Source organism: Ruminiclostridium papyrosolvens C7 (assembly GCF_000421965.1).
Lineage (GTDB): Bacteria > Bacillota > Clostridia > Acetivibrionales > DSM-1351 > Ruminiclostridium > Ruminiclostridium papyrosolvens_A.
In genome coordinates, this window is the sequence record NZ_ATAY01000031.1 from 1 (window position 1) to 57,671 (window position 57,671).

The 57,671-nt window shown below is 38.4% G+C and carries 48 protein-coding genes and 1 pseudogene (1 of these 49 running past the window's edge); 7 read left to right on the top strand and 42 right to left on the bottom strand.

The features are described from left to right. Positions 1 to 36: 36 nt before the first annotated feature. The 3 genes from L323_RS30410 to L323_RS30420 form a co-directional block, all read right to left on the bottom strand. On the bottom strand, positions 37 to 708 hold the full coding sequence (locus tag L323_RS30410; RefSeq protein WP_020815437.1) for a GntR family transcriptional regulator: 672 nt from the start codon (positions 706 to 708) through the stop codon (positions 37 to 39). A gap of 29 nt (positions 709 to 737) precedes the next feature. After that, the gene (locus L323_RS30415) at positions 738 to 2,666 is read right to left on the bottom strand and encodes an aconitate hydratase (RefSeq protein ID WP_020815438.1); all 1,929 of its coding nucleotides are present in this window, start codon (positions 2,664 to 2,666) and stop codon (positions 738 to 740) included. 115 nt (positions 2,667 to 2,781) lie between these two features. Beyond that, positions 2,782 to 4,155 carry a hypothetical protein gene (locus L323_RS30420; RefSeq protein ID WP_020815439.1) on the bottom strand — a complete coding sequence of 458 codons (1,374 nt, stop codon included), beginning with the start codon at positions 4,153 to 4,155 and terminating at the stop codon, positions 2,782 to 2,784. 258 nt (positions 4,156 to 4,413) lie between these two features. Between L323_RS30420 and L323_RS30425 the strand changes: the two genes are divergently transcribed. Beyond that, positions 4,414 to 5,664, top strand: a complete 1,251-nt coding sequence (locus tag L323_RS30425) for a methyl-accepting chemotaxis protein (protein WP_020815440.1) — start codon at positions 4,414 to 4,416, stop codon at positions 5,662 to 5,664. Between the two features lie 87 nt (positions 5,665 to 5,751). Here L323_RS30425 and purD read toward each other — a convergent pair whose 3' ends face one another. The 23 genes from purD to nifH form a co-directional block, all read right to left on the bottom strand. Further along, entirely contained in the window at positions 5,752 to 7,011 is a 1,260-nt protein-coding gene (gene purD, locus L323_RS30430; RefSeq protein WP_020815441.1) for a phosphoribosylamine--glycine ligase, read from the bottom strand. Positions 7,012 to 7,081: 70 nt separating this feature from the next. Next, positions 7,082 to 8,626, bottom strand: coding sequence for a bifunctional phosphoribosylaminoimidazolecarboxamide formyltransferase/IMP cyclohydrolase (gene purH / locus L323_RS30435; RefSeq protein ID WP_020815442.1), 1,545 nt, complete (start codon positions 8,624 to 8,626; stop codon positions 7,082 to 7,084). Positions 8,627 to 8,656: 30 nt separating this feature from the next. Then, positions 8,657 to 9,280, bottom strand: coding sequence for a phosphoribosylglycinamide formyltransferase (gene purN, locus L323_RS30440; protein WP_020815443.1), 624 nt, complete (start codon positions 9,278 to 9,280; stop codon positions 8,657 to 8,659). Next, positions 9,274 to 10,296, bottom strand: a complete 1,023-nt coding sequence (purM, locus tag L323_RS30445; protein WP_020815444.1) for a phosphoribosylformylglycinamidine cyclo-ligase — start codon at positions 10,294 to 10,296, stop codon at positions 9,274 to 9,276. The genes purN and purM overlap by 7 nt, the downstream gene beginning before the upstream one ends. Before the next feature lie 35 nt (positions 10,297 to 10,331). Next, a complete protein-coding gene (gene purF / locus L323_RS30450; RefSeq protein ID WP_020815445.1) occupies positions 10,332 to 11,795 on the bottom strand; it encodes an amidophosphoribosyltransferase in 1,464 nt (487 codons plus the stop codon). A 91-nt stretch (positions 11,796 to 11,886) separates the two neighbouring features. Next, on the bottom strand, positions 11,887 to 12,399 hold the full coding sequence (purE, locus tag L323_RS30455) for a 5-(carboxyamino)imidazole ribonucleotide mutase (protein ID WP_020815446.1): 513 nt from the start codon (positions 12,397 to 12,399) through the stop codon (positions 11,887 to 11,889). A 172-nt stretch (positions 12,400 to 12,571) separates the two neighbouring features. Next, complete coding sequence (locus L323_RS30460) at positions 12,572 to 13,549, bottom strand: AEC family transporter (protein WP_020815447.1); 978 nt, start codon at positions 13,547 to 13,549, stop codon at positions 12,572 to 12,574. Beyond that, on the bottom strand, positions 13,528 to 13,713 hold the full coding sequence (locus L323_RS30465; RefSeq protein WP_020815448.1) for a hypothetical protein: 186 nt from the start codon (positions 13,711 to 13,713) through the stop codon (positions 13,528 to 13,530). The genes L323_RS30460 and L323_RS30465 overlap by 22 nt, the downstream gene beginning before the upstream one ends. A 211-nt stretch (positions 13,714 to 13,924) precedes the next feature. After that, complete coding sequence (locus tag L323_RS30470) at positions 13,925 to 14,212, bottom strand: zinc ribbon domain-containing protein (protein WP_020815449.1); 288 nt, start codon at positions 14,210 to 14,212, stop codon at positions 13,925 to 13,927. A gap of 71 nt (positions 14,213 to 14,283) precedes the next feature. Further along, on the bottom strand, positions 14,284 to 15,078 hold the full coding sequence (locus L323_RS30475; protein ID WP_278244973.1) for a sulfate/molybdate ABC transporter ATP-binding protein: 795 nt from the start codon (positions 15,076 to 15,078) through the stop codon (positions 14,284 to 14,286). A gap of 1 nt (position 15,079) precedes the next feature. Then, positions 15,080 to 15,349: an ATP-binding cassette domain-containing protein gene (locus L323_RS41905; RefSeq protein WP_278244974.1), complete on the bottom strand. Its 270-nt coding sequence runs from the start codon at positions 15,347 to 15,349 to the stop codon at positions 15,080 to 15,082. Further along, entirely contained in the window at positions 15,349 to 16,026 is a 678-nt protein-coding gene (gene modB, locus L323_RS30480; protein ID WP_020815450.1) for a molybdate ABC transporter permease subunit, read from the bottom strand. The genes L323_RS41905 and modB overlap by 1 nt, the downstream gene beginning before the upstream one ends. A 55-nt stretch (positions 16,027 to 16,081) precedes the next feature. After that, positions 16,082 to 16,888 carry a molybdate ABC transporter substrate-binding protein gene (gene modA, locus L323_RS30485; RefSeq protein ID WP_020815451.1) on the bottom strand — a complete coding sequence of 269 codons (807 nt, stop codon included), beginning with the start codon at positions 16,886 to 16,888 and terminating at the stop codon, positions 16,082 to 16,084. Between the two features lies 1 nt (position 16,889). Next, positions 16,890 to 17,714 carry a homocitrate synthase gene (locus tag L323_RS30490; RefSeq protein WP_020815452.1) on the bottom strand — a complete coding sequence of 275 codons (825 nt, stop codon included), beginning with the start codon at positions 17,712 to 17,714 and terminating at the stop codon, positions 16,890 to 16,892. A 20-nt stretch (positions 17,715 to 17,734) separates the two neighbouring features. Then, entirely contained in the window at positions 17,735 to 18,691 is a 957-nt protein-coding gene (locus tag L323_RS30495) for a homocitrate synthase/isopropylmalate synthase family protein (RefSeq protein WP_020815453.1), read from the bottom strand. A gap of 35 nt (positions 18,692 to 18,726) precedes the next feature. Beyond that, entirely contained in the window at positions 18,727 to 19,035 is a 309-nt protein-coding gene (locus L323_RS30500; protein WP_031342024.1) for a 2Fe-2S ferredoxin, read from the bottom strand. Positions 19,036 to 19,060: 25 nt separating this feature from the next. Continuing rightward, positions 19,061 to 21,712 carry a nitrogenase component 1 gene (locus L323_RS30505; RefSeq protein WP_020815455.1) on the bottom strand — a complete coding sequence of 884 codons (2,652 nt, stop codon included), beginning with the start codon at positions 21,710 to 21,712 and terminating at the stop codon, positions 19,061 to 19,063. A gap of 28 nt (positions 21,713 to 21,740) precedes the next feature. After that, positions 21,741 to 23,087: a nitrogenase iron-molybdenum cofactor biosynthesis protein NifE gene (gene nifE / locus L323_RS30510; RefSeq protein WP_020815456.1), complete on the bottom strand. Its 1,347-nt coding sequence runs from the start codon at positions 23,085 to 23,087 to the stop codon at positions 21,741 to 21,743. Positions 23,088 to 23,127: 40 nt separating this feature from the next. Next, positions 23,128 to 24,492 carry a nitrogenase component 1 gene (locus L323_RS30515; RefSeq protein ID WP_020815457.1) on the bottom strand — a complete coding sequence of 455 codons (1,365 nt, stop codon included), beginning with the start codon at positions 24,490 to 24,492 and terminating at the stop codon, positions 23,128 to 23,130. Continuing rightward, positions 24,492 to 26,084: a nitrogenase component I subunit alpha gene (locus L323_RS30520; RefSeq protein WP_020815458.1), complete on the bottom strand. Its 1,593-nt coding sequence runs from the start codon at positions 26,082 to 26,084 to the stop codon at positions 24,492 to 24,494. The genes L323_RS30515 and L323_RS30520 overlap by 1 nt, the downstream gene beginning before the upstream one ends. A 19-nt stretch (positions 26,085 to 26,103) precedes the next feature. Continuing rightward, positions 26,104 to 26,478 carry a P-II family nitrogen regulator gene (locus L323_RS30525; protein WP_020815459.1) on the bottom strand — a complete coding sequence of 125 codons (375 nt, stop codon included), beginning with the start codon at positions 26,476 to 26,478 and terminating at the stop codon, positions 26,104 to 26,106. 12 nt (positions 26,479 to 26,490) lie between these two features. Next, the gene (locus L323_RS30530; protein ID WP_014314130.1) at positions 26,491 to 26,817 is read right to left on the bottom strand and encodes a P-II family nitrogen regulator; all 327 of its coding nucleotides are present in this window, start codon (positions 26,815 to 26,817) and stop codon (positions 26,491 to 26,493) included. A 319-nt stretch (positions 26,818 to 27,136) separates the two neighbouring features. Continuing rightward, positions 27,137 to 27,958, bottom strand: coding sequence for a nitrogenase iron protein (gene nifH, locus L323_RS30535; RefSeq protein WP_020815460.1), 822 nt, complete (start codon positions 27,956 to 27,958; stop codon positions 27,137 to 27,139). 449 nt (positions 27,959 to 28,407) lie between these two features. Here nifH and anfO point away from each other — a divergent pair, with 449 nt between their 5' ends. Then, on the top strand, positions 28,408 to 29,037 hold the full coding sequence (gene anfO / locus L323_RS30540; RefSeq protein WP_020815461.1) for a Fe-only nitrogenase accessory protein AnfO: 630 nt from the start codon (positions 28,408 to 28,410) through the stop codon (positions 29,035 to 29,037). 30 nt (positions 29,038 to 29,067) lie between these two features. Then, entirely contained in the window at positions 29,068 to 30,036 is a 969-nt protein-coding gene (locus tag L323_RS30545; protein WP_020815462.1) for a hypothetical protein, read from the top strand. 73 nt (positions 30,037 to 30,109) lie between these two features. On the opposite strand, the gene deoC is transcribed toward L323_RS30545, so the two are convergent. Then, positions 30,110 to 30,808, bottom strand: a complete 699-nt coding sequence (gene deoC / locus L323_RS30550; RefSeq protein ID WP_200859511.1) for a deoxyribose-phosphate aldolase — start codon at positions 30,806 to 30,808, stop codon at positions 30,110 to 30,112. Between the two features lie 235 nt (positions 30,809 to 31,043). Between deoC and L323_RS30555 the strand changes: the two genes are divergently transcribed. Together L323_RS30555 and L323_RS30560 are read left to right on the top strand one after the other, a co-directional pair. Beyond that, complete coding sequence (locus L323_RS30555) at positions 31,044 to 32,045, top strand: AvrD family protein (protein WP_020815464.1); 1,002 nt, start codon at positions 31,044 to 31,046, stop codon at positions 32,043 to 32,045. Between the two features lie 63 nt (positions 32,046 to 32,108). Then, the gene (locus L323_RS30560) at positions 32,109 to 32,750 is read left to right on the top strand and encodes an AAA family ATPase (RefSeq protein WP_020815465.1); all 642 of its coding nucleotides are present in this window, start codon (positions 32,109 to 32,111) and stop codon (positions 32,748 to 32,750) included. On the opposite strand, the gene L323_RS30565 is transcribed toward L323_RS30560, so the two are convergent. From L323_RS30565 to L323_RS30585, 5 genes are all read right to left on the bottom strand, one after another. After that, positions 32,742 to 33,365, bottom strand: a complete 624-nt coding sequence (locus L323_RS30565; RefSeq protein ID WP_020815466.1) for a response regulator transcription factor — start codon at positions 33,363 to 33,365, stop codon at positions 32,742 to 32,744. The two genes, L323_RS30560 and L323_RS30565, sit on opposite strands and share 9 nt — an antisense overlap. Further along, a complete protein-coding gene (locus L323_RS30570; protein ID WP_020815467.1) occupies positions 33,366 to 34,745 on the bottom strand; it encodes a sensor histidine kinase in 1,380 nt (459 codons plus the stop codon). 256 nt (positions 34,746 to 35,001) lie between these two features. After that, complete coding sequence (locus tag L323_RS30575; RefSeq protein WP_020815468.1) at positions 35,002 to 36,021, bottom strand: Gfo/Idh/MocA family protein; 1,020 nt, start codon at positions 36,019 to 36,021, stop codon at positions 35,002 to 35,004. Positions 36,022 to 36,023: 2 nt separating this feature from the next. Further along, positions 36,024 to 37,298: an MFS transporter gene (locus L323_RS30580; RefSeq protein ID WP_020815469.1), complete on the bottom strand. Its 1,275-nt coding sequence runs from the start codon at positions 37,296 to 37,298 to the stop codon at positions 36,024 to 36,026. Positions 37,299 to 37,311: 13 nt separating this feature from the next. Next, positions 37,312 to 38,487, bottom strand: a complete 1,176-nt coding sequence (locus tag L323_RS30585; protein WP_020815470.1) for a Gfo/Idh/MocA family protein — start codon at positions 38,485 to 38,487, stop codon at positions 37,312 to 37,314. A 460-nt stretch (positions 38,488 to 38,947) separates the two neighbouring features. Here L323_RS30585 and L323_RS30590 point away from each other — a divergent pair, with 460 nt between their 5' ends. Next, positions 38,948 to 40,582, top strand: a complete 1,635-nt coding sequence (locus L323_RS30590) for a peptidoglycan-binding protein (RefSeq protein WP_020815471.1) — start codon at positions 38,948 to 38,950, stop codon at positions 40,580 to 40,582. A gap of 121 nt (positions 40,583 to 40,703) precedes the next feature. On the opposite strand, the gene L323_RS30595 is transcribed toward L323_RS30590, so the two are convergent. The 5 genes and pseudogenes from L323_RS30595 to L323_RS30615 form a co-directional block, all read right to left on the bottom strand. Continuing rightward, entirely contained in the window at positions 40,704 to 41,744 is a 1,041-nt protein-coding gene (locus L323_RS30595; protein WP_020815472.1) for an NAD(P)-dependent alcohol dehydrogenase, read from the bottom strand. Between the two features lie 189 nt (positions 41,745 to 41,933). Then, the gene (locus tag L323_RS30600) at positions 41,934 to 42,929 is read right to left on the bottom strand and encodes a sugar ABC transporter substrate-binding protein (protein WP_020815473.1); all 996 of its coding nucleotides are present in this window, start codon (positions 42,927 to 42,929) and stop codon (positions 41,934 to 41,936) included. Positions 42,930 to 43,012: 83 nt separating this feature from the next. After that, on the bottom strand, positions 43,013 to 44,029 hold the full coding sequence (locus tag L323_RS30605; RefSeq protein ID WP_020815474.1) for an ABC transporter permease: 1,017 nt from the start codon (positions 44,027 to 44,029) through the stop codon (positions 43,013 to 43,015). Position 44,030: 1 nt separating this feature from the next. Continuing rightward, positions 44,031 to 45,543: pseudogene (locus L323_RS30610) on the bottom strand (sugar ABC transporter ATP-binding protein). Between the two features lie 261 nt (positions 45,544 to 45,804). Further along, complete coding sequence (locus tag L323_RS30615) at positions 45,805 to 46,929, bottom strand: ROK family transcriptional regulator (protein WP_020815475.1); 1,125 nt, start codon at positions 46,927 to 46,929, stop codon at positions 45,805 to 45,807. Positions 46,930 to 47,318: 389 nt separating this feature from the next. Between L323_RS30615 and L323_RS30620 the strand changes: the two genes are divergently transcribed. After that, positions 47,319 to 47,924 carry a Pr6Pr family membrane protein gene (locus L323_RS30620; protein ID WP_242835272.1) on the top strand — a complete coding sequence of 202 codons (606 nt, stop codon included), beginning with the start codon at positions 47,319 to 47,321 and terminating at the stop codon, positions 47,922 to 47,924. Here the strand turns inward: L323_RS30620 and L323_RS30625 are convergent. The 5 genes from L323_RS30625 to L323_RS40565 form a co-directional block, all read right to left on the bottom strand. Further along, the gene (locus L323_RS30625) at positions 47,893 to 48,456 is read right to left on the bottom strand and encodes a 3'-5' exonuclease (protein WP_020815477.1); all 564 of its coding nucleotides are present in this window, start codon (positions 48,454 to 48,456) and stop codon (positions 47,893 to 47,895) included. The two genes, L323_RS30620 and L323_RS30625, sit on opposite strands and share 32 nt — an antisense overlap. A 12-nt stretch (positions 48,457 to 48,468) precedes the next feature. Further along, positions 48,469 to 49,098 carry a DUF2812 domain-containing protein gene (locus L323_RS30630; protein WP_031342028.1) on the bottom strand — a complete coding sequence of 210 codons (630 nt, stop codon included), beginning with the start codon at positions 49,096 to 49,098 and terminating at the stop codon, positions 48,469 to 48,471. A gap of 2 nt (positions 49,099 to 49,100) precedes the next feature. Next, the gene (locus tag L323_RS30635; RefSeq protein WP_020815479.1) at positions 49,101 to 49,436 is read right to left on the bottom strand and encodes a PadR family transcriptional regulator; all 336 of its coding nucleotides are present in this window, start codon (positions 49,434 to 49,436) and stop codon (positions 49,101 to 49,103) included. Positions 49,437 to 49,568: 132 nt separating this feature from the next. After that, positions 49,569 to 50,276, bottom strand: coding sequence for an LD-carboxypeptidase (locus L323_RS30640; protein ID WP_020815480.1), 708 nt, complete (start codon positions 50,274 to 50,276; stop codon positions 49,569 to 49,571). A 218-nt stretch (positions 50,277 to 50,494) separates the two neighbouring features. Next, a protein-coding gene (locus L323_RS40565) for a hybrid non-ribosomal peptide synthetase/type I polyketide synthase (protein WP_020815481.1) crosses the window boundary here: on the bottom strand, positions 50,495 to 57,671 show its 3' portion. 4,718 nt of this gene lie beyond the right edge of the window; only the last 7,177 of its 11,895 coding nucleotides appear in the window; the start codon falls outside the window, past its right edge; its stop codon occupies positions 50,495 to 50,497.

Below are 57,671 nucleotides of genomic sequence, written 5' to 3' on the forward strand. Positions count from 1 at the left end.
ACCCTTCCAAGGCTTTTTTTAGTTTATATATAATTTCTATTTTTGATGTTTTTCATTGAAAATCCTGCTGGCATTTCTGATATGCTCAATTGTCAATTTCTCAGCAGTTTCTCCGTCTTTCCTGATTATTGCCTCAAATATTGCACGGTGTTCATCAAGTGCTTTAGCCGGTCTGCCCGGCGTTTCAAATGAATTGTTTCTGGCATTTTGTATATAGTGATGAAAAGTACTCAGCATATGCATCAGTGGTCTGCTCTTGCATGCTCTAAAAATAATATCGTGGAACCTGGAGTCGTATCTCATCAGATGCTCCGCATCGTTTTTTATGGTATAGAACTCCTCAAATTCAAGGGCTTCCTTCAGTTCAACAATCTCTTCCTCGGTAATCTTTTCGGCTGCCCATCTGGCAGCGAGGCCTTCAATCATTGTCCTGATAGTAAATATATCTTCTACATCCTGGTCGGTAACTCCCTTTACTACTGCGCCCTTGTTTGGTATTGATATTACAAGGCCTTCAAGTTCAAGCTGCCTTATAGCTTCACGTATAGGTGTCCTGCTAACTCCAAGCTCCTCTGAGAGACGCAACTCTATCAGACTGTCTCCGGGTTTGTAGGCTCCTGTCAGAATCTGCTTGCGAAGCTGATTGAAAACCCTGCCCCTTAATGAATTTACTAAGTTATCACTTTCATCGTAGTCCAGCTTAGCCATTTTATTTACTCCCCTTAGGGCATATTTTTTTAACCATTGTTTACTTTGGTATAGTTAAGCAATCCGCCTGCAAGAATCATCTGTACCTGTCTGTCCGACAAGGTAACCTTTGCATTAAACTGTGTATTCTTTGTGAGATTCTTAACAACTATAGTATCGGCATTTTTAACCTGTTCTATAGCATTATCTATTGTAAGTTCATCATTCATATCTATTTTATCGTAATCTGCTTCGTTTTCAAAAGTCATCGGTATGATTCCTGAGTTTATAAGGTTAGCCATATGAATTCTGGCAAAGGATTTTGCAATAACTCCCTTAATTCCAAGCTGTAATGGTGCAAGAGCAGCATGTTCTCTGCTTGAACCCTGTCCGTAGTTTGATCCTCCAATTATGAATCCGCCGCCATTGGCCTTTGCTCTTGCAGGAAATTCCGGATCACAAGGAGTAAGACAGAATTCAGCAAGGTAAGGAACATTTGATCTGAAAGGAAGCAATTTAGCATTTGAAGGCATTATATGGTCAGTAGTTATATTGTCTCCAACCTTTATCAGAGCTTTACCCTCAACTTTATCACAGAGTGCTTTGTTAATCGGGAAAGGCTTGATATTCGGACCTCTGACAACCTCTACATCGCTTCCTTCAGGAGCAGGTTCTACAACCAAATTATCATTTATAACAAACTCTTTAGGCATTTCTATCTTTGGAGCCTCTCCAAGTTCTCTCGGATCGGTTAATACACCTGTAAGTGCGCTTGCAGCAGCAACTTCAGGACTTACCAGATAAACCTTTGCAGAAGTAGTTCCACTTCTTCCTTCAAAGTTTCTGTTAAATGTTCTCAGTGATACTGCATCAGAGCAGGGTGCCTGTCCCATACCGATACATGGACCACATGCTGACTCAAGAATTCTGGCTCCTGCTGAAACCATATCCGCTAAAGCTCCGTTTTGAGCAAGCATAGTCAAAACCTGCTTTGAACCCGGTGCAATTACCAGGCTGACATTTGGATTTATAGTCTTGCCCTTTAATATTGCAGCCACCTTCATCATATCCATGTATGAAGAATTTGTACAACTTCCTATTGCTACCTGATCAACTTTTATTTTTCCGATAGTTGAAATCTTTTCTACATTGTCAGGACTATGTGGTTTTGCTGCCATCGGCTCTATAGTTGAAAGGTCAATAACGATATGTTCTTCATATACCGCATCAGTATCCGGCAAAAGCTCAACCCAATCCTGTTCTCTGCCCTGAGCCTTGAGGAATTCCAGTGTTACATCGTCACTTGGGAAAATTGAAGTTGTTGCACCAAGTTCGGCACCCATATTTGTAATGGTTGCTCTTTCAGGTACAGTAAGAGTCTTTATACCCTCTCCAGCATATTCAACAACCTTTCCAACTCCACCTTTAACAGACATTACCCTTAAAACTTCCAATATAATATCTTTTGCAGTCGACCATGGATTGAGCTGTCCTTTTAGCTCAACCTTACAGACCTTAGGCATTGTGAGATAGTATGGCCCGCCACCCATTGCAACGGCAACATCAAGACCGCCGGCTCCTATTGCAAGCATTCCTATTCCGCCTCCGGTTGGAGTGTGGCTGTCAGACCCCAGCAGTGTCATTCCGGGTACTCCGAAACGTTCAAGCTGTACCTGATGGCATATGCCGTTTCCGGGCTTTGAAAAGTATATACCGTGCTTTGAAGTAACTGTCTGTATATACTTGTGGTCATCAGCGTTTTCAAAACCTGCCTGCAGAGTATTGTGATCAATATATGCTACTGATTTTTTAGTCTTGACCCTCGGAATCCCAATAGCCTCAAACTGCAAGTAAGCCATTGTTCCGGTAGAATCCTGTGTCAGAGTCTGGTCAATTTTTATAGAAATTTCACTGCCTGCAACCATTTCTCCGCTAGCCAGATGGTTCTTTATAATTTTTTGTGCCAAGTTCAAACCCATTATGAAAATTACCCCCTAAATTCATTATATTAATCAATACGATTTACGATTTTTTGTATCCGCTTAATATAATAACATTTTTACGTAAAAAAGCCATACGTTAAATACCATATTTTCAAGAAGGAATAATATCAGGTGCAATTTCCCTAATACCCTTAAGCATTTCCTTATCGCTTATAGAGGTAATTCTGCCTGCCTGATACTGAGCATCTACCCATTCTTTTATTTTTCCAACTCTTTCATCTTTTTTATCAATTAAATCGTTTCCTCTGAATCTGAAATTATTGTTAATCCATAGTGCAATTCCTGCAAGACCGGAGGTCTGAGTTATCGCAACACCTATTGGCCTGTTAAGCAGCTTGTCGGTATTGAATATATTATATATCTCTTCATCCTTCAAAAGTCCGTCCGCATGAATTCCTGCCTGTGTAACGTTAAAGTGCTTTCCTACGAAAGGTGTTCTCGGTGGAATTTCATAATCAAGCTCTTTTTCATAGTATTCTGCAAACTCAGTAATAATTCTGGTATCCATACCGTCAGTTGTTCCCCTAAGAGATGCATATTCAAATACCATTGCTTCAAGAGGAGTATTACCTGTTCTCTCTCCAATACCAAGAAGGGAACAGTTAACTGCTGAACAACCATACAACCAAGCTGTTGAAGAGTTGCTGACAGCCTTGTAAAAGTCATTATGACCGTGCCATTCAAGTAATTCACTGGGGAAGCCAGCATGATGCCTTAGACCGTAAATTATTCCGGGAACACTCCTTGGCAGTGCAGCACCCGGATATGAAACACCATATCCCATTGTATCGCAAGCCCTGATCTTTATAGGCACTCCACTTTCATCCATCAATTTTCTAAGCTCTAATGCAAAAGGAATAACAAATCCATAGAAATCAGCTCTTGTTATATCTTCCAGATGGCATCTTGGTCTTATACCAACACTGATTGCTTCCTTTATAACACTCAGATAACTCTCCATAGCCTGTTTTCTGGTCATTTTAAGTTTTCTGAAAATATGATAATCGGAACAGCTTACCAAAAAGCCGGTCTCTTTCATTCCCATTTCCTTAGCGAGTTTGAAATCGCTTTTTGAAGCCCTTATCCAACTGGTTATTTCCGGGAAATCATAACCTAATTCCATACATTTATATACAGCTTCCTTATCCTTGTCGCTGTAAAGAAAAAACTCAGTCTGACGAATTAATCCCTTAGGTCCTCCCAACTGATGAAGATATTCGTAAAGCTTAACGATCTGTTCTACGGTATAAGGCGCACGTGACTGCTGTCCGTCTCTGAAAGTAGTATCTGTTATCCAAATCTCATCGGCAGGGTACATAGGTACTCTACGGTGATTAAAGGCACACTTGGGAACATCGTCATAATTATATATCTCTCTATATAAATTTGGCTCTGAAATGTCCTGAAGTGAATACTTATACTGAGTTTGCTCCAATGTATTGGATTTTTTGTTGAACTCTATCATTTATCAAACCTCCTGCAAAAAATAATAATAAAATATCAAAATATCATACGATATTGCTTTTATGTATTAATGAATATTTGTATGTGTGTATAATTGTATACAATCATACACTGGATGTCAACCTTGATAATTTTATTTATTTGTAAAGTATTTCTAATATCAGGAGGAATTTAATTTTCAATTTAGAATTATTGTTGTATAATGAAGTATATATTTAAAACCAAATACATATTTACCTAAATCGGGGGGATTCACGTTATGAAAAAAACTGAGGAAAGAAGTAGCTCCACCAATTTATACGGTATTGGTGCTATAATTAGTATTGTTTTATGTATTATAGGCGGTATTATCAGCGGCAAACCTGTATTTGCTGTGTATACCTTCTTCGCATGTCTTGTATCTTGTATAACTTTTATAGTTCTGTCAGGGTTACAATACAAAACAACTATTAAAAGATTCTCTAAAGATATTGATGGGTTCAAGTCCGGAGATTTTTCCCGAATGATTGAGCCTAAGCAGTATGGTATTCTCGGCTTCGTTGCGTCTGTAGTTAATATCGTAATCAGTGATATACGCTCATTGATAGAAAGTTTCTTTAATCTCTCCTTATCTATAACACAAGCATCCAGAAAAGTAACTTCTACTGCAGAAAATGCATCAAATGCTATTGAAGAAATTTCAAAAACTATCGATGAAATAGCAAAAGGTGCATCCGCACAGGCTGCTGAAGCTCAAATGGGTGTTCAGGTTGTTGATAAGCTTTCTGATCAGATCAATTTTGTTTATGAAAGCTACAGCGGAATCACAAATGAAACAAACAAAATTATTGATTTGAATACTGTAGGTCTGAAAGCAGTTACTACTCTGAGAGACAAGTCAAAAGAAACATATCAAACTTCCGAGAAAATATTTGCTGTTGTTGAAAAGCTTACAAATACAACAAAAGATATCGGCCTTTTCGTTGAATCAATTGAAAACATAGCCGAGCAAACCAACCTCCTTGCTCTAAACGCTGCCATCGAAGCTGCCAGAGCCGGTGAAGCAGGAAAGGGTTTTGCCGTAGTTGCCGATGAAGTACGTAAGCTTGCTGATCAGAGCAGAAAGTCCACAGAAGAGATAAACAACATGATGGAAAGTATTCAGGAAGAATCCGCTTTGGCTATATCTTCAATGGAAATAATGAAAAAGGTATCACAGGAACAAAATATTGCTGTTGATAAGACAAACAGTTCTTTCAGCGATATTGCAAACGCTATTGATTTTATAGTTTCAAAAATCAATGATGTAAACGAAGCAGTTATTAAAATGCAAACAGACAAGAGCGAAGTAATCAGTGCAATAGAAAATATATCCTCTGTGTCTCAGCAGACAGCAGCGTCAAGCGAAGAAGTTGCTGCTACTACCGAAAATCAGCTTAAGATTATTGATGATATGAAGATTGCATCAGAAGGCTTGAATCAGTTGGTTAAGCAGTTGGATAACAAGTTGAAGAAATATAAATTGAGATAATATTTAAAACATGTTCAAAAAGGGAGATTAAAAAGCTGATGCTTTTTAATCTCCCTTTTTTGTATATAATAAGTCGTATCTCTGAGACTACTTTCTTCCAATATCTTTTCTGTAGTGCATACCCTCAAACTGAATTTTGGCAATTCCTGCGTATGCCTTTTGGATTGCTTTGTCCATTGTTGATTCAACAGCAGTAACACCAAGTACACGTCCGCCGGCAGTATAATACTTACCGTCTTTGCAGGATGTACCTGCGTGAAACACTATGGTCTCGCTGTTTTCTTCAGCCTTGTCAATCCCGTTTATTTCGATTCCTGTAGCATACTTACCCGGATAACCGCCGGAAGCAGCTATTACGCATACAGCCGAATTGTCATCCCATTCTATATTTATTTCCCTTAGTCTTTCGTCAATGATTGCTTCAAAAATGTCTAAAAGGTCAGTTTTTAATCTGGGTAGGACAACCTGTGTTTCAGGGTCACCGAAACGTGCATTATATTCCAATACCTTAGGGCCGTCCTTAGTTAACATCAAACCAAAATAAAGAACTCCTTTGAATTTACGTCCTTCTTTGTTCATAGCTTCTACCGTAGGTATGAATATTTCCCTCATGCAGTAGTCAGCCAGCTTGTTATCATATAGAGGGCTTGGAGAAAAAGTCCCCATCCCGCCTGTATTCGGTCCCTGGTCGTTGTCAAAAGCACGCTTATGGTCCTGTGAGGAAACCATAGGGACAATTGTGTTTCCGTCTGTAAATGCTAATATAGAAACCTCAGGCCCCTGAATAAATTCTTCTATTACAACCCTGCTTCCAGCGTCACCGAAAACCTTATCATTTATCATACCGTTTACGGCTTCCTTTGCTTCCTGTATGGTCTGAGCAATTATAACGCCTTTACCCAGGGCAAGACCGTCAGCCTTTACTACAATAGGAGCCGAGCAGGTATCCAGATATTGCAATGCCTCTGCACAGTCGTCAAATACCATATAGCCTGCTGTAGGTATGTTGTATTTCTTCATTAAGTCCTTTGAAAATGCCTTGCTTCCTTCAATTATTGCGGCTGCCTTTACAGGCCCGAAAGCCCTTATACCTGCTTCTGTCAGCTCATCAACCAATCCAGCCGCAAGAGGGTCGTCCGGTGCAACCACAACCATATCTATTTTATTTTCTTTTGAAAAAGTAACTATTCCATCTAAATCCATTGCTTTTATGGGAACACATTCTGCTATTCCGGAAATTCCGCCATTTCCCGGTGCACAGTATAATTTAGTTATTTTAGGGCTTTGTGCGAGCTTCAACACAATGGTATGCTCTCTTCCTCCCCCACCGACTACAAGAACCTTCATATATACCTCCACGTCTCATTCCTCTTGTGCTGCAGACAATCAACCTTTGCAGCACAAGAGATAGGCTTTTTTAGTGCTTAAAGTGTCTCATTCCTGTAAATACCATTACGATTCCGTATTTATTGCATGCATCAATGGATTCCTGGTCTCTTATTGAACCACCGGGCTGTATAATAGCCTTAATACCTGCAGCTGCAGCTGCTTCAACACAATCTGAGAACGGGAAGTAAGCGTCAGATGCCATCACAGCACCCTGTGATCTAGTTCCTGCATATTCGATAGCTACCTTTGTAGGTACAATTCTGTTTGTCTGACCAGGGCCAACACCTATTGTCATTTTGCCCTTTGCAAGAGTTATTGCATTTGACTTGGTATGTTTTACAACCTTCATTGCAAAAACAAGGTCTTCCATCTGTTCCTTGGTTGGCTGTATATTTGTTACACATTTCAGGTCTTCCTGATTGAACAGAAGGCTATTATATTTTTGAACCAATAAACCACCTGCAACCTTTTTCATGTCGTAGGAATCAGGTGATATCTTGTCGGTAATATTCTCAAGCTTCAACACTCTTATGTTTTTCTTTTGAGTCAAAACCGCCAATGCTTCATCTGTATATGAAGGTGCAACAACTATTTCAACAAATATCTTGTTTATTTCTTCAGCTGTTTTAGCGTCAATTTCTCTGTTTGCAGCAATAATTCCTCCGAATATAGATACAGGGTCTGATTCATATGCTCTCATATAAGCATCATATATGTTGTCTGCACTACCAACTCCGCAAGGATTTGTATGCTTTACTGCAACAACAGTAGGCTCGTCGAATTCCTTGACAAGCTCAATAGCTCCATTAGTATCATTTATATTATTGAAGGAAAGTTCTTTACCGTGAAGTTGTACTGCACTTGGGAGAAGTCCTTTGTTTGCTCCGACTTCTTTATAGAATACTGCTTTTTGATGTGGGTTTTCTCCGTAACGCATATCCTGAACCTTTTCATATGTAAGTGATAAAGTTTCAGGGAAATCAATATCTCCAAGAGTGTCTCTCAGATATTTTGCAATTAATGTATCATAATGACTTGTATGTTCAAAAACCTTATAGGCCAGTCTGAATTTTGTCTTAACACTGACATCTCCTGATTCGTTCATTTCGTTCAATACATTTTCATAATCAGCAGGATCAACAATAACTGCAACATCCTGATAGTTCTTGGCAGCTGCTCTAAGCATTGTAGGGCCGCCTATGTCAATATTCTCAATGGCTTCTTCCAGTTCAACATTACCTTTTAAAATTGTCTGCTTGAAAGGATAAAGGTTTATTATTACCATGTCGATTGTGTCAACACCCAGTTCCTTTATCTGCTTCATGTGTTCTTCGTTGCTTCTTATTGCAAGAAGTCCTGCATGTACTTTTGGATGGAGAGTTTTTACTCTTCCGTCAAGACATTCCGGGAAACCTGTTATGTCAGATATGTTTATAACCTTTAGTCCTGCTGCTGAAAGAGCCTTTGCAGTACCCCCGGTAGAAATTATCTCTACACCCTTTGAAGCTAGGGCAGATGCAAACTCAACAATACCTGTTTTGTCTGAAACACTTATTAATGCACGCTTAATCATTTAAAAAATCCTCCAATCAATTTATTTAAACTAAATTATCTTAACTCGTCTTCCTTCAACTACCAACCTGTTTTCTGCAAAAAGACGTACTGCTTCCGGTAATATCTCCCACTCCGCCTGTTCCATTACTCTTTTTTGCAAAATTTCAGGTGTATCGTCATCCTCGACACAAACTGCTTTTTGAAGTATTATAGGCCCTGCATCAGCCTCAAGTTCAACAAAATGTACTGTGGCTCCGGTAACTTTGACACCAGACTCGAGTACTTTCTGATGGGGTATGATTCCATAAAAGCCCTTTCCGCAAAAAGAAGGAATCAAAGCGGGATGAATGTTTATTACCCTGCCTTCATAAGCCCTAGTAAAACGTTCCCCAAGTATCGAAAGGAACCCGGCCATTACAACCAAATCAACCTCAAGTGCTTTGAAATGACTTATAAGGGCTTCATCATATTCTTCAATGTTACTGAAAGTCTTTCTGGATATACATATACCTTTGATACCGTGCTTCTTTGCTCTTTCAAGAGCATAAGCATCAGGCCTGCTGGAAACTACTGTAACTATGCTGACATTTTTAATGTAGCCGCTTTCCACCTTGTCTATAATGGCCTGGAGGTTTGAGCCTCCACCTGATACCAGTATACCTACATTTAACATATATCCACCCCTGCTTCGCCTTGGGCGATTGAACCGATAACATAAGCCTTTTCACCTTTGAAATCAAGGTAACTGATGATTTCATCCGCTTTTTGAGCATCAACAGCCAGAATCATTCCGATTCCCATATTGAAGGTGTTAAAAATGTCTTTATCAGCCATATTGCCAAGGTCTCTGAGTAAATCAAATATTGGTAGAACAGGCCATGAACCTTTTTGGATTTTAACACGCAAACCCTCGGGAATCATTCTCGGAATATTCTCTATGAACCCTCCGCCCGTAATGTGGGATATTCCCTTTATTTCATACTTTTCTATAAGGTCAAGAATTGTTTTTACATATATTTTTGTTGGCTTTAAAAGTTCTTCTCCCAAAGTACAGCCAAGCTTTTCAACATATTCTTTAAGGTTGTTTTCAGTAGGGTTTATAAGCTTTCTTACCAGTGAATATCCGTTACTGTGAATTCCTGATGACGGAAGTCCGATTAATTTATCCCCTGCTTTGATTTTTTTACCGTCTATTATCTTGTTTTTATCGACAATTCCTACTGTAAAACCAGCCAAATCATATTCTTCAACAGGGTAAAAACCCGGCATTTCAGCGGTTTCCCCTCCTATAAGAGAACAGCCTGACATTACGCAGCCATCGGCTACCCCTTTTACAATTTGTGCAACCTTTTCGGGATAATTTTTGCCGACTGCAATATAATCCAGAAAAAACAGCGGCTCCGCTCCGCTGCATACTACATCGTTGACACACATTGCAACACAGTCAATACCAACAGTATCATGCTTATCTGTCAAAAACGCAATTTTTAGCTTTGTTCCTACTCCATCAGTTCCTGAAACCAATACCGGCTGTTCATACTTTGATTTATCAAGACTGAAAAGCCCTCCGAAGCCGCCCAGTTCTGTCATAACCTCAGGCCTGAATGTACGCTTTACATGATTCTTCATTAATTTGACAGATTCATAACCTGCCTCAACATCTACACCTGCTTCTCTATAAGTGGTCATGCAATTTACCTCCAAAGAAATTTGTTAATATCTATTTAACAGCCGCAGCTGAATTTATCTCCTTCTTCAGGAACTTCAATTGGATAATTTCCATCAAGACATGCTGAACAAAAACCTCGTTTTGAGCCAATTGGAGTTTTTAGAAGCCCTTCCAGACTAAGATAACCCAATGTGTCGGCACATATCATTTCCCTTATTTCTTCAACTGAAAGCTTATCTGCGACAAGTTCTTTTCTGGATGATATATCAATTCCGAAATAACATGGGAATTTAATAGGCGGGGAACTTACTCTCATGTGAACTTCCTTGGCACCCGCTTTTTTAAGAATCTGCACGATTCTTCTGGTTGTTGTTCCTCTTACAATAGAGTCATCGATTATAACAACTCTTTTTCCCTCAACTGATTTTTTTATGGCATTGTGTTTTATCCTGACAGCTACTTCTCTCATACCCTGACTTGGCTGAATAAAGGTTCTGCCCACGTACCTGTTTTTCACAAGCCCCTCTCCGTATGGTATACCGGTTTGGTTTGAAAACCCGATTGCCGCAGAAATACCTGAATCCGGAACTCCAATTACCACATCAGCTTCTACAGGGTGCTCGATTGCCAGACGTTTTCCTGCTTCATATCTGGATTGCTGAACACTTGCCCCATCTATAACACTGTCAGGTCTTGCAAAATATACAAATTCAAATATACAGAGTTTTGTATCCTGGTTGTTAAATGGTCTTACGGACCTGATTTCATTATTTTCAATTATAACTATTTCACCAGGTTCAACATCCCTGATAAATTCGGCATTTACTGCGTCCAATGCACATGATTCGGAAGCCAGTACATAAGCTGTGGGAGTTTTTCCAATACATAAAGGCCTTATTCCGTAAGGGTCTCTTACTCCCAACATTTTAGAAGCAGTCATAAGTATAAGCCCGTATGAACCTTTCACGTCCACCATCATTTTTTCCACAGCTTTTTCCAGCGTTTCTGAAGTAATACTGTGTTTAGTTATAAGATTTATAAGTACTTCGGTATCATTGGTTGTTTGAAATATTGTTCCGTTGTTTTCCATCTGTTCTCTGAGTACAGAAGCATTTACTATATTTCCGTTGTGAGCAAGTGCCAGCTGTCCATTCCTTGATCTTACTACTATGGGCTGAGCATTTTCTCTCCTGCTTGCTCCTGTAGTGGAATAACGAACATGTCCGACTGCCATGGTACCTTTCAAGTGGTTTAGCATTACCTTGTCAAATATTTCGGGAACCAGTCCCATGTCTTTGTGAAATACTATGGTTTCCCTGTCACTTACTGCTATTCCAGCACTCTCCTGACCTCTGTGCTGGAGTGAATAAAGACCGTAGTATGTCAACCCGGCCACATCTACTTCATTGCCGTCCACTGAATATACGCCAAACACGCCGCATTCTTCGTGCATCTTATCCATTCTTTCATCAAAACAGTCAGGATTACTGCACTTCAAACAATCACCAAAATTACACATGGGTAACTCCTTTTATCCAGATATGTGAGCGTTTTTGCCTATAACAAAACCGCTTTTCCTATTTTTATTTACTTTTAAACTTTTCTAAGATTTAAATTTCAAGAAGCTTTTTTTGAAGCTCTGCATTTTTCTTTTCTACTTTTTCTTGGAGGGATTTTTTGTAATCAATCATTTTGTGTCTTAATTCGTGATATGCAACAGAGAGAATCTGTATTGCCAGCAATGCAGCATTTTCAGCACCGTCTACCGCAACTGTTGCAACTGGAATTCCCGCAGGCATCTGAACAATGGACAGCAGTGAATCCAATCCGTCCATAGTGGAGGATTTTACCGGTACACCGATAACCGGAAGCGGCGTGTAAGCTGCCAGTACACCCGGAAGATGTGCTGCTTTTCCTGCTGCTGCAATAATAACATCAAAACCGTTAGCCTCTGCATTTTTCGCAAACTGTGATGCTTTATCAGGTGTTCTGTGTGCTGAACAAACCATTACCTCACAGTCTATTTCGAAATCCTTTAAAATTTTAATACAGCTTTTCATAACTGAAAGGTCTGAATCACTACCCATGATAACAGCTACCTTTGCATCCTTGGAAATACACATAACATCTGCCCCCTGTATTTTATTTATATTTTATGAACATTTTTTATATTTTCACAAAAATAATTCGTCTTTTTTATGCTTTTATATTACCAATAAAGAGGCTGTATTGTCAATTAATCTTATAAAAAAAGCGAACGTTTTTTTAACGTTCACTATTAATATTCGGAATGTTCTATCCAAGCAGATAAACTATCAACGGAAGTGTAAAAATTGAGAGAATCGTTGAAACAAAGATTCCTTCTGTAGCTGCATTATAATCCGAATCATATTGGAGAGCCAGTGCAGAAACAATTGTTGAAGCAGGCATAGCTAGCTGTAATACAACTATTTTCACAACAAACGAATTGAAAACTCCCTTTGTAACGGTAAAAAACAGCATTGCTGCAAACGGAACTATAAGAAGCTTGAACAGGGATAATACAAAATATTTAAGCTTTGATACTATTTCATTAAAGTCTGTTATTTTTATACCGGAAAGTATCAATCCGATAAATACCATGGACAGATAAATTGTAGTATGTCCCAACCCGTTGAAGGCCTCATAAAATACACTCCAGATTTGTTTAAATGCATAAGTTGTTTCTATTTTAAACTGGAATTTTAAGAATATCATTGTTATTCCGCCTAAAAAGGCAAGTGTATTAGGATTTATAAGGTGAAGCAGGTTGTCCTTCCAGTTTTTTGTATTATGCTTGTTAAACAGGTAGATTCCAAGTGTCCAAAGGATTGCATCATTTGCAATATTAAAGAATATGGCATATACAATTCCAATATCGCCGTACATTGCTTTTAGTAATGGGTAAGCCATAAATATAACATTTCCGAACATTGACTGGGCAATGTATATGTTTTTTGTCTTTTCCTTTATTTTTAGTACTTTACATTGGCCTAAAGCAATAACTCCTGCAATAAAAATGAAAATTACACCGAAAATAAATATATATAAACCGTTTGTCAGCGTTTCACGGGTAAAAGTATAATTACCCATGGTTGTAAATATCAGAAACGGCATAGTAATTTTCAGAATCAAGGCAGATATATATTTGTGAGAATTTTCAGGCAAAAACCCGGTTTTCCCTGCTACAAAACCTGTCAGTCCCAGAAGCGTAAGAATTATTATCTGGTTGGTTATAATCTGTATCTGATCCACGGTAATATGCCTCCAAAATTATGATATATAAGGGGCTGTTGCAAAACAGGAAGTTTTTCTGTTTTAACACAGGTACAACCGTATAAAATTATATCAATGATTGCTTCCAAGATATTTGCAAGAGTTTCCAGCGGCTCATCTTTGGATATTTTACCGCCGCTCACATTCATCGTCCATGATTCATTGTTTCGCTAAAACCTACATCGTGTAGGTTTTCCGGTAAAATACCCGTGTTTCGCCGATAAACAACTGCAAATATCTTTAACCAAGCTTCCATTGATACAATTTATACTCTTTAGTACAGGCTAAAAAAGATAAAATTTAATTTTTAGACAAGCCACTTTATGATATCATATAATTTTGTTTTAATATTGTCTACGCGTTTTTACCATTCAGGTTCAATCCGCAGGACGGACAAGTATTATTTTCAGGCTTAACGGTTGCTCCACATGCCGGACAGGTATCATAGGAAATATCCATAACCTTATAATCATTATCCGATTGTTTATTCTGTTTTAGTGATTTTCCATACTGCTTTTGCAAAATCATTCTTATCATCCTGATTTCCTTGGCTGTTTCAGAGCCATCAATTGCCGATTTGATTACCCCACATAATATAAACAATGACACAACAAAAAAGAATAAAAATAATATAATCTCCATAGATACCCCCGAGCTAAACTCTATTGTAAAATATACCATATATTCAATTAAATAACTACATCTGTTTAAGATTATGAGGTAAGAAGTAAAAGACATTCCTCCGGGAAAAACAAATTAACAGGCAAACCCTTTTCACAGATTTTTTCCCATATGTCTTTATCAACTTCCCATCTGATTTTCGAGTTGTTTTCATTAGAACTTCTGTTTCGGTTTTTAAGCATGATAATATAGGAAAATGGATTTTCAATAACTTTTACTACTTCACAAGACATTACATTTTTGCCGTTGCTTTTTTCCGAGTACCTGAAATAATGGGCTCTCATCCCCACAAATTTAATATAGTCTGATATTTTCCTCTCACAAGACAATGTTATATTCCAGTCCACAGCCAATAGGGAATTTTCTGTTAACCGTCTTACGGCAGAAATATTTTTGCATCCTGTCAGGAGTGCTGAAGAGATGGTTTTTGGATTATTAAATAAATCCTCCTTTTTGTTTACGGTATCTATTTTACCTTCGGAAATTACTGCTATATCATTTGAAAAACGGTATACCTCATTCCTGTTATGTGAAACAAAAAGTACCGTTCCGTTGAATTTTGAGAGGGTTTCCATGATTTCCTGCTCCAGCTGCCATTTCAAAAAGCTGTCCAGAGCAGAAAACGGCTCATCCAGCATTATTATATCCGGCTCTGAGGCAAGCATCCTTGCCAGGGCAACTCTCTGCTGCTGCCCGCCTGACAACTGTGACGGACGCTTTTTTTCCATACCTTCGATAAAAAACATCTTAATTTTTTCCTGTATATATATTTCTTTTTCTTTTTTGGGCAACTTAACACCTGCCCCGATGTTTTCTTCTACTGTCATATTAGGAAAAAGTGCATAGTTCTGAAACAGATATCCAACTTTTCGTTTTTGAGGAGGCAGATTTTATTTTTTTTTCAGAATCAAACAAAACACGGTGGTTAAGAACTATTCTGCCTTCATCCGGTGTTTCAATTCCTGCTATACATTTCAATATCATGCTTTTACCCGAGCCGGAGGAACCGAGGAGAGACATTATGCCCTGCTGTGAACTGAATTGAACATCAAGATTGAATTTTCCAAGCCTTTTCTTTATATCTACATAAAGTGCCATTAAAAATCCTCCTCTCTATTCTTTTTACCAAATTGAATGTTATTCCAGAAATTCATCAGAATCATTGACCCAAAGGACATGGCACATATTATTAAAACCCATTTGTATGCCTGCCCCCGGTCTCCTGCCTGAACTGCCGTGTATACTGCAACGGCCATGGTACGGGTTTTTCCCGGAATGTTACCGGCAAGCATTATGGTAGCTCCGAATTCTCCAAGTGCTCTGGCAAAGGCAAGAACCGTTCCTGCTATTAATCCGGGGTAAACATTTGGGACAATAATTCTCAGGAATATATTGAATTCTGTCATTCCAAGGGTTCTTGCTGCATTTACCAGATTCTCATCAAACTGTTCAAATGCACCTCTTGCGGTGCGGTACATTAGCGGAAAAGAAACTATTGAAGAAGCAATAACTGCTCCCGTCCACGAGAATACAACACTTATGTTTACCTGTCTCAATACCCCTCCAATAAAGCTGTTCCCTCCAAAAAGGATTAATAAAAAAAAGCCCACAACCGTGGGGGGCAAAACCATAGGGAGAGTAAACAGTCCATCTATTAACCCTTTAAATCTCTTTAATTTAAGAACATAGTATGCGCAAAGAATTCCTGTAAAAACAGTTATGACTGTTGCAATAACCGCTACTTTAAGTGATATGTAAAGGGGAGATAAATCCATGGTTCCCACCTCCTTTATATAAGCAGGCTGTTTCTACAGCATGTTATATGCAATCTTATTTTATTTCAAACCCATGCTTTTTAAATACATCGGCAGCTTGTGCAGTGGTCAGAAAGTCTATAAATGCACCGGCTTCTTGTTGGTTCTTACTATTTTTTATAACAGCTACCGGGTATATAACAGGCTTATGGGTATCCTTTGGAGCCTCACAAACAACATTTATTTTCTTAGAAGCTATGGCATCTGTTTGATATACCACTCCACAGTCCACATCTCCGTTCTCCACCCATGTAAGCACCTGCCTGACATCACTTCCAAATACAGCTTTACCTTTTACTTTGTTCCAGATGCCCAAGGCTGTGAATACCTCCTGTGCGTACTGTCCTGCCGGAACACTGTCAGGCTCACCCAGCGCAATCCGGGATACGCTATCAGATGCAGCGTCTTGGAATCGTGATAGCTTTATCTTTCTGTCTTGTGGCGAAATTAGCAACACTTTGTTAACCAGAAGTTCTTTTTTTGAGCCTTCAAGGAGCAAACCTTCTTGCTCAAGTGCATCCATTTGTTTAAGGGCCGCAGAAATAAAGATATCGGCCGGGGCTCCTTCTTCTATTTGGGTTTCCAATGCTCCGGAAGAGCCAAAGGAAAATTTGATATCGACGTTTGGTTTTATTTTTTTATACAATCCTGTCAAATCTTTGGCTGTCTCAGTAAGGCTGGCAGCAGCAGAAACAAGGAGTTCCACTTTATTGGTGTCCTTTTCCTCAGTATCATTTACATTCCGTATACTGCAGCCTGTGAAAATTGATATCATTATGAAAATACTTATGGCATAACTAAGAATATTTTTGTTCCTTATCATGTCAAATCACCTCCGTTTTTTGTAACTTAGAAAATAACAAATTTTGTGCTTTTTTATTTACATCTGCAGCATCTGAATGACAGGGCTTTATATTGAAAACACCCCCGGCAGCTGTTATAAACCGGTATAAATCACAGTTTCCCGCTCTCTCTCCAATACCTGCAATTGTGGTATCTATGTACAAAGCGCCGGCTTTAGCTGCAATCAGGGAATTTGCCAAAGCCATTCCCAAATCATTATGAGCATGTATTCCCACGGGAATATCAACGTTTTCTATTATTTCACGTATACACTGATGAGTTCTTGATGGAGTAAGCACCCCTACCGTATCGGCGAATCTTACACTTTTTACTTCCAAATCAGACAGTAGGTTTGCCATACTTATTATGAATGTAATGTCGGCCCGTGAAGCATCTTCAAACCCTACTGTTACCTCGTAGCCTTTGTCTTTGGCCATAAAGACACATTCCTGCAGCGTCTTTTTAAGCCATGTTTTATTTTTGTTGAGTTTCGAATATATGTGTATATATGAAATAGGAGCAGTTATATGAATAATATCCGGACGGCATTCAAAGGAATTATTTATATCATCCCTGCTCATTCGGTTCCATGTAGATATCAAGGCCTTTTTTCTTTGACTCATTATTTCACATATTGTTTCTTTTTCATAATTACCCATTGCAGGTATGCCTGCTTCTATCTGATAAATTCCCGCATCATCCATCAACTTTGCCAGCTCTACCTTCTGAGCTTTGCTGAATGCGTACCCGGGAGTCTGTTCCCCGTCACGGAGAGTTGTGTCGATTATATATTTCTTTTCTTTCATATACATCAACTCCAATTAGTTTATGAAAACTTTCTTGCAATAGAAATAAATTCACTGTCTTTAAGGCCTCTGCCGAGACGTATGCTTTCCTCCCTTATTCGGGTTAACAGTAATGATATTTTTTCATTCTTGGGAATTACTCCGTATTCTTTCAGTTTCATTTCCACAGCGGATTTTCCTGAGTGCTTGCCTATTACTATGTTTCTTGACATTCCTACAACCGTAGGTTCAAAAGGCTCATAATTTGAGCTTTTTTTAAGTATACCGTCCACATGTATTCCAGATTCAACATCAAATATACGGTCTCCTATAACAGCCTTGTTTCCTGAAATCTGACACCCGGTTAATTCCTCGTAAAGTTCTTTTATTTTACGGAAAACCGATAAATCCATATTGGGCTTGTGACGTTTTGCAATACGTAGTATCATTACTAATTCTTCAAGTGCCGCAAATCCTCCGGCTCCACAAAAGCTTACCGTAATGTTTTGTCCTTCATTTAAAACCCATTCAGCTGCAAGTGCCGTTGCACAATAATACCTGTTTTGGGGGCAAATCTCCAACCTGCCGCTGAATATTTCTTTAATTTTAACAAATGTATTAACATAATCATGTAACAAAAGGTCATCAAGCCCAATAATTCTGACATTTTTATTCTTTGTGTATTTAGTTATTTGATTTAATTCCCTGATATCATTAACCTGAATTTCTGATATTAAATTCATGGGCGTTTCGAAACTTCCTAAACGGCATACGTAGCCTGCAAACCCCGGAAATGTATTTATTTGAGTAGGGTAATGTATCCTGAGAACCGTTTTTGCTTTGTCTACTGCTTTTTCTATTAATTCAAATAAAGGAATATCAATTTCAATGTAGCTGATCCCCGTTTGTAAAAGAAGACTGTAAAGCTGGGAAATTTTATGTTCCGGGGCAGCTTTATAATTAAACGTACATAGTGTTATATCCGTTATTTTTATCATATTTTGCTCCCCCCGATTATTACTGTACCATTGGCTTATATCACCAGTTCTTTAACCTTATCTCCCCCAACAAGGTGCTGTTCTACTATTGTTTCAACATCGTCCTCTGTAACATTTCCGTACCACGTACCCTCAGGGTAGATTACCACAACAGGCCCCTTGTCGCATATTCCAAAGCAACCTGTATTTGTTACCATTACCTCACCTGTTAAATCTTTGTCATCTATTTCTTCCATAAATTTTTGTATCAGTGCAACACTTCCCTTTGTGTGGCAAAAGCCCTTCTGGGTTCCGTTTATTCTACAGCTCGCACATACAAACACATGATATTTCGGATTTACCATAAAAACCTCTCTTTCTACATGCACACTAGACACATAGCTGTTCAGCCGCCTTTTTTACGGCATCTTCAATTCTGTCATAAGTTGTAAAGATTTCAATTGATTTTTCCTTGAGCCTCTGTTTAGGTACTTCTCCTATTCTCATTGCCACTACTCCGTTACAATCCTTGACAGCCTCCAGAATGGCATCCATTTTGCCTTCTTTATTACCACTACCCATTCCGTCACAACTTTCGGAACCATCGCAATATTTTGAAACACTCCTTTTCTCCCTGAATCGTATGCTTTTATTTACATATTCATATATATAAAAATCCGTTGCATGACCAAAATGCTGGTCTACAAGTACGCCGCTCTTTGACGAAACAGCAAACAGAATTCCTTTTTTATTTGTTGCTGACGTACATCCCCTGAATTCAATTGACTGGTCATTATCAAGAGTACCCACTGCGTCGGCCCTGCACTGACGGCAGTGATACATCTGCGGCATTATCTCTCCGCAAATTTTCCGCATCTCCATAATCTCCTTGTTACTTGTAAGGGGCATATTTTCAAATGCGCTTCCGGCTACAGGAATCAACTGCATTATGTTGGATATATCACACCCAAGCTCTTTTGCTTTTTTGACCACCTGCCGGACATGGTACTCGTTAATTCCTTTGAGCATAACAACATTCACCTTGCATACAACACCCAATGAGGAAAGTTTTTTAATTCCTGCCATCTGGTTTGCCATTAGAATCGCTGCTCCAACCTCTCCAAAATACCTGTTGCCCATATAATCAATGTGTTTATATATTTTTGCTCCTATTGTTGCATTTACGGCATTCATTGTAACGGTTACATGTGATACTCCCAGACCTGCTAGTTCTTCTGCATATATTGGCAGCATAAGTCCGTTTGTAGAAAGACAGAAGGTTACTTGTGAATCAAATTCTTTTATGAGTGCCAATGTTTTTCTGGTATTCTCAAAATCTGCCAGAGAATCACCCGGCCCTGCTATTCCCACTACGGTAAGGTTTGGCATCTTTTGCTTTACGATTTTATATTTTCCCAGAGCTTGTTCAGGTGATAGTATTTCAGTTGTAACCCCGGGTCTGCTTTCATTTGGACAGTCATATTTTCTGACACAGTAATTACATTGTATATTGCATTTTGGGGCCACGGGAAGATGTATTCTGGCATACCCGCTGCCACAGCCGTTAAAGCATGGATGAGTGGCTGATTTTTTTAAATTTACAGTTTTCATGTCCTCTGAAGGTGTTTCAACAGGTAAGACAGCCTCTCTCATATTTGACTTTGTTTCAAGGTTTGACTTGTAATACTTGTTATATAGAGCACTACGGAAGCTGTGTTCTTTTTGAGTCAGAAGAGTATTTGTAATTCTGTCAAGAAGGGTGATTGAGCCTTCATAACCCAGTATTCTTACCCTCTGGCCGCCGATATTGTCGTGGATGGGAAATGCACATCTCACAAGAGGAAGTTTGTGTTTTTCTTCGATTCGTCTGCCGTCCGAGCTTCCTATCATTACGTTGGCACCAAACTCTAAAGCATATTTCTCAATTGTATCGAAATCACAGTCATCAATTATTTTGAATTTTTCCACAAATGCGTAGTCAGATGCTTTTTGTATTTCCTCTATTAAAAGATTACTAAGGGAGCTGCATTTTGATCCGGTGGCAACTACTACAGGCATAATTCCGTTTTCAGCACACAATCTTACTGTGGAATATACAAAATCCGGCTCTCCGAAAATCACTGCTCTACCTTCGCTATTATATTTATGTGAATCTATTATGGAATCCAGATACCTTCCCCGCTCTTTTTTAGTTTCAGCACACATAGTGCCTCCTGCCTTTACAAGCTGGCGGATAAACATATCGGTATCCCGCAGTCCAACCGGGAGACTGCATCTCACATATGGTACACCATAGGCTTCATATAAATATTCCGCTGGAGAGTCTTCTCCCTTAATAAATGTGGAAAGCTCTATTGTCAGCTTTGCACCGCCCATAAGTGAAATTTCCTCAATAGAGGTTCCCCCCTCCTGCAGTCTGTTATATACCTTTTTATACTCTCCATCAAGATTATCTGAAATGTCAGGAAGTAATATGTAATCTATTTTCATGGAATCAAGTAATTTCTTTAAATAGCGGGTGTCTGCCGGAGATATAAGACCTGTTATAATGTTTACCTTGTCATTTTTTTTAACGTCCATTTCTACATTTTCAACAATCGCTCTAAGTGCCTTGAAAAATCCTTCGTATTGTGTTCCCGAATAACCTGCCGAAGATACGGGAATTATTCGGACATTTGCTTCAGGATGTTTTTTAAAAAATTCATTTATTATTCTATTGATATCTTCTCCTATGGTTTCAGCAAGACAGGTTGTTGCTACTCCTATTATTTCAGGTTTGTACAGTGATATCATGTTTTCTATACCCTTAATAAGATTGCCCTCGCCGCCAAAAACAGTTCCTTCCTCCGTTAGTGATGAAGAAGCGATATCTACCGGTTCATTGTAGTGAGTTGCCATATGCCTTCTTATATAGGTGCTGCAGCCTTGGGATCCGTGAAGTATTGTCATACATTTCTTTATTCCGTAGAAAGCGCTTACACTTCCCATTGGCATACACATTTTACATGGATTTACAGTTAAGTTTACCAGGTTTTTACTCATACTTATTCACCCCTTCCATTTTCAAAATTTAAGTTTCCTGCTTAATGTACTCCCACACAGGACTATTCATTGAAAGATTTATTTCTTTTGTAAAATTAACTACTCCCTCATATCCGGCAAGTGCGTGTTTCCTCTCATGGTTGTGGTCGCAAAAAGCAATTCCGAGTTTATAAGCAAGAGGTCTTTCCTTAACCCCACCTACCAGAATATCTGCATCCTTCTCCTTCATAAAGGTTTCAAGTTCGGCAGGGTTTGCATCATCCAGAATTACAGCATTTTGTCCAACCAGACCTGTAATAATCTCATATTCCTCAGGTTTTCCTGTCTGTGTTCCAACGACAACTGTTTCTATTCCCATCTGGTTGAACTGTCTTATAAGGGAAATTGCTTTAAAGCCCCCGCCTACATATATAGCTGCTTTTTTACCTTCAAGCCGACTTTTATATTTTTCCAATAATGGTCTTAGTCTGTCAGATTCAGATTGTGTAAAGGTTTTTGCTTTGTTTATATTTTCTTCAGTTCCTATTGCTTCTGCTATTCTGATTAATGATTGCGAGGTGTCTTCTACTCCGAAAAAGCTGACCTTTATAAAGGGAATATTCATTTCAGCTTCCATCTTTTTTGCCAGATAAGTCATAGAACCTGCACACTGTACAAGATTCAGCCCTGCCGAAGGTGCCTTAATAAGATTGTCGTAGCCGGCATCTCCGGTAATTGTTGATACTACGGGAATACCTATTTCATTAAGGTAATTCTTGATTATCCACATTTCACCGGCAAGGTTGAAATCTCCAAGGATATTGACTCCATGAGTTTTAGAAATATTGTTGTGAGGTCTCAAAAGTTCCAGTATGGCATTACACGCCATTTTGTATCCATAGGATTTGTTACCTGAGAATCCGGGGGACTTTACAGGGATAACCCTTGTTCCGTGTTTCTTTTCTGCATGTCTGCACACGGCTTCCACGTCATCACCTATCACACCCACTATACACGTGGCATAGACAAAAATCACTTTTGGATTATGCTTTTGGACAACTTCATCAATGGCAGCACTGAGCTTTTTTTCTCCTCCGAAAACAATATCCTGTTCCGTCAAGTCTGTTGAAAAGCTGTTTCTGTAAAGGTCGCTTCCGCTTGTCAGGCTTCCCCGGATATCCCAGGTATAACTGGCACATCCTATGGGACCGTGGACAATATGAAATGCGTCTGTAATTGGGTTCAGCACTACTCTTGCACCGCAGTATACACATGCCCTCTGGCTTACGGCTCCCGATACGCTGTTGCTTTCACATTTGATAGCTGTCTTCCCGGATTTTTCAAATCCGAATTTTATAAAGTCTTTTCTTTCTTCCAATATAAGTGACTCCGTCATTGTTTTGCCCCCTTCTCCAAAGGTTTCTGTTGGTCTTGATTTACATAACTACTTCAAATTCCTCATCACTTGCATCTCTGTCCTGTCTGTCCATCAAGGCCCCCGCAATCATTTCCACCAGCCTTATTGCTCCTTTGTAGCCTAGTATTGGTGCATATGAGTGTACATATCTGTCAAGCACCGGAAAACCGGCGCGTACAAAGGGTATGTCTTCAGCCTTTGCTATTTGTTTACCATAAGAGGTTCCAAGAAGCAGATCAACCTTTTCATTCTTTATCCATTGATGGAGTTCAAACAAGTCTCCTGATGCCTTTGCAGTGCAATCACTTACACCATATTGGTTAAAAAGATTGTTTGCCAGCTTTACAAAAGCCTCACCGGGGGTTCCTGTCAGAACATATTTGGGAATCATTCCCATTTCCAGTACCAGACGGGTAAGACCAAGTACTGTGTCGGGATCACCGAATATTGCAACTGTTTTATCATGAAAATAGAAATGTGCATCCAGAATTATGTCTACTAATTGTCCACGTTCCTCTTCAAGCTCATAAGGAATTTCCTCATTTGTTATCTGAGAAAGCTCCATAACGAATTTATCTGTAGCCTCAATCCCTATTGGAAGCTGCATCAGAGAGTATGGAACCTTGCACTTTCTTTCCAATACATTTGCAGGCTCCTCACTTGTAAGCTCGCCCAGAGCAAGGACCTTCTCGCAGTCGCCCAGTCCGATTATCTCAGGTATGGTAGTTCCGCCTTTAGGATACATTGCGTAGTTTCCCGTCATGGGTGCATCCATTACTCCACTCTGGTCAGGGAACATTGTAAAAGGTACTTTCATAAGCTTTAATATTCTTTTTAGTTCCCTGATATCACCGGGATTTACAAACCCGGGGAAAATTGCAGTTTTGCCGTTTGATTGACCTGTGGTTTCGGCCATATAGTTGATAAATCCGGACATCATATTATAAAATCCATTTATGTGTGATCCTACATAGCTTGGTGTGTTTGTATGAACAACGTATTTCCCTTCGGGTATATCAATATCCTGAATAAATGCAGTCAGGTCATCTCCTATTGTTTCACTCAGGCAGGTGGTATGTACTGCGATAATGTCAGGACTGTATATATCAAATACATTTTTTACACCTGTTCTGAGATTACTACCGCCGCCAAATACCGAAGCACCTTCCGTAAATGAGCTTGTAGAAGCCATTGCAGGTTCCTTGAAATGCCTTGACAAAAATGTTCTGTGGTACGAGGCACATCCCTGTGAGCCGTGGCTGTGAGGCATACAGTTATGTACCCCAAGTGCTGCATACATTGCACCAACCGGCTGACATGTTTTACACGGATTTATTCTTAAGCTGCTGCGTTCTGATATTTCTTTCGGAGTCATTGTAAGCATTATTTTTCACCTCCTGCTAATGAAGCTCTGAGAGTTGATCTGTTTTTCCAAGGTGGTGTAACAAATCCCCAGGCCGGAGTATACAATCCCATTGTTATATCTCTTGCAAAGTTGACGGAGCCTCTGAATCCGGCATACGGGCCGCTGTAATCATAGGAATGTAACTGTCTTGCCAGAACTCCTGACTTTTGGAGTGAATATTTATCCTTTATTCCAGAGAAAAATATGTCAGGTTTCAATAGTTTCAGGAACTCGTCAGTCTCAAACTGGTTCAAATCGTCAACTACAATACTGCCGTTTTCCATATGCCTTATCATCCCTGTATAGTCTTCCAGAGGAATTTTTGTTTTTAACAGTTCATATTGCTCGTCAGTAAGGTATGCGTGGTATTTTTTTTCGTCCTTTGCTACATTAAGATGTTCTATATTTTTGCTGTCGGCATCTTCTCTTATTGTAGGAATTACTTCTCTGCCTTCATAGTCATCCCTGTGAGCAAATTCGTAACCCGCAAGAACTGTGGAAACACCGAAGTCTGCAAGCAACAGCTGATAATGATGTGACCTTGATCCTCCCACGTAGAGAGCAGCTGTTTTACCTTTTAGCTTTGAATAGTAGTATTCTTTTTCATCAGCAATGTTTGCAAGTTCGTCGTCTATAACTTCTTCAGTTCGTTCTGCAAGTTCCTTGTCTCCGAAGTAAGCTGCCATGTCTCTAAGAGATTGTATGGTTGACTTTATTCCAATAAAATTTACCTTTATCCAGTCCACACCGTATTTGGTTTTCATCATTTCAGCTATATAGTTTATTGAACGGTGACATTGCACCAGATTGAGGTTTGCCATGTGAGAATTCTGTATTGCTTCAAAACTGCCATCTCCGGTAAAAACCGATATTACATCGTAGCCGATACGCTTCATTATCCTTTCAACTTCCCAGCCGTCTCCGCCAATGTTATATTCCCCCAGTAGGTTTACGGAATATTTGTTTTTAGGAGGAGTATCGTTAGTACCTATTATTTTTTTCATGAGTGTGTTATTTGCAATATGATGGCCGCCGCTTTGGCTGACCCCCTTGTAACCCTCACAGCTGAATGCCATACAGGTGATTCCGTATAATTTTTCGGTTTCTGCCGCAACTGCATGTATGTCGTCTCCTATAAGTCCTACGGGGCAAGTAGAGCATATCATAAGGCATTTTGGTTGAAAAATTTCTACCGCTTCTTTTATCGCCTGTCTCAGCTTTTTTTCACCGCCGAACACTATATCAGGCTCCTGAAGGTCAGTTGAAAAACAATATTCAATAAAATTTCTTCCGTCCTCGGTTTTTGCTTTGTTTCTTCTGGTTCCCCATGAATAATATCCGCAACCGATAGGCCCGTGTGTTAATACAAGAACATCCTTCAAAGGACCGAGAACAACACCTTTACAACCTGCATAACAACATCCTCTGTTTGTTATTATTCCGGGAACAGTACGGCTATTTGCCGCAATGGGCTGATCTTTAGTTTCCTCGGTTAGCTCCATTATGTGTTCTTTTCTATTTTTGTAGACTTTTGCACTATATTTATCCAAAACAATATTTCTTACATTCATTTGTCTCACCACCTGTCATTTAAAGTAGGTTTTCCCCTGTTCTAACCTTATAAGTTTCCTGAATTGGTATTACGAATATTTTGCCGTCTCCGGGATTCCCGGTCTGGTTTACGTTTATAATAGTCTTAACTGCCAAATCCACCTGTTCGTCATCTACAACCAATGAAAAAAATCTTTTGGGAATAAGCCTTGCTGTTTCTGTAAATGCTTCACCTACTTTGGATACGGGCAATTCTCCGGCTTCCATAATATAGTTTAAAACAGTTGCATCAAGGCTTTTTTTACCTCTACCAAGACAAGGCCTGCAGGAGAAGGCCGGAAACCCGGCATTGGCAAGTGCTTCCTTGGTTCTGTTAACTTTGTTGGTACGGATAAAAGCCATAACCTCTTTCATAAGCAACACCTCCTATAAGCCTTGTTTTGCAGTACTAATTGTGTATGCATCCAGAACTTCACTGATAAATATTCTTCCATCACCAAAGTTTCCTTTTTCTCCTGTACGTGCATTCCTCATAATTATTTTTATAACATCATCCTTATCTTCATCATTTACAACAATTAATAACATTTCTTTTGGAATCTCATCATATTGGATATCACCTATGACAATTCCCTTTTGCTTTCCTCTTCCGTATACATCCATTTTGGTTACTGCGGGAAAGCCTGCTGCCAGCAGTTCTGAAAGCACTATACCTGTTCTTTCAGGTCTGATAATTGCTCTTACCAATATCATAATTTCATCCGCCTTTCCTTATTAGTAGGTTTAATTTCAATCACTAACATTTCAAATTTGAGAAACAATGGGGTTTAAACTTTCAATGGTGAAGTTTGATTAAAAATATTTACCATGAATTTGTTGGTGATATTTAGTGATTTGTGCCGTAAAATCAACACGATGTTGTTTTAGCCCACTATGAGCCACGATGGCGAATGTGGGCGACGGCAAAAGAGCTAAAATGTCACCCTACTAATTCAGGTAAAGATTTTGGAGACGAACCATGAAAAGATTTAAACTCATCAATCATGCTAATAAAAAAGCTGAGTGATTAATATTAAATATCCATAATTCCGTGTTCCATCAATAGTTCCTCAAGTCTTTCCTGCTTTAAGGGCTTAGGAATTACAAACATTTTGTTCTCGTCTATCTTTTGGGCAAGAGACCTGTATTCATCTGCCTGATTACATTCCGCATCAAAATCAATCACTGTCTTTTTATGGATTTCAGCCCTTTGAACCATGTTGTCTCTGGGAACAAAATGTATCATCTGAGAGCCAAGCTCCTTTGCGAAAGCTTCAACCAGTTCAGCTTCACCGTCAACCTTACGGCTATTGCATATAATACCGCCAAGTCTTACACCGCCTGTCTTGGCATACTTCTGAATTCCCTTTGATATATTGTTTGCCGCATAAAGTGCCATCATTTCACCGCTGGCAACTATATAGATTTCCTGTGCCTTTCCCTCACGAATCGGCATTGCAAATCCTCCACAAACAACATCTCCGAGAACGTCATAGAAAACGTAATCAAGATCATCTTCATATGCACCAAGTCTTTCCAACAAGCCTATGGAAGTAATTATTCCTCGTCCTGCACAACCGACTCCCGGCTCCGGCCCTCCCGATTCAACACAATTGATGTCGGAAAATCCTTTTTTCATAACCAAATCGAGATCAATATCCTCGCCCTCTTCCCGGAGTGTATCCAGAACTGTCTGTTGTGCGAGGCCTCCTAATATCAGTCTGGTTGAATCAGCTTTTGGGTCACAGCCTACAATCATAATCTTTTTACCCATTTCCCCTAAGCCTGCGGTCAGGTTTTGTGTTGTAGTTGACTTCCCAATACCGCCTTTTCCATAAATAGCTACCTGTCTCATATAAATACCTCCCATTTTCCTGTACCGTTGTACATTAAATTTCAAACTGTAAAATAAAAAGGTCTCAAAACAGAGTTTCCACTCTATGTTTTAAGACCTCATCGTCTGACTTGCTGATGTTGTGCTAATTACTAAAAAAGTCCCATTATTCACTTCATAGTGAATTAATGAGACTTCGTCGTCGCGTTTATTAATTTGTTTTAGCTTACTAAGAGTATAAGACTTTATAACCGTATTAACAATACACGAATTCGTCAATAAAAGCTGTTAATTCTTAAGTTGTTTTGTATATTTTTTACAAATTCGTATTTTTTAATCAATGATACGGTTGATTATTTCTATCACTCCTCATATAATAATAGTAAGTGCAACGGGGCGTATCAAGCTAAAAGCTTGATGCCCCGTTTTTGTATTTCTAGATAAATAATATAACGTAGGGGGTTAAATTTATGGTAAAGCAAATTGCAGTGATAGTAAATGATGAAGAAGAGCTTTCACCTTTTGAAAAAGGATCATTAATAAATATATACAATAAGAATAATACACAATGGCAGCTGTATAAGGAAGTACGTTACTATATTAATACTAACATGTCCCTTTCAGACCTTAGGGAAAATATTAAAAGTCTTATTATGGAACTTGAGGACTGCAAGATAATAGTCGGCAAAGTAATGTCCGGTCTTGCATACAACATATTTGACCGGATGGGGTTTGCAATATTTGAAGCAAAGGACATCACCAGCTGTGTTCTGGATGATATATATAATGAAGTCAGCAGCTTAAAAGCTGAAACTGCGAATTCAAAGCAAGTTGCCCTTTCACCTGTTCAAACAGAAGAAAACGGAGTTTTTTACATAAACCTAATGGAGCTTCAAGCCAAACATCCTGAAATTTCCTCTAAGAAAGCTCTAAAGCCATTTCTGGAAACTACCCCTTTTTTCAGGCTTGAGGTTATATGTTCCCATGTTCCCCCCTGGTTTGACAACATACTGCCAGAATTAGACCTAAGCTATTCTATAGAAGAAAACGGAGATAACAAGTACAAGGTTTCCATATTAAATAATGTCTGTTCACATTAAATGTTCCATTATAAAAAGGAGGTTGCCAATATGACCGAAAATATTCGTGAAAATCTCTTAGGTATTGTCAGTGCTTTTTGTTTCCAAAGCGGAAGAATTAAAGAATGTATACTCTGTGAAAAGAATGTAATTAAAACTGAATACGGCGATTTGATTCCTAAATATGGTGAAGATGAAGTGCGTAAAAAATACTGTCATTCTATTTCGTTTTATGAAAGCGGAAAAGTTAAAAGTATTTCTTTAGAATCCTCAACCCTAATAAAAACAACCTTGGGTACTTTCCCCACAGAACTTGTTACTTTTTATGAATCAGGCAGGCTGAAAAGGATTTTTCCGTTGAATGGTAAGCTAAGCGGGTACTGGAGCCAAGAGGATGAAGAAAAACTTTGTGACGAATTCCAGTTTCATTTTCCTTTTGGCAGCTTCAAGACAAAAATAATAGGTCTATGCTTTTATGAAAGCGGAAACCTTAAATCAATGACCTTGTGGCCGGGTGAAACTATTATCCTCAGAACTTCCCAAAGCCTTCTTCCCGTGAGAATAGGTTTTTCATTATATGAAAACGGAAAGCTTAAATCGGTGGAGCCTGCCTATGAAATTACAGTCTCTACTCTCATTGGAGAATTAACAGCTTACAACGAAAATGCTCTTGGTATAAATGCCGACTGTAATTCATTAATTTTTTCGGAAAACGGAGAAATTCAATCCCTTTGCACAAACAGCAGTAAGGTAGCTATTTTTGAAAAAGCCGGCTCCTTTGAAACAATGGAAGCAGTAGTTAAGCCTGATCCTTTTGAAGAAGATGTAGTTTCCATAGTGCCTCTGGAAATTTCTTTTGAAGGTCATTACGTAAAATTTAAAAGTGATAAAAAGCGAATATATGATATCAATACAACAAGATTTACGATAATAAATGATTCCGGAACAAATTCCGGTTCCGTCCTTACATGTACAGACTGTTCAAGTTGCAGTCTGTGTAAAAAAAGTAATTATATCTGATTAAAATGGGTTATATGCAGCGGGTTTATCCAAAAGGATATCCGCTGCATTTTTATTTTTTTTGAGGTTTAGTTTATTTTGCTTCCTGTAATAATCCTTCCTCTTCCCTGCGCTTCGCCTCATCCATGATAGCCTTGGTTGCTGTAGCACCGAATCTTACCGTACCTTTGCTTCTGACAGATAAAGCATCGTTTAGTGTTCTCACTCCCCCTGCGGCTTTTACCTTGACCTTTTCACTGCATGTTCTGCGCATTAGTTCAAGATCTTCCAGAGTAGCCCCGCCGGTGCCAAAACCCGTAGAGGTTTTAACAAAATCAGCTCCTGCACTTTCACAAATCTTGCAGGCAATTTCTTTTAGCTCATCACTTAAATAGCAATTTTCCAGAATTACTTTTACAATCACACCCCTTTGATGTGCTGCATCAACCACTGCTTTTATATCTTTTTCCACATAGTCAAACTGTTTTGAAAGAAGTCTGCCAATATTAAGTACCATATCAAGTTCCACAGCCCCATCATTGATAGCTTCCACAGCTTCCTGCACTTTAACAGATGTCTTGCTTGAACCATGTGGAAAGCCTATTACGGTAGTTACCAGAACATCACTTCCTTCAAGCTCCTCTTTTGCAATTTCTACATCACATGGCTTTACACAAACCGAGGCGGTAGAATACTCCTTTGCCAGCCTGCACCCTTGTCTGACATCAGATTCATTTAGTTCCGGCCTCAGTAAAGAATGGTCTATCATTTTTGCAATTTCCTTTGCAGTAATCATTTAATATCCTCCTGATTTATGATTAATTTTTGTTACTGGTATATTTTTATATATATGTTAATATTCGTTAGGACCAACTAAAATCCTGCGTAATTCCAAAAACACAGGGTTATAAAAAAGTTATAACTACCTAAAAAACCTGTACCTATTATAATGGAATTATGCTTACTAAATTGCTTTTAACTAACACCATATTTATCTACAAACATTATATTGTAAGGAGATGAAAAACATGATAACTAACGAAGTATACGAAACAATTGATGAGATTTTAGGAGACAAGGACAAAAGGTTTTTTAGCAGCGGCTTTAAAAACGTCAGACACCTTTTCAATAACATTTCAATCAGTCCTTGCCAAAATGAATTAACCGCCAAGTGTTCGGCCATATATCCTGAAAACTGGTCGGTAAAAGCAGATGGAACAGTATTAAAACCACATGTAAGCACACTTGATATTTTGGTATTTGTATTCTGTTTGAATACACTCTTCGCAAGTCATATTTATCAACTAAGCAACAACCAAATCGGTGATATATGGATAAAAAAAGTTACAATAAAAGCAGGCAGCGAGCCTGAATATAAACTTGAAGATATTGATATTCACACCAGATTTCTAAGTACTGCGGAGACCGGTAATGACCGCTACAACTCGGTGTTTTCTAACGAAATTGCAGGTTTTAGCATAGTCATTGAATTGGAACATGATATTAACAGTATGACTACAAAAGATATCTTCTACAGCAGCATAAAGGATGCAGGTAGTGCTATTGCGGGTTATTGCACTCAACTGGTTGAAAAGAATAAAATATATGATTTATCGAATATTTGCATTGATAAAAACAGCCAATCCCTTTCTTCCATTGTAAATATAAGAAAGACGGAAACAATTTCAGACAACAATATTTATTCCATCATAGACCTGTTTGCCTGTGCATCTCAACAGATGCAGGCACTCATATACCGGGTTGACAGCATAGAACGTAAATGCTCTAACAACCTGTGGATGAGAAAAGTTGAAATTGAATATAAAAAGCCTGTAAGCACCCTTAAAAGCTTCAGGCAATCTGTTTATATCAGCAAGTCAAAAATCCTTCGTATGAAAGAAAGTACCTGGCGAATAGCTGACTTTAAATGTATTGTGGATTCCCCCTCGAATCCATTGAGTGTAAGTGTAAGCCTTGCACATGAAATTCCTGAATCAGTTATTAATACCGGACATAAAAAAGTGTCCTGATTTTACAGTACTCTAAAAGTATTATGTGTGTGATATCTTATTTACAAAGGGGATAGTCATAAAATGAACAAGGATTTGCGAATAGCCATATCCGGTACATTTGCAACGGGAAAAACAACCTTGGCTGTAGCTTTGGAACAACTTATGGCAATACCTATGGTTTCTGTAAAAAGTATGGAAAAAGTGACATCTGTACATTTCCCCGGGAAAACCATAGATCAATGCTCTCCATACGAATACTACCAGATATGTATCTATCGTTTTTTAGAGCAGGTTATGAGTGAAAACCGAGTACAGGGAAACTTTATAGTAGATGGAACATTAATAGAATCTTACATTTACGGTCAGGTTAAACTAAATTCATTGAATTATACACCTTTCAGCTTTAATCTATTTGCTAACAATCTGGAAATTATTACTCATAAGAATATATACGAAAACTTTTATAAAAGCCTTGGTAATGTTTTTAAGGAATACTGTAAGAGAAACTATCATTCCTTTATACATTTGCCTGTTGAATCACCTGCTCAACAAGAAAACTATCATTATTATTCTGATAAAGTCCGTAAGACTTGTGATGAAATGATAATAAATGCCTTAGAGGAGATAGGGATAAAATACTATATTATTACCGGTAGTACGGAAGAAAGGCTGAAAAAAATAATAAATATTTACGGTATCAAGCCTAAAGAACAATTACTTTAAAATTCCCTTGGTATTAATTTTCTTAATAGCTTGTTTACAGTTGGCAACGCCCATTTTTTTCAACAGCTTATTTATTTGTGCTTTTATAGTACCCGGTGACTTAAAAAGTACTTCAGATATTTTTGATTGAGAGTATCCTTGCTGTACCAGACTAAGAATTTCTCTTTCTGCATTGGACAAGGCAGCTACCTGTTCTGCCTCCTTCATTCTTGAGTACTCTTTTAATAAAATCTCCACGGGTGACACCTTATTGTGGACGGCACGGATAGCAGCAGGGATTTCCATATAATTGCTTTTCAGAACATAGTTTACAGCACCGGCAGTAAAGGAGTTTCTAATAACCTCTTCTGATTCAATAGACGTGAGCATGATTATTTTCACATTTTTAGCCTGACTTATTTCTGCAGCAGCATATACTCCATCCATGTTGTTTTCACTTAAATTTATATCCATTAAAATAATATCCATATCATTGTTTTTTGCCATTTCCACGGCATCCTTTTGAGTGGCTGCCGTAGCTACTACATCCAGGTCTTCCTCATTTTCCAAAAAAATTTTCAAAGAGCTTAGCCACACGGGATCATCCTCAACAATTGCGACCGATATTTTTTTCATTTATACCACCTTCTTAACCTTTTTTGATAAAAACTTTAAAATCACTGCTGTTCCTTTAATTCCATCACTCTCTACCTCTATATCCCCACCGTGCTTATGCATTACATTATAGCAATAGGATAACCCCAGACCAAAATTCATGCTGTTTTTCTTGGTAGAAAAAAACGGATCAAAAATATGGGAAAGATTACCGGCGGGTATACCCGGGCCGTTATCCCGAACTTCCACTGTTAAGACCTTTCTGCCTTTTATAACATGAATACCTATTTCTCCGCTAGGTTTAAGTGCTTCAACTGCATTTTTTAAAATATTATTCAAAACCTCTTGAATGTGTAATGCATCACACATAAGTACAGTACCAAATTGACCATATGAATAATAACGCTTAATTGAAATATTCTTTTCCTTAATATGTACTATCATGAGGTTCAATGAATTTTCTATAATATCCGCTAAATTATGATATTCCTCCTTTATTTCTATCTCATGCATATAATCCTTAATTCTGGCCACTAACATCATAAGATGATCTGTTGATGCGGTAATGTTCTGGGTATTTTCACCGATATACCTGTCGAATTTCTCCTTATCAAAGAATGTTCCTGAGGAATTGATGTTTCTGGTACATAAAGAAATCTTTAGAATCTCATTTTTTATTGCGTGAGTCAAAATCTGGGTTCCGGAACTGATTGACTGCATAGTGCTGTCAATACGGTTTTTTTCAAATTTTATTTTTATCCCCAAAAAACCATATTTTACGACCAGCAGGCAGTATAAAGCTGCTACCACAAAAACTACTATTATATTGAATTTCCATAGGTTTTTTATTCCAAGAATAGGGAGAAAAAAGTTAATAAGCCATCCGAATATTGTGGTAGGTATCATAAAAATACCCACAAGGAATATGTTTTTCTTTTTTAGTATGCTGATGGTTTTAAAATATCCAACAATCAATACTGTATTTGATAAAATTATCCCAAACGTAGACCATAGAGTCAAATATTTGTATGAAGGCTTAATTGTAGGATACATAAAATCATTTATCGGGAGAAATATGTAAACTAAAACAACCGGAATAAGCAAAATCCACATCAGAAATTTGTTATACTTAGGTTTAAGTATTTTTGTTAAACTTAAGCTGAACATTAATAAGGTATAGGGGTAAAATACAAAAGAAATTGACGTAAGAATACAAATTACCATCTTAATGTAATTGTTCATGTTTGGAGCAGCAAGTACATTAATGCTGTCGGCTAAATACCGCAGCCCTACACAAAAGGCTGCGGAACTGATCCATCTGTTACATTCACTTTTGAAATCCACAATCAATATAATAATTGAAATTATCCATATTAAAATCAATGAAATAATAAATGTCATTTAAGTCCCCCTTTGCTTAAAGCCGCAAGGAGTATGTAGTGTGTATTTGCAGCTGTGTCCACTAAAATGTCAACGTTGTGCTTTTTATGTCAAATTATTAAAGAAATGATACCATACACAAATTGAGAAAATTGTCATTATGTGTATAGAACTATTGTATTTTTTTATAAACAATAACCCATCATAAAGTGTTTTTCTGATGGGCAGACTAATTATACCATTAACCTATGTAAACTTTTTTTATTATAGTGATTTTTCAATCATAAACCGTTACTGTCTTATCCTTCGCCTGAGCTTCAGCACAAGCCATAACTAGCTTTAAAGCTCTCAAACCCTCTTCTCCTGATATTGCCGGAGTAGTTCCGTTTACAATGCTGTTCAAGAAAGCATCTGCAATACCTGATGTTTCCTGTTTATCAAAAGTATAACAAACTCTATCGTTTTCAGACTTTGCAACAATCAATGGATACCTGGGAGTATTGTAAATTTCTATGGTGCCTTTGGAACAATAAAGTAAGGTACTTTTATCCATACCTCCATAATAAGTCCAGCTTGCTGCCAGTGTCCCTATAATCCCGGATTTTGATTTCAGCAGACAAACACTATTGTCAGGAGTTTCAACTAATTCTCCGTTTTCACGCTTTTTATCCCTGACAGCGGAGAAGGCTTTAATTTGATCTATACGATCATCTATAAGCCATTCAATCAAGTTTAACTTGTGTACACCAAGATCTGCTAAAACTCCTGTTGAGGAACTTTCATTATCGAAAAACCATGAATTCATGCTTTGATTTACACTCCAGTGCTCCGGCCCTCTATGTCCGAAAGTGGTGCGAAAACTAAGTACTCTTCCCATTTCACCGCTTTTAACAATTTCCCTTGCTTTTTTATGGGCATACTCAAATTTCATGTCATGGGCAATCATCAGGCACTTTTTTGTCCTTGCTGCCGCTTCCAGCATTTTTTCACCTTCGTCAATGGTCACAGCTATTGGCTTTTCGCACAAGACATGTTTTCCTGCTTCCATAGCAGCTATACTCATTGAAGCATGATATTTATTGGGTGAACATATACAAACTGCCTGCACTGCCGGATTCTCCAGCATCTTTTCATAATCGGAGTATACCTTCCCTCCGTAATTGGATGCAAGAATTTCCGCTTTTTCACTAGAGGGGTTAAAGTAACCGATAATTTTAGATAATGGATTAGTAGCAAACTCCGGAACGTGACGATATCTTGCAATAGCTCCGCATCCTACAATACCTACTCCGATCATTTTTATATCTCCTTTATAGACAATTTTTTAGATAAACCTGCAACATCTTTTTGCTTTGATACTTTTTCCCCTAACCCACGTTTGAATAATAAAATGAACGGCAGGAACACAACTGCATTGACAACCAATGGTACACCCCAGAAAGCAGAGTAATTCACAACACCTGATACGGCTGTTTCAAACATTGTAACAGACCTGCCGGCAGAGAGGTTTCCTAAGGACGCACCTACTCCATATGCAAGCATAATTATTATCTGCTGAACTCCCGGCCGTGCCGTACTATCTTCGCACTTACTGTCAAGGTAAATGCACGATGCAGTGAAAAAGAAGGCAGATGCCACTCCATGACAAACAAGAGCAGATATTACAGCCGGAAAAGCAGGGCTTATAAGCAGTGCTACAAATCTCCATAAATTTGCTATAAGTCCTATTATCAATACCTTTTTGAAGTCCTTGCGTACTATGAAGTAACCAAGAACCCCAAGTGCCACAGCCTCGGCTATTTGTGCCACACTCATCAAGGGCATAATATTGGATTCTCCGTAATTACTCTGCTGTAAATACGGCCCGATACCGAACAGATAGTATTGAAATGAAGTAAATGTAATAAAAACCATTACCGCAAGAAACAGATTCTGTGGCTTTTTGAAAACGGACAAGGCTTCTCGCGGTACAAGTGATTTCCGGCTTTCAGGCACAATCTTTTTAACAGGCAGAGTAAATGTATATATAAATAATATTAGCGAAATGCCTGCAGAAATTTTCAGAGCATCTGCCATCCTGTTAATAGCCATTATACCCGTGAGATTTCTCATCCATACAAAGCTGAACAGCCACCCCGCCGATATCCAACCTATGGAACCCCACATCTGGATACCGCCGAAGTTTTTCTTTGCATTTTCCTCATGGTGGAACACTACTGCTGATACGCAGCCATTCGTACATCCGAAGGAGAGCGTATAAAACAAATATGAGACAAGCACCCATTCAAACCTAGTCTGAAGAGTAAGTATAATCATAAATATAGCGGCAAACAGGTGGCAAATCCCAAGAAGCCGATTTACTGTCAGTATTTTGTCTGCAATCAGCGTTCCAATAACAGATGAAAAAATTGTAGTTATCCCCGACACCGAAAGTATAATTCCTGTCTGATCACCGGAAAAATGCAAGCATTTTATCAAGTATAAGCTCATAATCGGACAAGTTATTCCCGAAATGAAGAATTGTAAAAACATTAACATTGAGAGTCTTGATTTTATAAATTTATTATATTTCATAGAACTCCCTTCTTTAAGCTGTAAGGCCTTTTGGCAGTTTTCCTTCTTTTATCCAGTCTGCAGCTTCTATAGGATCAAATACAGTCCTTATTTTCTGCGGCCCACTGAAGCTGCGTGCATTTTCCAATACATCAATTATTTCCATTACATGAAGTGCATGGCTCATATCCAAACGGCATTTTCTTTTATGTAAAATAGCATCCGCGAGTTCTGCCACTCCCTTTGCCCAGTCCACATTCACTTCATCCTTACTTCTGAACTCAAAATCCTCAGGCCTTTCAAATTCGTATTCTTCCTTCTCTGTTAAATATACATGTGAATTCGCACGGTCTTTTGAATCGGAAGTTATCCTCTTCTGAATATATACTTTTTGCTGAACATCCCAATATAAATCATCGGTTGTAAGAACACCCTCATCTCCCACAATCATCAGTGAATGATTATGCGGTGCTACTGAGCCTATTGTCAATCTTGCTACCATACCTGATCTGAATTCCAGGCACGCTTCGCTGTAATCAGGCCCAAGGTCATCTATTCTGTCTTTGTTTATTTTATTTGGTACAAGGCAGCGGGTGTATGCCTGAACTTCCTTAACAGGCCCGAAAAATGCCGTTAGTAATGTAAGGCAATACCCTGCATGTTCCAAAAGACTTCCTATCTTAAACTCATTTTCATATGGCCATTCAGTTCCTGTTCTGCTTATCCAAGTCCAGTAACGCATATTATGGACAGCACCGTCGTCAAGCTGTGCATATGCAAGAATAGGATGTCCGATTTCTTTGTCTTTCAAGGCTTTCATTATTCCCTGTGCGTATTCTCCCAAAACAATACTTGGTGCAGATGCAATGAATAATTTTCTTTCCTTTGCTAAGTTCACCAGCTTTGATGCCTCATCAAAATCCATTCCCATTGGTTTTTCAGTGTATACATGTTTATTGGCCATAAGCACTGCTCTAGAAACTTCATAATGACTGTGTGGATTTGTGCAATTTAAAACAATTGATATCTCCTTTTCCTTCAGTAAATCCTCAACAGTGCCGAAATGCTTAACTCCATAAAACTTTGCAAACTTTTTTGCTCTGTCAGTATTAATATCTGTTACTCCTACAAGCTCCAGTTCCGGGTGGTTCGGTAGTGTTGTTGCATAGTAATTAGCAATATAACCGCATCCTACAATTCCAATTTTCATAATATTTAATCCTCCGATTCTTCATAGTATTTTAGTTTATTACCGGTTAATTCAAAGTAACCGGTGTTTTGTGTGTATTTTTGCAATTCAACGGTCCGTTATTGTTTATCATTATAAAGTTACCAATTTGAGTTGGGTAGTTATAACATTTTTATAACCATATACAATTCAAGCTGTCGGTTTTTACGGAATTATATATAAAAAGCTACAAGAAAGTAACCTTTTTGTAATTGTAAAGTAACTTTAATATGATTTTCTTCTAAACTATGATAAAATATTAATATTCATAATAAAAGTTGTGTATTTTAGGGGCAGAAATAAACTTACATTTGATACATATATACGGCTATACTCCTATGTTTTAATTCTTTTGGATATTCTTTTGTTTATCTTAATGTTCCTATTTATACATTCTTTTTTTGAAAATTTCGTAAAAAATGCAAATTGAATTGGAGAGATTATGAATTTAAAGAAGATTAAGAGTTTGATAAGTGATATACCTAAGAAAATTAAGAATTACAAAAATAAATATCCCTCAAAATATAAATATATAATTATTTCATGTTCAGGCGCTGCAGCACTGGCTCTTACAGCAGCAATCGTTTTCACTCTACCACCCTCAAGTTCTAAATTCGTTGCTGCAGATAAACAGGAAAGTACGGCTTCAATATCCAGCCAAACAACCCCACAGAAGTATTCGAAATCCGAGTCAGAATCAACCGCTTTAACTAAAACATCCCGCGGTATTACTCCTATGAATCCTAAACAAGGAGATGTTATAAAGTCAGGAGTAAAAGACAGTACAGTAACCGTTATTCAAAAGAGACTTATGGATCTGGATTATCTCGAAATTGACGAACCAACGGATGAATTTGGAGAACCGCTTCAATTCGCAATAGAATTATTTCAGCGTAAAAATAAGTTACCCATAACAGGTGAAGTTGATGCCAAAACATATGAGCTTTTGCTTTCAGAGGATGCTAAAGCATATACAGTATCTCTTGAAGCTGAAGGAACTGATGTACAGCAGCTTCAGGAACGTCTGTATGAATTAGGATACATAAATAAGGCAACAGGTTATTTTGGTACAGATACCGACACCGCTGTAAAGGAGTTTCAGAAAAGAAACGGTCTTTATGATGACGGTAATGTAGGTAAGCAGACAAGAGAAATTTTATATTCGACAAAAGCTGTTCCAATGTCCTTTTATTTAGGGGACGAAAACAGTGAAATACTTCAATTTAAGCAAAGATTGTATGAACTTGGTTATCTCACCGCAAAACCCAGCGGAAAGTATGATAACGATACAGTTCTTGCAGTTAAGCGTTTTCAGGAAAATAACGGTTTGATTGCCGATGGTTTTATAGGGCCGGTTACAAAAGATTTGCTTATGTCGGCAGATGCTACTGAAAATGCCCTTGATATAGGCGATAGCGGAGACGATGTTACAAAAGTTCAGACATACTTGAAAAAGCTTGGATATCTGAAAGGCGTAACAGGTTATTTCGGCTCAGACACGCATAATGCTGTTCTTAACTTCCAGACAAGAAATGGTTTGGGACAGGACGGAAAAGTAGGTTCGCAAACTATAGCCAAACTCTTATCCCCTGATGCAAGAAAATGGACCGGCGGTTCAGGAAGCGGCTCAAATGGTAACAATTCAGGAGGATCAAGTAATTCAGGCGGAGGTAATAATTCCGGTGGAGAAAGCAACGGCGGAAACTTTGTAAGTCCAAGCGTTGAGCGACTTATATCAGTAGCAAAATCAAAACTGGGAAGCAGATACGTATATGGTGCAAAAGGGCCTAATACCTTTGATTGTTCGGGATTTGTTTATTGGGTATTAAAAAACTCAGGAGTAAGGCAAGGTTATATGACCTCCGGAGGATGGGCAGGAAACGGCAGATATAAAAGGATATCCAGCATGAGCAGTATAAAACGAGGAGATATCATTACATACAACGGACATGTTGGTATTGCATTAGGAGGCAACCAGATGATTGATGCATCATCAAGTCAGGGCAGAGTTCGTATTACAAACATAACTTCTTCCTACTGGACAAGGAATTTTGTTTGTGCATTTAGAATTTTCTAGAATTTAAAAATAGATTAATACGCTATGTATTCCATAGCGTATTTTTATTATGTTAATAACAAAAAACCCGCCGGTTTTAACCGACGGATAATTTAGGAGTATTATTTATGGAAGAATAAAATTAGTCTATTTTGATAACTGCCTTTACAACATCCTGCTTGTTGTTTATTACATAGTCAAAAGCATGTGCAACATCATCAAAATCGAATTCATGTGTTACTATACCTGTTATATCTATGATTCCCTTTGATATAGCCTTTATAGCTATAGGATATATGTTTTTGTAACGGAAAACTGATTTAATTGTAGCTTCCTTTGCCATAATCTTTGCAAAGTTAAATTCAATTATATCCTGTGGAGCCAAACCTACAAGAACGATGTTACCACCGTTTTTAACAAGGTACGGTGTCTGTGAAATAGTCCTTGCAGAACCGGCAGTTTCTATAACAACATCTACTCCCTTTTTATCAGTGAGTTTGTCTATTTCTGCAAACACATCAGTTTCTGCCGCATTTATTGTATTGGTTGCTCCCAATTTTTTTGCGTATTCCAGTCTCTTTGGTATTACATCAACTACAGTAATGTCAGTTGCTCCGTTTGCTTTACATGCAAGCAAAGTAACAAGTCCTATTGTTCCTGCTCCAAGGATAACAACTGAGCTTCCAAGCTTCACATCTCCCTGATTTGCTGCGTGCATACCAACCGCTAAAGGTTCAACCAATGCGCCTTCTTTAGTTGTTATGTTATTGGGCAGTTTAAAGCACATATTTTCCGGGAAAGCGATATAATTCATTAATGAACCGTGGTATGGCGGTGTTGCCAAAAATTCAACATCCGGGCAAAGATTATATCTTCCTGTTTTACAGAATTCGCATTGTCCGCAAGTTATTCCCGGCTCCAACGCAACCTTGTCTCCAACCTGTAAGTTTTGCACTCCGCTGCCAACTTCAACAACAGTTCCTGCACATTCATGTCCAAGTATGAAATCTCCGTTCACTATAAAATCACCGATTTTTCCATGCTCAAGATAATGCACGTCAGAACCGCAAATTCCTACATACTCAAGCTTTACAAGTACATCCTTTTCTCTGAGCTTTGGAACCTCTATGTCCCTTATCTCCATTTTGTTTATTCCGGTCATATAAGCCGCTCTGTTTTTCATAATAAAAACCTCCACACAATATATTATCCTTTAAATTTATATTCAAATCAACTTTATTATCAACTTTTATAAAACACTTTAATTAACTTTCTTTTTTTTATATTACACCAAATAATTTAAATATACAATACAAAGATACGTGAATAAAGATTTTTTCACGTACCTTTGTATTTTTAATGGTACAAATTATTACTTAATAGCTCCGGACTTCTTCAATATATCTATATATTGCTGTACATTATCTTTATTTACAAGTGGATTACCGATATCTGTATCAATTTGTTTTTCTCCGCCTGTTAAGAGCTTGTTGCTTGTTTCAAGTAATTTTGTAGCAAGGTCATATGCACTCTGCATACAAGTTGAAGTCATTCTTCCTTCCTGAATCAAAAGCAGTGCTTCTGCTGTTCCGTCAACACCATATGCAAGCATGTTTTTGAATTTAGGGTTATCTTTAACTACTTCAAGTGCTCCTGCTGCCATGTTGTCATTCATTGAAATAACTGCATCAATTTTATCATTTGACTGTATCCAGTCTTCCATGTACTTCATAGCTTCGTCTTTGTTCCAGTTTGCAATCTGTTCGCCAACGATTTTTACATCAGGACGTTTTTCAAAGAATTCTTTCTGCCAGCTCTTACGTCTTTCATCAGCGTGGAAGTTTCCTGAAGGTCCATCCAACACTACAACTTTTGCATTTTGAGGAATCTGCTCTAATGCTGCACGAGCATTTACTCCAGCCTGTTCATATGGATTTGCGTCTACTGATGATGCTCCTTCAATTCCTGAAATACGAGCATTAGTTGTTATTGCATGTATACCTGCCTTAACCACTTTTTCAACGTATGGTCTTTGAGCTTCACCGTTATTAGGCTGAACAATAACCAGATCATACTTGTTTGTGATAGCATTTTCAATCATTGAGTTTTCAGTATCGTCATTTGCCTGACCATCGAATACATCAAGCTTTATGTCCGGGTACTTCTTTGCTTCATCCTTTACAGCGTTTGCAAGCCAAGCTGCAAATGAGTCAGATTGGGCACGAGCTATATATGCTACCTTATAGCCCTTTGAGCTGCTTCCGCCTGAAGATGTTGAATCGGAAGTTTTAGGTGTCCCTGTTCCGCATGCTGCCAGAAAAGTGATTGCCAGTGACATTGATAGTACGCTAATTAATTTCTTCTTCATCTGTGTGTCCATCCTTTTAATAGATTTTTTATAGAAATAGTTTTTATTATTTAAACAGCAGAGCTGTTTAATTTGAATTAAGTTTATTTCTTTACTGCTGCTTTCTTGTTTTTTGTATTTTGTTTGTCTTCTATTCTACCAAGTGTACTCTTAGTTCTACGGTTTTTGGACTGAATGTCGTATATAACGGCAAGGGCTATAATTGCACCTCTTACAATCTGCTGCATATAAGAATCTACACTGGTGAGGTTCATAATATTGTCAAGGAAACCTACTATAAATGCACCGGCCAATGTACCTGTTGCAGTTCCAACACCACCTGAGAAGCTGGTTCCACCGATGATAGCCGCTGTTAAAGCCGTAAACTCATAACCTACAGCACCATTTGGAAGACCTGCATTAACACGGGACATGAACAATACTCCTGCCAACCCAACGAAAATACCATTGATTATAAACGCAGTGTACTTAACTCTGTGAACGTTGATACCTGATGCAACTGATGCTTCTTCATTTCCACCAACGGCATACAGAGAACGTCCAATCCTGGTGTGTTTCAATATATACCATGTTACTATTGCCAATGCCACAAGGAATATGATAGGTATTGGAATAACGCCTACAGAACCTTGTCCGAAAACTACAAACTTGTCAAGCTGTAAAATGTTTTGTCCTTTTGTATAAAGCAGTGCTACACCTCTTGCCATTGTCAGCATTGCCAAGGTTGCAATAAATGGGGGAGCCTTAAAAGTACTGATCATCAAAGCATTTATAAAGTTACACACAACACCGGTAATTATACCTACCAACACCGCAACAACAAGTGAGCCTGTTGCTTTATAAGCAGATATTGCAAATACTCCTGAGAGTGCCAATACGGAACCTTGCGACAAGTCAAGCATTCCTGAGATTATCAATATTGTCTGACCAAATGCAAGAATTGTTGTAACTGCCAACTGTCTTGAGATATTTGTCAGGTTGCTGGTTGTTAAAAAGTTTGGGTTTGCCAATGAACATATTATGAATAATACAAACAGTACCATAAAAATACTGTATTTCTTTTTTGCCGTATTCCATAGGTTATTACTTCTTAAATCCATTTTATCTCACCTCATCTGATGTTAAAGTTCCAGTAGCATATTTCATAATGAGCTCCTGGGAAAAATCTTCTCGTTTAATTTCGCCTGTAACTGCACCCTTTGACATTACATAAATCCTGTCACACATACCTATAAGCTCAGGAAGCTCGGATGAAACCATTATTACTCCCTTACCTTCCTTTGCCAAATTTGTCATTAGTTTGTATATTTCAAATTTAGCACCTACATCTATACCTCTTGTAGGTTCATCCAGTATAAGAACATCCGGGTTTCTTATCATCCACTTTGCCAATAAGACTTTCTGCTGATTTCCGCCGCTTAATGAAGCAATAGGCGTTTCCAAAGTAGGAGTTTTTACCCTCATTTTCTCGAACATATCTGATACAATGTTTTGTTCAACTTTCTTGTGATACCGGAATCTGTAAAATACCTTCTGAAGAAATGCCAATGTTGTATTTTCCCTTACTGATCTGACTGGAATAATACCGTATCTTCTTCTGTCTTCTGATAGCATTACCAGTCCTTTTTCAATAATCTGTTGTACATTTTTGACTTTGACTTCTTCTCCCTTGATATTAACTGTTCCTGATGAAATAGGGTCCAGTCCGAAGAGCGATCTCATAACTTCAGTTCTTCCTGCCCCCATAAGTCCGGCAAAACCAATGATTTCGCCCTTTTTCAGGTGGAAGCTTACGTCATGGTAAACGTTTCCGTTACTTAATTTCTTAACCTCAAGTAACTTTTCTCCGATTTTGATTTCTTCCTTTGGATAGGTGTTGGTCAATTTTCTTCCAACCATTAACGCGATTACGGTTTCAATGTCAAGTTCTTCCTTCGGATGACTCTCAACAACTGTTCCGTCTCTGAATACTGTTATTTCGTCAGCTATCTGGAATATTTCGTCCAGTTTGTGAGAAATATAAATGATGCAAACTCCCCTGGCTTTCAGTTCTTCAATTTTTTTAAAGAGCTTCTCAACTTCTTTTTGCGTGATGGCCGAGGTCGGTTCATCCATGATTATAATATCGGAATTGTATGATATTGCCTTTAAAATCTCTAACATCTGGATATCGGAAACCGTCAGATCCTTTAACAGTGTGGTAGGTAAATAAGGCAGATTTTCCTTTTTTTAATAATTCCTTTGTACGCGTTCTAACTTCTTTCCAGTTTACATTACCAAATTTGTTGACTGGCAGGTTGCCTAGAAACAGGTTTTCCTCTACCGTCATTTCGGGAACGTAGTTCATTTCTTGAAAAATCATTGATATACCAAGATTCCTAGCCTGTATGGGATTATTGATTTTCACAGGTTTCTCATCAATGAATATCTCACCGCCGTCGGGTTGATAAATCCCGTTAATGATTTTCATCAATGTTGATTTTCCTGCTCCGTTTTCCCCACACAATACATGCACAGTACCTTTTTTTACAGTAAAATCGATTTTATCAAGAGCTTTAACCCCTGGAAAGGATTTTTCAATTTGCGAAACTCTTAGCTTAATGTTTTTGTCCATTTCCTTCCCCCATAAGTTTTCTTGTATAAAAACCCTATAACACTTATTACTATAATTACCATCTTTCATCGACCGATTTATATAAGACTTTTATAAATTACTTTTAATAAGATTATATCGTATAATTAGTAAAAGTCAACATAAAAAATTAAAAAATTTCAATTTAATTTTAGTACATTTGTACAAAAGGTAGAAAAATGTATTTAAAAATGAAAGGCAGCAATATGCTTATACATACTACTGCCCCTATAAGAATTGCTTTTAAACGTTCTTTATAAATTGATCAACATGAGCAAGTGCAGCACCTACAGCGGTTGCCTCAAGTTTGTACTTACATGCGTGAAGGTAATTTCCGTCTATTTCAAAAGTATTGTACCTTGCCACCATTTGCCTTAACTCACCAATATATTCATCCATGTAAGCTCCGGCATATCCGCCTAATATAACTTTACAGTCAAACAACATACGCAGATTATTTATTGCTACTATTAAATGCGATATATATTCATTCCATAACTTTTTTTGCGGTTCCTTATTTAACTTCAATAATCTGAAAAACTCTGCAATATTTCCGTTGGTACTATCTGATAAAAGCTTTGCCGAGCAATATGCATCAACACAGCCTTTTTGACCGCAATAGCACTCTCTTCCGTTTGGTACTATGGTCATATGCCCAAACTCTCCGCCTCTTTGGTTCTGCCCATCATAAATGTTTTTGGCTATTATTATAGAGCCTCCGACAGAATTGTTTAAAGAAAGATATGCCACATTTTCATTTGAATCTTCACGCCACATTTCTGCAAAACCGCCCGCGTTGGCATCGTTGCTCAAAATAATGGGGTATGGAATAAATTCCTGAAAAGCATTTACACTACCACCCTGAAAGTCAATAACCGTAGCGTAACTCACAGTTTGACGGTCATCAGAAAGTATGGCAGGCAATGCTATACCGACCCCAAGTATATTGGCTTCATTAATTCCAGCTTCACTTACCAGTTTTGTAACAAGTTGGCCTACTCCCTTAAAATACTCTTTGTGATTTTTAAAAGGGTACTGTATTCTGAAATTCTTTAGAAGCTTTCCGCTAAGGTCAATTATTACAATACTTACATGGTTGCGTGTAATGTCCAGACCTACTGCATATTTTGCAGAACTATTATATGAAATAGCCTTAGCCTTTCTGCCTCCCGTGGATTCAAAAAGACCTGTTTCTATTACCAGCCCACGTTCCTGAAGTTCCTTTATATTTTGAGTTACTGTAGGCAGACTCATGTTTAAGGTATAAGCAATCTCCTGGATAGATATGGGTTCATGTTTGTAAAGAAAGTTATATATGGCATTTCTGTTTATTTTTTTTACCTCAATGCTATTTACCTTAGTTGCCATAATTTCAACCACCCAACTTTTATAAATGTCTTTTATTAATGTTAATACTATAACAAATCTCATTTTATTTCAATAGCAGTCACCCATGATTATAGCATAAAATTTACCATTATATATTGGTAATTTTCTGTAAATGGTTAAAAAAATTTAGAATTTAGTATTTTTATGAGATATTGTATAGATTTTAGTACATTTTATGGTATAATTATTTTAGAAAAGTAAATATATACCGCTGTCACAAGAATAAAAATTGTCGAAATGCAGAGGTGAGAATTATGTACATTCATAATCGATTGCTCGCATTAATTTTTAGGATTTTGTTTTTATTTGGTTGTGGAATAGGTTTATACTTGAACTCTGGTATTCCCAGTGGAAAATTTGCACCTTATATGCTTATTTTCTACACGATACAGAGTAATGCATTGTGCTTCGTATTCTTTTCTATTCTGGCGGTAAAAAATGTGATTGATATCAAAACTAAGGGTATCAAGGGTTCTACCAGCGTCTTTCCCCACTTAAAGGGTGCAGTTACCATGACAATTTCAATGACATTTATTATTTACCACTTCGTACTGATCCCTTTATATACTTCTCATGATGCAAACTATAGAATACTTAACTGGCAAAATATTCTGGTACATTATTTTGTTCCCATAATGACTGTTTTGGACTGGCTGTTATTTGACAAAAAACAAAACTTCAGGTGGTTTGATCCCATGCTTTGGATTTCTGTTCCAATCTCATATTTCATATTTCTTATCATAAGAGCAAGAATAGGCGGAATGATTGCAATAGTACAAAGCAAATATCCATATTACTTTGTAGATGTTGATATTCTCGGATGGATTAATGTATTTAAATATGCAGGTGTTTTTATTCTGGGCTTTCTTATTCTTGGGTATGTTATTTATTTGGTTGACAAAATCTCCCTTGGCAATATCAGATTTAATTTTGTAAAGCCAACTAGTTTTTATTCAAATACTTATAAAGCTTGACCATGTTTGCGGCATCGTCAACACTCTTGTGCTTTGTACCATGGAAGGTTTGTCCGATAATTTGAAGTGCCTTAGCAAGATTGCAGGAGGAAGAAGGGAGTGCTGTAACCTTCATAAACTGCTCCTGTAAATCTATTAGTCCGTCTTTATGGATTATTTTCATAAAATCCTTATTTTTAGTTCTTTGCCTTCTAAGACTTCGTTTAAGGAGAAAAATGTCATAGTTCCCCCATGTATACAGTATGGAGTTTTCAGTGCTTTGGTACTGAATTATCCATTGGTAAAAGAGGTCGATTGCCCGGTTGAAATCTATCCCGTTTTCTACATCAGTTTGACTAAGGCCTGTAAGCTCTTTGCAGTAATCAGATAAAACAGGCTCTATTACGGGTCTTATTATAGCTGTAAATTTGCCGATTTGTTCTAAATTTTGTCCGGTTGCCACAGCCCCTATTTCGATTATTTCAGTATGGGGTCGTTTATTTTTTTCATTTCTATCCCAGCAGGTAGCTTCAAAATCAACAAATATTAACATATATTTCCCCAGTTATATAACTGATTTAGTATGATTTTCTCTTTTGTATACTCTGTGCAGTTTAAAATAAAAATATCCGTAAAAGAGTATTATTACAGGAAATATCAGCCAGGAAAAGCCTCGGCCCACTGCAAAAGGAGTTTCAAACATAAAAGCCTTCCAGAATTTTGTACCTGTCATGTCCCAAAGGCCCGGTGTATAATACAACTCTTGCGGATACAGGAAAGCCCTAAGGTTTATATACCCGTTATTGATAAACACTATAGTTATCGGTATGTATGCCAGTACCAGTGTCAGCCACATGTCGGCCATTCTCTTATATTTTGCTGCCTTAGAGGGAGCATCAGAAAATATATCGTCAGCCTCAGCGCAGTTTGTTTTTTTGAAATACTGTACACCCGAATACTTAGTCCCTTTGATATGCATCCAACCGCTGTCTTCAAACATTAGCAGATAATCCAGGAAATCATTTTGTGACTTAAAATACCTGTAGTCGGATTTTATAATTACGTAGGGATTGCTTTCCTCAATGAAATAATATGTGCAGCCGGTAGAATATACAAGTTCTTTTCCTTCCTTAAGCATTTGATTTATCCATTTTTCTTCTTTTACAGGATCCATAAAATATTTTCTTATTTTCATTATTAACAATCACTTCCTTCAGTAATCTTATAACCATATTTTTCTGCTACGCTTACAATGTGTGCCAACCTGTTTGTTTCCTGCTGCAATACCATTTTCCCAAGCTCTGTAATCTGATAAACCTTTCGTCTCTTATCACCGACATCCAAAATGCTGATTAAATTTTGTTTTGTCAGGTTCTCCAATGCTCCATACATGGTACCCGCAGCAATTCGGACTTTTCCGTTGCTTAACTCCTCAACCTTTTGCATAACAATATACCCATGTCCAGGTTCATTCAGGGAAAGGAGAATATACAAGGTTGTTTCTGTTAATGGAAGGTATTTATCTAAATTCAATTTATCACCACCTATAAACTATACAGTTAAACTGTATAGTTTGATTATATACAGTCATACTGTATATGTCAATGAGTAATTAAAAAACCACCATATAAATTCAGTCAATGTCTATGGCGGCCGTTAGTAACATTAAATTTTTGCTTTGTTAATAAGGGATTGAAGATTTCTATCGAATTCTAAAGGAAAATAGTCTCCCACAATGTTGTCATCCTCAAGAAATAAAATTTTATTTTTCAAGATAAACTGTGTCCCCTGCAATAGGTTTAAGGTGCAAAGGTTTCCTCCTACAATTTCACCCTCACAAGAGCCCTCCTGAATGACATAGTATTCTTTTGCTTGTTGAGACGGCTCAATAAAATACTCGCCGGAATTTATCAAACATTTCTCAAAATATTGGTTTGTATACTCAATACCATCACTAAATCCAAATGAAGTAAAATTAGTACCACAATAAGTAACTAATCCTGTTTTAGTATAAATCGCATTACTTAATGCAGTAATATCAGAAAAACCACATAGAATTTTAGGATTATCTTGTATTATAGAGTAATCTATATATTCTAATATTTGATTCACATTAAAGCCGCCAACACAAGCAATTATCGCTTTAACATTTTTATCTATAAAAGCAGTATGTAGGTCTTCAACTCTTGACTGTATGCTAGAAGAATTTGTTTCATCAATTTCCCGACTATTCGTTGAAAAAGATACTATATACCCTTTATCCGAAAGGAATTTCAGAGCATTTTCAAAAACATCCTGCCTTGCAACGCTTAAACTTCTGGAAGGAGCAATTGCCCTTATTTCATCACCAAAATTTAGTTTTTGCGCAATCATTGATTCACCTCAAACTTTCTTTAAATATTGTTTTTAACAGTTTACATGGAACCTGTTGATTATGAAAGATTTGCAGCATCCCTTTGGGTGTTATTTTATATTCTGCTAACTCATCTTTGTGGAAAACTACTGCTTTGGCTTCAATATTTATATGGTCTTTAAAAGGAATAAGGCGAACAAAATAAAAGCTTTAAAATTTCAAAGAACAACTTAGCTTATCACTTTTTCCAAAATTCAAGATTATTATATTCCCCAACTGTCTTCTGCAGATATTTCTCATCAATTTCAGGCCATTCGAACCCTATTCTACCTAAAAACCAATCGGTAAATTCACATCTGACTGCCGGAACTTTTAATTTTGAATTACTGTTTTCAGTCATTAGAACAAGCTGTTCGAATAAACGTTCATTTATCCGGTTATTTCGGTATTGCTCCAAAATTATATCATCCTCCGTGTATTTCAAATCAATGCCTGCTTCTTTAATAGCCTCATACAATTTACTGAACGTAACTTTCTTCTCATTATATAAATGATAGACTGAGAATTTGTTACAGTGATTACGACATATTTTTACTATACCTTCGGCAGTTTTGTCCACAGCAGAAAACTGCAGCTGAAAATCAAGAATTTCGTCAGTAACATAACCCATATCAATTATTGATTTGATATTATTAGCAAATATGTTGTCCTGATAGTTCATCATTGTCATTCCATCAGAATATCTGTTTGTCAGGTTCCCTACTCTTATAATAAGAGCGTCGCTACCGGCAGAAAAAGCATTCAGAACCGCCTTCTCCGCCATGAATTTTGTAGCTATGTAATTTGATAGTGACAAGTCCTGTCCAATATAAAAATCTCTTTCATCAAAATAATTTTTGACTGAATCTTTAGGTATTGAACCGCAGACACTTATTGTCGAAACATATGTGAATTTCGCACCGATTTTTGAAGCAAAATTTAAGATATTCTCCGTGCCCAAAACATTACTTTTATAGAAATCTGTGTAAAAGCCATAATGTTTGGTAGTTGAAGCAGCGTGTATAACTGTCTGGATATTACCGGGAAGCCTTGATTCAATGTCATTATCTTCAATGTTTCCAGGGACTACCATGATTCTTTCACCAATAAGGCTGTCATATCTATTTCCAAAATAGTATTTAAATACCTTCCTTATTCTCTCATAGCCGTCTATTACGCTGGTACTTCTGACAACACAATATATCTTTCCCTTTTCAACATTTATCAGGTTGTCTACAATATGTGCACCTAAAAATCCTGTTGAGCCGGTAACCAGTACATTTCCAAGACTATTTTCATTGACTTCAATATTATTGTCTATCATATTGGATGAAATCAGCTCATTATACTTTGAATACAGGGAAACCTCGGGATTAAGCTCTTTTATCTCGACCTCACTATCCCGGATAATTTCCTGTGACATTTTCGCGACGGTCTTTTTGTTGAAAACGCTTTGAATCGAGAGGTCTACCCCTAGTTTCTTGAGCCTTCCTACAATGTTTATAGCTTTCATGCTATTTACGCCAAGTTCAAAAATATCATCATTTATTCCAACACGCTCCAGTCCCAGCACTTCACAAACTACCCTGCAAAGTTTCTCCTGAAGTCCATTTTCAGGTGCAACATATTTTGTCTTTGCATTTAATTCTATTTGGGGTAGCTTCTTTTTGTGAATTTTTCCGTTTTTTGTTAACGGAATACTATCTATTTGCATTATGTGTGTTGGTATCATATATAAAGGAAGTTTCCCGGATAATATTTCACGTACCTTATCCGGCATTACTTCATACTTGGATACAATATATGCATATATACATTTATCGCCGGACTTATCTTCTGAGGCCACTACTGCGGCATCATCAATTTTGTCCAATTTTCTCAGGACGTTTTCTATTTCCGAAAGTTCTACTCTGTATCCTCTTATTTTAACCTGATCGTCTATTCTTCCCAAAAACTCAATATTTCCATCCGTCATCCATCTTGCCAGATCCCCGGTGCGGTACATTCTACCTTTACCAAATGGATTTTTGACAAACATCTCGGCTGTCAATTCCGGTAGGTTCAAGTATCCCCGGGCGAGGCCTACTCCAGCAATGCACAATTCGCCCGGTACTCCGATTCCACACAGTTCCATTCCGTCAAGAATATATATTTGTAAATTATTGATAGGCTTACCAATAGGAAGTCTTTCCGGAATTCCACTATTCTTATTATACTCCCAATGGCTTGCACATATTGTAGTTTCAGTAGGTCCATATGCATTTATATATCTTCCTCCAGTTTTTTGAGCAATTTCATGGTTGGCTTCAGAACCTGCTGTAATAAGTACTCTGATTTGAACATCCCCGAGTTTAGCATAATATACAGGTGGTAAAGTTGCCACGGATACGTCCTTTTGCTTTAGTAACATAACCAGTTTACTAATATCCTGAATCTGATCTTGGTTAGGAATTACAAGGGTAGCACCGTGTAGAAGTGTCATATATATTTCCCATACCGAAGCATCAAAACAGCAGTTTGCAAATTGAAGGATATTGTCTTTTGCATTTATTCCGAACGCATCCTTGAAATAGCCCTTTAGGTTGGTTATTCCAGCGTTTTCAATCATGACCCCTTTGGGTCTCCCCATGGTCCCCGAGGTGTAGATGATATATAGGAGATCGTTGGGCGTATTTACGTGCCCCGGGTTTTCAGTCCCACCATTATAGACCTCCCTGTCAAAGAGGTCTATGTCCGGGATATCTGTTTCTACCGACAGTTCCACTCTTCCAAGAAGGATCGCTTTTGGTCGGCAATCCTCCAGCATATACCGGATTCGTTCCTCCGGGTAGCCAGGATCCATCGGTACATAGGCTCCGCCCGCCTTGATGATTCCTAAAATTCCTATGATCATCTCGAAGCTTCTTTGGGTCAGGATCGCTACCCTGTCGTCCGGTTTAACACCAAGCTTCCGCAGCCTGTATGCCAATTGGTTTGCTTTTTCATTCAGCTCCTTATAGGTCATTTTTTCTTCTTCAAATACGACCGCAATATTGTCCGGTGCCTTCTGGGCCTGCTCTTCGAACAGTTCCACTACCGTTTTGCCACTGGGATATTCTACGGCCGTGTCGTTGAAGGTATCGACGACCAGTCTCTTTTCTTCTTCATCCAACATACTCAGTTCACTGATCTTTCCCTCCGGATTTGCCGTTATTTCGTCGACCAGATGGCTGAAGTGCTTCATCATCCGTTCCACACTTCTCTGTGCGAACAGGTCGGTACAGTATTCCCAGTTCATTGCATAGCCATCTTCCGTTTCACTCATATTTAGGGTGAGGTCGAATTTGGCGATATTGTGTTCACTGTCTATGCTTGCCATCTTCAAACCGTTCATTTCGAAGTTTACCTGTTCGTTATTCTGCAGGACAAACATGACATCAAAAAGCGGGTTCCTGGATAAATCCCGTTGTATCTCCACCGATTCCACCAGTTCCTCAAAGGGATATTCCTGGTTTTCATAGGCATTCAGGGCACTTTCCCTGACTTCTTTCAGAAAATCCAGATATTTTTTGTCTCCTTTAGGATACCCCCGCATTGCCAACGTATTGACAAACATGCCCATCATTTGCTCGGTATCTTTATGGGTCCTTCCCGAAATAGGACTACCGACAACAATATCTTCCTGACGGCTATATTTGCCAAGCATTATCATCATCGTGGAAAGCAATACCATATATGCGGTTGCTCCTGTCTTCCGACACAGTTCATCCACCGCTTTCTTCTGTTTAGCCGTCAGCATTCCGTTGATGCTGCTGCCTGCATAGCTCTGTATCTGCGGTCTACTGTGATCAAGTGGCAAATCCAAAACCGGTACTGATTCTGCAAACACACCCTTCCAGTATTTTTTCTGTTTCGACAGGTCTCTTGTCCGCAGCCATTCGCTGTAATCCTTGTACTGGACGCGCAGCGGTTTTAATTGCTCTCTATTGTACAGCCTGAACAATTCTTTTGTCAGAATACTTATGGACATACCGTCGGAGATGATGTGGTGCATATCGAACATGAGTATCGTTTTGTCTCCTCCTGTTTTTACTGCTTTCATCCGCATCAGCGGTGCCTTTCCGAGGTCAAACGGATGCACGAAACCGGACAGCAGGTTTTCTTCCTTTGTCCATTCTTCATACTCCAATTCAATCCTAACTTCTTTAGCGACCTTCTGTACGGCTTCCCCGTCCTGTATTTGGAAGCTGGTTCTTAAGACCTCATGTCGTTCGGTTAACTGTTCCAATACAGATTTTAAACGTTCAAAATCCAACGTCCCCTGCATTTCCAGTTCCACCGGCATATTGTAGGTGATGCCAGTATCGTCTATCTGGTTGATCAGGTACAATCTCTTTTGTGCCGACGACATGGGGTAGATTTCTTTTTCCTCCGTCTGTGGGATCGGAATATATTCCTTTTCTTTTACTCCTTCCACTTCTTTAGCTAGAAGCTTGACGGTAGGAGCAGTAAAAATGGTCTTCATTGGTAGGCGGACACCGGTCTTGGCTTCGATTTGGTTGACAACACGGGTAGCACGCAAGGAATGACCTCCCATTTCAAAGAAGTTGTCTTCAATCCCCATCGCTGTAACGCCCAATATTTCTTCAAAGATGCCTGCAATGGTTTCTTCCATCTTGTTTCGCGGTGCAATATATTCCCGCCCGCTCACTGCTTCCGGTTCCGGCAGGGCACCTTTGTCAAGCTTACCGTTCCTTGTAACCGGAATCTTTTCGATCTGAAGGATATATGCGGGTACCATGTATTCCGGCAGTTCTTTTCTAAGGCTGTCTTTAATGTCGCTTGCCCGGATTTTCTGATCCGATACTATATAGGCACAGATACTCTTGTCTCCGCTTTTTTCTTTGACCGCCACTGCCGCATCCTTGACACCGATTTGCTTTTTCAACACACTTTCGATTTCAGCCAACTCAATACGGAAGCCGCGGATCTTTACCTGCTCGTCCATCCTGCCCAAATACTCGATGTTGCCGTCTGGTAGCCATCTTGCCATATCCCCGGTCCTGTATATTCTTTCCCCCTGTACAAACGGATTTTCTGTGAATTTTTCCTGAGTTAGTTTTTCATGGTTCATATACCCTCTCGCTAAACTTTCCCCGCTGATGCATAACTCCCCAGCTACGCCTACCGGCTGTACTTTATTCCCGTTCAATATATACACCCTTGTATTATTGATAGGTTTTCCGATTGGTATGTTGGTACTACTATTTTTAACAGTATAGCAGGTGGCAACTACGGTATTTTCCGTAGGACCATAATTGTTTACGAGCTCATAGCTCTGCTTTTTATAATATTTCAGCTTGTCGCCTCCGGTGAGTAAGTACCGTAAGCTTTTGTTTTCCAGTTGCATGAACTGCTCGCATATTTGCGTCGGCAGAAAGCTGATGCTGATTTCGTTCTTTTCGTAATATTCGTTTATCTTGTCCACATCCAGCTTGATTTCTTCAGGGATGATATGGATTGCAGCTCCCCGGAGGAGGTATGGGAATATTTCCCATACGGATGCATCAAAGCCGGTTCCGGCATATTTGGTAGCCCGGTCCCGTTCTGTTACCCCATATCTGTCAATGTGCCACCAGCACAGATTCACCAATGCCCGGTGTTCCACCACGACGCCTTTGGGCATTCCAGTTGACCCGGAGGTATAGATTACGTATGCCATATGGTTCGGCTTGGTGATTGTCTTAACGACTTCCTTTCTTTCTGCCGGTGTCCGGATACTTCCGATTTCTATGATATCGCCGTCAAACTCAATCTTCCTGCTCATTTCCTCTGTGCTGACCAACAGTTTTACACGGCTGTCCTTGAGCATATATTCGATTCTTTGCTGCGGATAGTTTGCATCAATGGGTAAATAAGCCGCACCTGCTTTTAATACCCCCAGGATTGCCGTAAACATGTCCACCGACGGATTCAGCAATATCCCCACAACTTCATCACAGTCAATACCTTTTTCCATAATGTTTTGGGAGACTGCCTCCGCTCTGCTGTCCAGTTCTCTATAGCTGATCTTTTCTTCCCCATGCACAACGGCAATATTCTCCGGAGTTCTCCCCACCTGCTCCTTGATGAGTTCATGGATGGTCTTGTCCCCCGGATATTCTGCTTTCGTATTGTTGAAGCCATAGATTATACTTTCCTTCTCCATATTCGACATCATGTCCATATCTTGCAGTTTTTTCTCCGCATTCTTTACAATTTCATGGAGTAGATTTTTAAAGTGTCCTGCGATTCTTTCCACTGTTTCCTTCTTAAACAATTTGGTACAATAATTGATGAGGAAACTGATCTTATCCCCACTGACTGTTGCCAACAGCGAAAGATCAAATTTTGCCGTTCTGTCGGCGGTTTCATAGGGTTTGAACCTATGTCCCGTCTCTTTTGCTGATGTTGTTCCTGCACTCTGCAGGACAAACATGGTATCAAAGAGCGGATTTCTGCTTATATCCCGTCTTGTATCCAGCTTCTCTACAAGCTCCTCAAATTGGAAATTCTGATTTTCATACGCCCTTAATGCATTTTCCCTGACTTCCTCCACGAATTTTCTGAAAGTCTTTCGGCATTCAGGGTAGTTCCTCATGGCCAGCGTATTTACAAATATTCCCATAAGGTTTTCCAAATCGGCATGGGGTCTCCCGGCGATGGGTGTTCCTACGATGATATCTTCCTGCCCGGTATACTTCGAGAGCAGTACATTATATGCTGCCAACAGCACCATATACAGAGTCGCCCCTGTGTCTCCCGCCAGCTTCTCCAAACCTTTTGCAACCTCAGGAGCCACATCGAATGCAATACTGTCTCCTTCGAAGCTTTGCACCCGCGGTCTTGTAAAGTCTTCGGGAAGGTTGAGAACAGGGATTTCCCCCTGGAATACCTTGAGCCAGTATTCTTCCTGTTTCCGTATCCTGTCATCCGCCTTCATCCGGTTTTGCCATGCGGAATAATCCTTGTATTGGATTCTTAATTCCGGCAGTTCCCTTCCTTCATACAGTGCTGCAAATTCCCGTGCCAGAATATCCATGGAGACACCATCCGATATGATATGATGCATATCAAACATCAGTATATGTCTTGTTTCACTTAGCTCAATCACACCTGCTCTTAATAAAGGTGCTTTGCCCAGTTCAAAGGGTTCTAAAAAAGAATTTACCTTTTCTTTTACTTCAATCTCACTATTAACAGAAATTTTTTTTATGCTAAAATCAATTGTATCAATATTATGTACCCTCTGTACTATTAATCCATCTATTGTTTCAAAACTTGTCCTTAGAGTCTCATGCCGTTCTATTAACTTTCCAAAGGCTCTGTCAACTTTTCCTGTATCAAATTCTCCTTCA

Coding starts and splice junctions, on each gene's coding strand:
- L323_RS30410 (WP_020815437.1), bottom strand. CDS start 708: ATGGCTAAGCTGGACTACGATGAAAGTGATAACTTAGTAAATTCATTA.
- L323_RS30415 (WP_020815438.1), bottom strand. CDS start 2,666: ATGGGTTTGAACTTGGCACAAAAAATTATAAAGAACCATCTGGCTAGC.
- L323_RS30420 (WP_020815439.1), bottom strand. CDS start 4,155: ATGATAGAGTTCAACAAAAAATCCAATACATTGGAGCAAACTCAGTAT.
- L323_RS30425 (WP_020815440.1), top strand. CDS start 4,414: ATGAAAAAAACTGAGGAAAGAAGTAGCTCCACCAATTTATACGGTATT.
- purD (WP_020815441.1), bottom strand. CDS start 7,011: ATGAAGGTTCTTGTAGTCGGTGGGGGAGGAAGAGAGCATACCATTGTG.
- purH (WP_020815442.1), bottom strand. CDS start 8,626: ATGATTAAGCGTGCATTAATAAGTGTTTCAGACAAAACAGGTATTGTT.
- purN (WP_020815443.1), bottom strand. CDS start 9,280: ATGTTAAATGTAGGTATACTGGTATCAGGTGGAGGCTCAAACCTCCAG.
- purM (WP_020815444.1), bottom strand. CDS start 10,296: ATGACCACTTATAGAGAAGCAGGTGTAGATGTTGAGGCAGGTTATGAA.
- purF (WP_020815445.1), bottom strand. CDS start 11,795: ATGTGTAATTTTGGTGATTGTTTGAAGTGCAGTAATCCTGACTGTTTT.
- purE (WP_020815446.1), bottom strand. CDS start 12,399: ATGTGTATTTCCAAGGATGCAAAGGTAGCTGTTATCATGGGTAGTGAT.
- L323_RS30470 (WP_020815449.1), bottom strand. CDS start 14,212: ATGGAGATTATATTATTTTTATTCTTTTTTGTTGTGTCATTGTTTATA.
- L323_RS30475 (WP_278244973.1), bottom strand. CDS start 15,078: ATGACAGTAGAAGAAAACATCGGGGCAGGTGTTAAGTTGCCCAAAAAA.
- L323_RS41905 (WP_278244974.1), bottom strand. CDS start 15,349: ATGGCACTTTATGTAGATATAAAGAAAAGGCTTGGAAAATTCAATCTT.
- modB (WP_020815450.1), bottom strand. CDS start 16,026: ATGGATTTATCTCCCCTTTACATATCACTTAAAGTAGCGGTTATTGCA.
- modA (WP_020815451.1), bottom strand. CDS start 16,888: ATGATAAGGAACAAAAATATTCTTAGTTATGCCATAAGTATTTTCATA.
- L323_RS30490 (WP_020815452.1), bottom strand. CDS start 17,714: ATGAAAGAAAAGAAATATATAATCGACACAACTCTCCGTGACGGGGAA.
- L323_RS30495 (WP_020815453.1), bottom strand. CDS start 18,691: ATGATAAAAATAACGGATATAACACTATGTACGTTTAATTATAAAGCT.
- L323_RS30500 (WP_031342024.1), bottom strand. CDS start 19,035: ATGGTAAATCCGAAATATCATGTGTTTGTATGTGCGAGCTGTAGAATA.
- L323_RS30505 (WP_020815455.1), bottom strand. CDS start 21,712: ATGAGTAAAAACCTGGTAAACTTAACTGTAAATCCATGTAAAATGTGT.
- nifE (WP_020815456.1), bottom strand. CDS start 23,087: ATGACGGAGTCACTTATATTGGAAGAAAGAAAAGACTTTATAAAATTC.
- L323_RS30515 (WP_020815457.1), bottom strand. CDS start 24,492: ATGCTTACAATGACTCCGAAAGAAATATCAGAACGCAGCAGCTTAAGA.
- L323_RS30520 (WP_020815458.1), bottom strand. CDS start 26,084: ATGAATGTAAGAAATATTGTTTTGGATAAATATAGTGCAAAAGTCTAC.
- L323_RS30525 (WP_020815459.1), bottom strand. CDS start 26,478: ATGAAAGAGGTTATGGCTTTTATCCGTACCAACAAAGTTAACAGAACC.
- L323_RS30530 (WP_014314130.1), bottom strand. CDS start 26,817: ATGATATTGGTAAGAGCAATTATCAGACCTGAAAGAACAGGTATAGTG.
- nifH (WP_020815460.1), bottom strand. CDS start 27,958: ATGAGACAGGTAGCTATTTATGGAAAAGGCGGTATTGGGAAGTCAACT.
- anfO (WP_020815461.1), top strand. CDS start 28,408: ATGGTAAAGCAAATTGCAGTGATAGTAAATGATGAAGAAGAGCTTTCA.
- L323_RS30545 (WP_020815462.1), top strand. CDS start 29,068: ATGACCGAAAATATTCGTGAAAATCTCTTAGGTATTGTCAGTGCTTTT.
- L323_RS30555 (WP_020815464.1), top strand. CDS start 31,044: ATGATAACTAACGAAGTATACGAAACAATTGATGAGATTTTAGGAGAC.
- L323_RS30560 (WP_020815465.1), top strand. CDS start 32,109: ATGAACAAGGATTTGCGAATAGCCATATCCGGTACATTTGCAACGGGA.
- L323_RS30565 (WP_020815466.1), bottom strand. CDS start 33,365: ATGAAAAAAATATCGGTCGCAATTGTTGAGGATGATCCCGTGTGGCTA.
- L323_RS30570 (WP_020815467.1), bottom strand. CDS start 34,745: ATGACATTTATTATTTCATTGATTTTAATATGGATAATTTCAATTATT.
- L323_RS30575 (WP_020815468.1), bottom strand. CDS start 36,021: ATGATCGGAGTAGGTATTGTAGGATGCGGAGCTATTGCAAGATATCGT.
- L323_RS30580 (WP_020815469.1), bottom strand. CDS start 37,298: ATGAAATATAATAAATTTATAAAATCAAGACTCTCAATGTTAATGTTT.
- L323_RS30585 (WP_020815470.1), bottom strand. CDS start 38,487: ATGAAAATTGGAATTGTAGGATGCGGTTATATTGCTAATTACTATGCA.
- L323_RS30590 (WP_020815471.1), top strand. CDS start 38,948: ATGAATTTAAAGAAGATTAAGAGTTTGATAAGTGATATACCTAAGAAA.
- L323_RS30595 (WP_020815472.1), bottom strand. CDS start 41,744: ATGAAAAACAGAGCGGCTTATATGACCGGAATAAACAAAATGGAGATA.
- L323_RS30600 (WP_020815473.1), bottom strand. CDS start 42,929: ATGAAGAAGAAATTAATTAGCGTACTATCAATGTCACTGGCAATCACT.
- L323_RS30605 (WP_020815474.1), bottom strand. CDS start 44,029: ATGGATTTAAGAAGTAATAACCTATGGAATACGGCAAAAAAGAAATAC.
- L323_RS30615 (WP_020815475.1), bottom strand. CDS start 46,929: ATGGCAACTAAGGTAAATAGCATTGAGGTAAAAAAAATAAACAGAAAT.
- L323_RS30620 (WP_242835272.1), top strand. CDS start 47,319: ATGCTTATTTTCTACACGATACAGAGTAATGCATTGTGCTTCGTATTC.
- L323_RS30625 (WP_020815477.1), bottom strand. CDS start 48,456: ATGTTAATATTTGTTGATTTTGAAGCTACCTGCTGGGATAGAAATGAA.
- L323_RS30630 (WP_031342028.1), bottom strand. CDS start 49,098: ATGAAAATAAGAAAATATTTTATGGATCCTGTAAAAGAAGAAAAATGG.
- L323_RS30640 (WP_020815480.1), bottom strand. CDS start 50,276: ATGATTGCGCAAAAACTAAATTTTGGTGATGAAATAAGGGCAATTGCT.